This window comes from Peptoniphilus grossensis ph5 (assembly GCF_000311825.1).
Taxonomy (GTDB): Bacteria; Bacillota; Clostridia; order Tissierellales; family Peptoniphilaceae; genus Peptoniphilus_A; species Peptoniphilus_A hominis.
The window spans coordinates 705,687-755,724 of sequence record NZ_HE978566.1 but is presented as its reverse complement, the minus strand read 5'-3'; the positions used below and the strand labels follow the sequence as shown (position 1 = coordinate 755,724).

Here is a 50,038-nt window from a genome sequence, read left to right as displayed (position 1 = left end):
TTTTTTTTATGTCTTGAAGTAGGACTTTATTGGCGTAAATATTTTTTAATTATAATTAGCTTTTTAGAAAATGCTAAGTTGTAAAATTAAATTTGACAAAAATAAATGATAAAACAAAAAATTTCAAAAATTAAAATCAAAGGTTCATAAGAAGAAATTAACAATATTACCGAAAAACATTTAATACAAGAATATTTTTAAGTTAATATTTTTAAAACTTATATAAATTTGTAAAGCAAGTTAGGTTATTAAAAGAATTTTATAAACCACAGAAATAATAATATTTTTAATTAAATTGTTTTGTTAAAAATACAATAGTTTTATTAAAGAAATGAATATTGAAAAAGTAATTTTCTGATGCTAAACTCTATTAGGTAAAAAATGATGATAATTATTATCGTTATAAAATTTATTTGGAGGAATTATGAATAAGAATTTAAGAAATTTTTCATCGTTGACTTTGTCGATGATATTTGTGATGAGTTCTTTTAATGGAGTTTTTGCGGAAAATAATATAGGCAATAATTCTTTAACTGAGACTCAAAAGATTGTTAGAGATAAAAAAGAATTTGATTCAAAGAAAAGTAAAATACTTGAAGACTTTGAAAAAGAAGAGCCAAGTGTAAAAGTTAAAAGAGATAAAGTTGTTTATTTTGTAGAATTTGAAGATAAGGCAAATAAAAATGAAATTTTGCAGACTTTAAATAAGATAAAAAACTTAAAGGTTTTATATGAGTATAATATTATTTTTAACGCTGTCTCTGTTGAAACTTACCCTGAAGAATTAGATAATTTAAAAAGTATTAAGGGTGTTAAAAATGTTGAAAGGGCAGGCAAATTAGTTCCACTTATGGAAAATGCAAGAAAGCTTGTAGGGGCTGATAGTGCCAGCGATTATCTAAAAGAGTTAAATGCAATAAATGCAAATCTTGGAAAAAATTATGATGGTCGTGGTATGGTAATTGCAAATATTGATACTGGAATGGATGCAAGTCACAAGGCTATGCGAATTGATGATGACGCGAAGAGTTCTTTAAAGATTAAAAAGGAAAATTTAAAAGGTTCTGATAAGGAATTCTGGTTATCGGATAAAGTCCCTCATTCTTTTAATTACTTAAATGGTGGTAAGATTACCACAGAAAAATATGACGATGGTTCTGATTATTATGATCCACACGGAATGCACATAGCTGGGATTTTGGCAGCAAATGATACTTTAGAAGATGTAAAAGCCAATAAAGGGATAAGAGGTATTGCACCTAATGCACAAATTTTTTCTTACAAGATGTATTCTGATGCCAGTGACGGTTTTGCTGGAGATGAGACTATGTTTCATGCCTTTGAAGATTGCATTAAGCATGATGTAGATGTTATTTCTGTTTCTTCTGGTTTTACGGGAACTGGTTTAGTAGGAGAAAAATATTGGTATGGAATTAGAGCTCTTAGAAAAGCTGGTATTCCTATTTGTGTTGCCACTGGTAATTATGCAACGTCATCTTCTAGTTCATCTTGGGATAGATATGCAAATAATTCTTTGAAAATGACAGATACAGGAAATGTAACGAGAACTGCTGCTCACGAAGATGCAATCGCTGTTGCATCATCTCGTAATACTAAAATTGATTATGAAGGCGTGAACATTGGCGGAAGAGATTTTAGATATTCTCAAATTGGTGCTTTCTTTGATAAAAATAATTTCCCTCAAGGCAAATATAATTTTATTTACTTGGGACAATGTCAAGATGAAGATATAGCTGGAAAAGATTTGAAAGATAAAATTGTTGTAATGGATAGAATTTATACTAAGGATCTGAAATTTGCCTTTAAAAAAGTTTTTGACAAAGGAGCAAAGGGATTAATAGTAGTAAATACAGTTTCTTATTACAATAGAGATGATTGGGAAAGTATTCCTGCTATGGGATATGAGCAAGATGAAAATACAAGAGTTCCTGTATTTTCTGTATCAGGCATGGATGGAAAATTAATCTGGGATATGATTTGTGATAGAAAAGTTGATGATAAGGAAGACTTTAAAGCAAAAGATTCAGATTACAGAATTGATATGGCAAAATATAATTCAAAGAAACCAAAAGTTGGAGACGAAAAAGAACTTAGCCTTAAATTTTTAAATCATAAAATTGCCTGGGAAGATACTAATGTTCCAGCTGGCTCAACTTCATGGGGACCAAGGATTGATTTAATGTTAAAACCTGATGTTTCTGCTCCTGGTAAAAATATTTATTCAACTTTAAATAAGATAAATGGTGTCGACACTTATCAATATATGTCAGGAACATCAATGGCTGCTCCAGTGGTATCAGCTTCAACTGTTTTAATAAGACCGAGAGTTAAAGAGCTTGTAAATGAACCGGTTATAAAATCAAGAGGTATAGATATAACTTCTCTTACAAAGATTATGCTCCAAAACACATCAACGCCAATGATTGATCCAACAACTGATGATGGAAATGGAAATTATTTATTTGCTTCGCCAAGACAACAAGGATCAGGTTTAATAAATGTTGAAAAAGCTTTAAAGAACAATTTAATTGTTTCTTACAAAGTTGAAGATTCTAAGGGAGAAATGAATTCTTACGGAGCTGTCTCATTAAAGGAAATTAAATCTGATAAAAAAGATTTTACAATTAATATAGACAATCCATCTGATAAAGACATAACTGTAAAAGTAAGTTCATCAAAAATCACAACAGATGGAGAAGTAACAAAGAAAAAATTAGACGAAGAGTATAAAGATGAAAATAGCAAAGATGGAAAACAAGTAGTTGCAGAAATTCATCCTAAAGAAGTTTCTGGAGCAAGCATAACTTTTGCACAAGATGAAATAACAATACCAAAAAGAGGCTCTTATGATTTGGGCGCTACATTACATGTGGGCGAAGCAATGAATAAGGACCAATTTGTCGAAGGCTATATAAAATTTGAATCTAAAGAAGAAAAAACTGATGCAAAAGATCCTCAGCCATCACTTTCAATGCCTGTAATGGGATTTGCTGGTGATTGGAACAAAGAACCAATTGTTGATAAATGGGCTTGGGAAGAAGGTTCAAGGTCAAAGGGTATTGTAGGTTATGATGATGAAGGAAATCCTAAAATTCCAGGAACATTAAATAAAGGCCGTGGTGGAGAGCATGGTATAGATTTATTTAAGCCGGCAGGAGTAATTCAAAATAGGGAAACTGAAAACAAAACTTTAGACCAAGATCCTGAATTATTTGCTTTTAATAACTCACAAGACTTCAATATGAATTCTAGTGGAGATAGTAAAATTATTTCTGGAAATGAAATTGATAGAGGTCTTACACCTAGTCCATTGATTTTAAGATCTGCATCTGACTGCAAAATTTCTATTGTAAATACAATGGATGAAAATAATCAAAAGCCACTTAAAGTTATTACAGTTGATCATTTTATAAAGGGAATTTTAAATTCAAAGAGAAGTGACGCAAAGGGAATTAAGGGCTCAAAGTTAAAAGTTTATGGCGATTTGAGATGGGACGGATTAATTTATAATCCTCATGCAGAAGATAAAACTGATCCAAATTATATTGAAGGAAAATTTGATCCAATTGCAGAAGGTCAATATTATTATAAATTTGAGTATAGACTTTCTCCAAAATATCCTTATCAAGTTTCATACATTCCTGTAAAAATAGATAGAACTGCACCAAAAATTGTTAGCCTAAATGCAGAAAATCCAGATGAAATTATTTTAAAGGTTAAAGATACTTATCATCTTCAAAAAGACAAGACAAAAACTCTTTTTGAAAGAGACCAAGAAAAAAATCCAGCTGATTTTAACGAAGTAAACAATAAAGTTTGGTTTGCAGGGGCAGCTTTTGTAAATGAAGATGGAGATATAGAAGAAAACTTAAAGGTAGTTAACACTGGAAAAGTTGACAAATATGGAAGCTTTGAAATGGATAACGAAGGAAATTCTGTTTATAAAATCCTCGGTGCAAATAAAAATCTTCTTGGCAAGACTTTAGAAGTTGCAGCTCTTGATGGTGCTTCAAACTTTACAAATTTATATAGAATTAAGTTTGATAAAGAAGTTAAAAATGGAAAACTAGAATATTTCCTAGAAACTGAAGATGGTCAAGCTAATGAGAAACTTGGAGAAATTGATGCATCTAAGCTTAAAAATGTAGAAGTAAAAGAAGATAAAAAAGAAGAAGATAAGGCAAGAGATAATAAAAAGAAGGATTATGGAAATCCTGAAATAAGCATAGAAAAGAATAGTTCTTATATAAAAGAACTTACGGAAGAAGATACCAAGAGAATCATAGAGCCAAAGGAAATAAAGAAAACTAATGAGTTTACAGGAGAAGATAGCATAGATTATGACTATGGCGATATTAAATCAATAGATGAGTATGGTATTCCTTCAAGATATTCTGATGGTTCTCCTATGGAATTTAAAGATAAAGATTTAGATACATTAAAGGATATGGGATATATTGGAAAAATTATTCCAGATTCAAATGGTGGCTTTGACATAAAGGGAGAAGTTAAAAATGTTTCTCAAGATGCAAAAATTTATTTTGTATCCACTACAATGTCAAAGACAAATAAGAGAGAAGAGGTAAAGAAAGTTCCTGGTTCTTATGATGAAAATACTCACAGTCTAAAATTTAATTTATGGGCAAATAAGGATGATATAGACAATAATAAGGGAATTGACTACAAAGGAGATATCGAATTATTTGTAGTAGACAGTGGTAAAACAAGTAAGAGTATTTTCCTTAGAATGCCAAAAGAAAAAAATACTAGCGTAGAAAAAAATGAATCGTCTAAGCTATTAACTTCAGAGCATAGCATTGTAGAACTTGGTGGAGAAGATCTTGGCGGGAAATTAAAAGAAGACAAAGATGAAAATGGAAAGACTTTTTATAGAGTGAGAGATGAACTTAGAATAAAAAAGGGTTATGGAGTTAGAATTATTTCTAGAAATCCAGGCAAGACAAATCTAGACGCAAACTACACTGAAGATTTTATAAATAATGATGAAGATGTAAAGACTTTTGAAGCTAATATAAAAGTTTTAGATGGATTTAATGTAGTTAGGTATGAAATCTATAAATTAGATGGTAGTAAAGATCTTAAAGAGGAAAATCTAATTGAAGAAATGGGCAAGTGCTTCTATGTTGATAGAGATAAAGTTCAATTGAATATGGATCCAGATACTTTTTATCCATATACTGATGGAAATAAGGGAGAACTTTATTTTAGAAAGAGTCCTCACACATTGAGAGGTAAAATTGGAGATAAGGGTGGATTTAATTGGCATCTTAGAATAAATGAATCAATGATTGACCAATATTTAATTTATGGTGATTTAAAATCTGATAATTCAAAAGATTTTGAAGTTAAATTAGATGTTAGAGATAATGATGTAATGGATTGGTCAGCAAAGGATTATAAATTAAATGGACCTGAAGGCGGAATTTTATCACAATACAGAATTTACATGGACAGGTTTAAGCCAGAAATAAAATTATCTAAAGATGATAATTCAGAAAACCCAATTACTTTAAACTATGGGGATAAAAAAGTTTATTTAAAGGTTTCAGATAAGAGAGATGCGGATAAACCTGGTCGTATAGAAAAAGTTAATATTTTCGCAAATGGCAAAGAGTTTGACCAAAGTAAAAATTTAAAAGATTTTGCTCAAGATGATAGAATTGAAATAAAAGTAATAGCCTCAGACTATGCAAGAAATACAAGTGTAAAAATATTTGATTTAGATTTAGATAAGGATGAAATTAGAGAAATCGAAAACGAAGATGTAAAAGTAACAGTAAATGGAAATGAAGAAAATGTAAAACAAGGAGAAGATTTTGTCCTTCCAGAATACAATGAAAATGTAGAGACAAATAAAAAATTCATTGGCTGGAATGTAAGAGGTATTATTCAAAAGCCGGGACATATATTCCTTGCTAAAGAAGATATTGAAATTGAACCAGTATTTGAAGAAGTTAGCCAAAAGAAATATACTGTAACTTTTGAGGCAAACGGAGGAAGTGGAAAAATTCCATCTCAAACTGTTACAGAAAAGGAAGAAATTGAATTGCCACAAAACACATTTGTAGCACCTGAGGGTAAAGTTTTTGATGCTTGGATTGTTTCAGGAGATAGAAACAAGAAAAATGCTGGAGAAAAAATTAAAGTTGATTCAGATATAACAATTACAGCGTCTTGGAAAGATATTAAGGAAGAAAAACCAGCAGATGAGAACAAAAAACCATCTGAAGATAATTATCCTGACAAAAAAGAAAATGAATCAAATAGTAATTCAAATAAAGAAAATAATTATCCATTGATCAGAAATAGAAATCACGAGAAAATGAGTCCTGTCTTTACAAATAACGGCATAAACAATAACCCAGGAAGTATATTTTCAACTAATGATGATAATACAAATGGACTTGAAAATCACTGGGCAAAAGATGCAATTAATAATGCAGTAAATAAAGGTTACTTTAAAGATATTGCAGAGTTAAATAATTTTATGCCAGACAAAAATCTTACTAGAGCAGAATTTGTAACAATTCTTGGAAGAGTCGCAAATGTTGACACAAATAAGTATAAAAATAAAGTATTTTCAGATGTAGATGAAAATAAATACTATGCTCCTTATGTTGATTGGGCATACAAAAATAAAATAGCATGTGGATTTGGTGATGATACTTTTATGCCGGATAAAGAGCTTACTAGAGAAGAAATGTGTGCCTTCCTATCAAGATTTAATAAAGTAAATAAATTAAATAATAAGGTAGAAAATACAAATATTGATTTTAAAGATGAAAAAGATATTTCATCGTGGGCAAAAGATTCTGTAAAAGAAATGGTTAAACTTGGTTTAATTAAGGGAATGGATGACGGAAAGTTTGCACCAAAAGAAAAGCTAACAAGAGCACAAATTGCACAAGTTGTATTTAGCATGAAATAAATTTTCTGCTATGGCTTTTTTGCTAGCTAAGACTGAAATTAGATATATTTTAGTAGGTGAAGAAAATAGAAACAGAAAATCTTTAGACTTTATAACAAAAAGTTGAATAGGAGAAGGAAGATAGACTGTTTACAAGTTAAGATATAATTAAAGTATTACGGAGATTCATTAAATTGAATCTCCTTTTTAATTTTAGATGGGATATTTACAAATGAGATAAGAGGAATTTAAAAACTATAATTTTTTTAGTAAAATATAAAATAAACTATATGAAGAGAAATTATTTTATAAAGATTAAAAAATTTTAATACTTTTATTTTTCTAAAATGGTAAAATGATAGAAGAAGTAATACTTCAAATTTATAAAATTTTAAGGAGGAGAAATGAAAAAGAATAGTTTTTTTAATTCCTTAGTTTTTAAACTAATCTTAGGAATTATTATAGGAATTTTTGTAGGAAGAATTTCCAGCGAATCAGCAATCATTGTAATCAATACTATTAAGAGAGTTATGGGAGACTTAATTGGCTATGTAGTTCCACTAATAATTTTGGGATTTATCACTCCTGCCATAGTTTCTTTAAAGGAAAGTGCAGGCAAGATTTTAAGTGTAACTCTTGCAATTTGCTACATATCATCTGTGGGAGCTGCCACAATGTCTTTCTTAGCAGGTAGGGCCATTATTCCAAAGCTTAACATTGCGTCAGATGTTGGCGCAGGCAATGCCATTCCTGAATCAATTTTTAAGTTATCAATTGATCCAATTATGCCTGTTATGACAGCACTTGTAACTTCAATTTTATTTGGAATTGCAGTAATTGTTACAAAATCAGAACATTGGGAAAATTTGCTAATGGAACTTAATAAAATTGTTTTATCGATTGTAAATAATTTCGTTATAAAGATTCTTCCAGTTTACATTGCAACTACATTTGCAACTTTATCTTATGAAGGAGCAATTATTTCTGAATTGCCAGTTTTTATAAAGATAATTTTAATTGTAATAGTTGGACATTTTATTTGGATGACTCTTATGTATTCAATAGCCGGGGCTATTTCAAAGACAAATCCAAAGGAAGTCTTCAAACATTATCTGCCAGCTTATTTAACAGCTGTAGGAACAATGTCCTCTGCTGCAACTCTTCCAGTGGCATTAGATTGTGCTAGAAAATCAGAGACACTTGATCCAAAGATCAGAGACTTTGCTATTCCACTTTGCTCAAACACTCACTTATGCGGTTCAGTTTTGACAGAAGTTTTCTTCGTAATGACAGTTTCACAAATTATATATGGAAAGCTTCCAGAAATTTCTAACATGATTGTCTTTATAGTTTTGCTTGGAATTTTTGCAATAGCGGCACCAGGAGTTCCTGGAGGAACTGTAGTGGCATCTCTTGGACTTATCACATCAATTCTAGGATTTAACGACACAGGAACAGCCCTAATGCTATCAATTTTTGCACTTCAAGACAGTTTTGGAACTGCTTGTAATGTAACATCTGACGGTGCAATTGCCCTAATGGTTACTGGAATATTTAAAAAAGTTCCAGGAAGGGGAGAAGGTAAAAAGCTAAAGGAAGCTTAATTTTATAAAATATTTGACCAAGGATTCGTCCTTGGTTTTTTTATTTGTGAATTTATCTTCTAATTTAATTTAAAAGAATTTATTATTTTATTTTAAAATTTTTGCTTCCAATTAAAATTTTATAATCATTTTGAGCTTCAAGATAATAATTAATTTTTCTCAGACTTTACTTTAGAAATTATTTAATCAACTTTTGAAATTATAAATATTAAGATAATAAAAATATTTAAAAAATTCTTATAATATTATATAAAAAATTAAAAAAATATTTATTACAATTAAATTAAATGATAATAAATTTCAAAATTGGAGGAAATAAAATGAGTAAAGTAAATGTAATTTATTGGTCTGGTACTGGCAATACAGAAAAAATGGCAGAGGCAATAGTTAAGGGTGCTGAAGGAGCAGGCGCTGAAGTAAAACTAATCCAAGTAGGTTCCGCTACAGAAGATGATGTAAAAAATGTAGATAGAATTGCCTTTGGATGTCCTGCCATGGGAGCAGAAGAGCTTGAAGAAACTGAGATGAGACCTTTTATGGATAAGGTAAATCCACTTCTTTCTGGGAAAAATGTTGTTCTATTTGGATCTTATGAATGGGCTGATGGCGAGTGGATGAAACTTTGGCAAGAGGAAGTTGAAGGCACAGGTGCAAAATTAGTTGATGATGGCTTTGCTGCCTATGATAATCCTGACGAAGATGCACTAGAAGAGTGTGAAGCTCTTGGAAAGGAACTTGCAAGGTCCTAAGTATGATTAATAATTCTATTTTCATTGAATTTTTTGATCAAATAAAAAATTTTAAAGATTTCGAATATCTTCACGCTCTAATTAAGTCCACAGTGGCTCCAACTTATAAGGATTTAAAATTGGGTACAATGATGAATTTGAGAAATGGAAATAGACCCTTAAAGGACTTATGGTTAAAAAATAAATTTTTAATTGGAGATGCACTGGAGCTTGATTTTTTTGAATTAAAGGAAGGGGAAGATTTCATTTTAGTTTATTTTTTCAAAAAAGATAAATTGATGAAAAAATTATCCAACAAAAAAATTTCAGAATTTTTAGATTTCATGGGATACGAAAATTGTAATCAAGTTGATGACTATCTGGGTCTCTTAAAAAGTAGGTTCAATGACAGCTGTCCTGATGAGATAGGAGTTTTTTTGGGCTATCCTTTAAAGGATGTAATTGATTTTAAAGATCGCCACAAAAAAATTTGCAAGTGCACAGGTTATTGGAAGTGCTTCAACGATGAAGAAAGTTCCAGAAGGGCTTTCGAAAAATTTGACCAAGTAAAAATTGTAGAGATGAAAAGTATTTTAGAAGGAATTTGAGACTGCTTAGGCGGTCTTTTTTTATGTATTTAAAAATTAAAATTTAGGTCAGTTTGAAAAAAATTCTAGATAATTTTGAAATTTTATTATACAATATTTAGAACATATAATTTATGCTAATGCGTTAAAGAAAAATATACTTATTTTTTACGCAGATTATATTTTAAAATGAAATTTTAGGATTAATATAGAGGTACTATGAAAAAATTAATTTTTAAGTTTTTAGGAAAAGAGCATATTGACGAGATATATGAGCTCACATCAGAGGTGTATGAAGGCATTGAGAATAAGGAAATTTTTTCTCACGACTCAAAGAGTGACTTGGAACACTTAATTGACAATGGAGGAGCCTTTGTAGGTGTCTATGATGGGGACAGGCTCGTTGCTTATAGGAGTTTAAAAGTCCCTGACAGAGAAGATAATTTGGCTTATGATGTGGATTTTTTTGTGGATCCTGACAAGGTCGTTATCAACGATACTGTCGTCGTCTTAAAGGAATATAGGGGAAGAAACCTACAAAATCTAACTAGAGAAAAGTTGGAAGAAAAATATAAAGATTCTAAATTTTCTCACAAGATGTCCACAATCTCTCCCAAGAATCATAGGTCCTACAAAAATACTTTGGATTCGGGCTACATGCTTGTGGCGCTAAAAAAGAAATATCCCGATGAATTTTCAGAAGAGGGTTATGATAGATTTATTCTATTAAAATCAGAAGACATTAATTTTGATTTTACTGGGGAAGAAATCACTATTCACTCAAGTGAAACTGAAAAGTTAAAGGAGGCTTTTGAGGCAAATTATGTAGGTGTAGCTGTAGATGATGAGGGAAATATTTTGTTCAAAGAGGCAAAAATAGTTTAATTTTATAATTTAGCAGATAAAATAAATAAATTTATAAAATGTTAATATTAGATTAGCTTAGGGTATAATAAAATTATAAAGATAGAGTATAAACATAAAATAATATAGTTTAACCATAAGAGGAGGAATTAATTTGGATAAAGGATACAATTTTTTTGAAGATTATATGAATTCACAACAAAAGATGATGAATATGTGGCAAGATTATGCAAAGTCTTTTGGCGGAAGTAACTTCAACCCTTTTAGTGAAGAATATCTTTCAAGTTTTAATAAAATTTTTGGAGATTTAGGAAGTGCAGATTTCTTCAATTACAGAGGCACACCTAGTGAACTTGCACAAAAAATAAAGGATACATCTAAACTTTATTACAGCATTTATGAACTTTATAAAAATATTTATGACAAGAACATTGAGCCAACTAAGGAAAATATGGAAAGAATAATGAAAGAGTATAAGGAAGGCTCACTTCAATACATCAACAATTATCTTTTCCCATATATTCCTGTAGATCTTCAAAATTTAATCAAGCAATGTATAGGCGCTTGTGAAAGTTACAGAGACGCGCTTATTACAGTTTATGGTCCTTGGATGGATACTTCTTCTGACTTAATGGATTCTGTAATGAAGGGAGCTTTTGCTGATCCTAAGGCTTTCCTTGAATTTTTCAAACTTTGGAAGAAAAATTATGGGGAAACTTTTGGCAAGATGTTAAACTCTCCACAATTTGGTATTGACAGAAATGCCTATGAAAGAAATATGAAGACAATAGATAAGTTAATTACATTTATGGGCAATTATCTTGAACTTACTATGATGCTTTCAAATTTAGTTAACGAATCTACTGAAAATGTTGTAAAAGATAGCTTTGAAATGATTAAGAAGGGCGAAGCTCCTAAGACTTATGAAGAATTTTACAATTATTGGAGAGAAAAAACTTCTAATGAGTTTGATAAATTGTTCTATTCTGATGAATTTTCTAAATTCTTAGGAAACTTTGTAGATTCTCTAATGCTACTTAAGATTGACTTAGACCAAGTGATAGAAGAATCACTTAAGTGGTACCCAATACCAACAAACTCTGATATGGATTCACTTTACAAGACTGTTTATGAACTCAAAAAAGAAGTTAGAACTCTTAGAAAACATATTAGAGACAAAGAATACGAAGAAGAAAAAAAGGACAATAAATAATAGGAGGTTATTGATTTGAAAAATGTTTTTGGAATAGATTATGTTAAGTCAATGTCAGATATGGTCGACTCATACGAAAAACTAATCAAGGGTGTAGATACTCTTATGAATGTTGACTACAGTGGCTTTGACGCAACTCCTAAGGAGCTAATTTTTCAAGAAGACAAGATGAAACTCTACCACTATGAGCCAAAGGTAAAGGATCCAAACAAAATTCCTACCCTAATTGTCTATGCTCTTGTTAATAAACAATATATGATGGACTTGCAAGAAGACAGGTCTCTTATTAAAAACCTATTAGAAGGTGGACAAGATATTTACATCATTGACTGGGGCTATCCAACAATGGATGATAAATATATTGGACTTGGAGACTATATTAACGGCTACATCGACGACTGTGTTGACATAATTAGAAGAAAACACAATATCGAAAAAATTAATATTATTGGAATTTGTCAAGGTGGTACTTTCTCCTTTATTTACACTGCAACTCATGGAGAAAAAATTAATGCACTTGTATCACTAGTAACACCAATTGATTTCTCTACAGATGATGGACTTCTATTTAAATGGGGACCATATCTAAATCCTGAAAATATGGTAAAGGCCTTTGGAAATGTGCCAGGAGAATTTATGAATGCAGGTTTTGTATTCTTAAAGCCAATTGACCTAATGATGGACAAGTATGTTGGCGTAATTGATTCTCTTGACGATCCAGATAAACTTGCCAACTTCCTTCGTATGGAACACTGGATTTTCGATTCACCTGACCAAGTTGGACGAGCATATCAAGAATTCCAAGAAGAAATGTATCACAAAAATAATTTGATTAAGGGAGAATTTTATCTCGATGGCGAAAGAGTTGACCTTAAAAATGTAAAATGTCCAGTGCTTGCAATATTAGGTACAAAGGACAACCAAGTTCCTCCAAATGCTACTAGACCAATACCTAAGGCTGTTGGTTCAAAGGATGTTGAACTTGTTGAAGTTGAAACAGGTCACATTGGTCTCTTTGTATCTGGCAGAAGCCAAAGGGAAGTTGCACCAAAGATTAATGAATTTTTAACAAGTAAATCTAAATAAAAAATTAACCGAGCTTTGATGCTCGGTTTTTTAATTATATTTTAAATTTTGAGGCTCCTTAGTGGAGCCCTTCTTTTTTATGTATGTAAAATATTATAAGACTTCTTAATGAAGTTTTTTTATGTGATATGGAAGAAAATAAAAATTTAAAACTCAAAAATAAGAACTTATAAATTAAGGCTAGAAAACAATAAAAAAAAAGAGTACCAAACTTGGTACTCTTATGGTGCCCAGAGCCGGAATCCATTTTTAAACTTACATTATTTTGGCATATCTTCGTATCGTTTGATTTTAAGCCATTCGAGGGTATGCTTTTTTAAAATATTTTGGTATAAATAGGCATATTTTATACACGGTAGCCAACACAGTAGCCAACTTTAAAACAAATCATTTAATTTGTTTACTTCCTGGTCGGCTTGATTTTTTATGACATGAGTATAGACGTTCAAGGTTATTTCAATTTTGCTATGACCCAGGAGCGACTGTACTACTTTTGGAGAAACACCTTTCTCAAACAATCTCGTGGCATAAGTGTGACGAATTGAGTGCAAGGTCAAATCTCGATAGCCGTGCTTTTTGCAAAAATTTCTCACACGCTCCTGCGGGAGTTTCCTATCTAAATAATTTCCTGTTCCATTTGGAAACATAAGATTTTTATTTACATAGTCTGGATTATTTTTTATATAATCATTTTGCAGCTTCCTATAATTTTCAACTTGCCTAACCACATTGTCCGGTAGAGGGACAAAGCGATAAGAGTTTATAGTTTTTAAAGGTGTTATTTCCTGGACCACTTTTCTTTTATTTCCATCATCGCTAATAATTTGTGATTTGGAATACTGTTTATTTATTTCAAGACCACCGTCGTGGAAGTCGGGCCACTCAAAAGCAAGACCCTCAGAAAGCCTGCAGCCAGAAGCAAAATAAATATAAATCAGCATATCAGTTGGAGTATAAGTAGTCAAGTTCAACTCCGAGAAGAAGGTGTCCTGCTGCTCAACTGTGAAATGCTGATACCTTGTTCTTAATTTTTTTCTTTTGGAAGGCTAACGTTATAAGTTGGGTCGTGAAGGATATACTTTTCTCCTATCGCCATTTTAAAGCAGGTTTTAACCCTACCAAAGACATCTTCTGTTTGTTTCAGTGAATTATTATCCAGCCAATAATTAACAGTTTTTCTGATTAGGAAGACATCAATCTTTGAGAGCCTGGCATTCTCGAGAGGACTGCCAAGAATTCTAAGCCTATAATCGGCTTCGTATTTTTCAAAGGTCGAGTTTGAAACATTAGGCTTTTTAAAGACATAAATCCACTCTCGGAAGAAGTCACCAAAAGTGACATCATCTTTTAAAGATAAAAGGCCCTGCGACACTTGTAAGGTTTTTTCTTTCAACTTAGTTTGGATCTCAGCCTTATTGTAACCGGAGATGGACCTTTTTATTTGTTTGCCATTTTCATCGTAACCAACTGTGTAGCGACCAGTGAAATACTTTCTACCATTTCTTATTTGATAGGTTATTGAGCCAGCACCATTTTCTTTTTTTTCTTTTTTTTCTTTCTTTACTTTTCCCATTTTCCATCACTAAGCTCCTTTTTGAATAAAGAAGGTTGAATTATTTTAAATATAATTTTTTTCAAGTTCTTTATTACATTTTTCAATATCTTCTAATCCCAACAATACAAATCTGAATATTTCATCTTTACCAGCCAACGGACCATCAGAAACTAACCTTTCAAATTTTTTTACAGTCATATAGTTTTTGTCAAAACGGTCTTTTAACTCTTCTTTTGGTATTTCTCTAACTTTATTAATTAAGTAGGGAGCGATGAAAGGAGCAATGCCAGATACGTCAATGCAAATTATTTGCAAGGCCCAGTCAGGAATAAGTTCTTCTCTTTTTGAGTCTTTAAGATTTTCAAGCTCAGTCATTAGAATAGCAGCCAACTGACGATAGCTACTCACTGAAAGTCGTAATTCTTGCAAGCAGGCCCAGCTAATATCCGAACCACTAGGAACAAATCCCCAAAGGTTTTGGAAATGCTCCCAGGTTTCCTTATAAAACTTCAAAGGAATGACGTCGCTGTTTTTCATTCTGTGATAGTAGAGCCAAGGCTTATTATTTTTTAGAATAGAACGACCAGCTTCACTGATAGCATATATAGGGTCATTGTTTTCATTTTGAGCATCGACACTAAAAGCATTATTTTCTAAAATTCTATCTATCAGTTCTGATTTTTTGCCAGAAACTTTTAAGTTATTTTTTTTCAAGATTTCTTTTAGTTCCACTACGGTTTTATATTTTAATATTTCATCAATTTTAGGTGGAGCTAATATCCCGGAATCAATCCAGCCTTTGTGAATTTCAGCTGCATTTTTAATAAAATACCTGTCAGAAAAATAGGCAGGGTAAGAAGTTACAGGGTAGCTCTGCATATCACACCAATAAAGCAATTGAGTTTTTCCAAGTTCATTCAACAAAGCACGTTCTTCTGGGTCAGAGGGTGGTTTATTTGAAGATTTACTATGAGAAAACGAAACTTCAAAATGTGGAGATTGACTTGGACCTTCATCTAAATTCGATTTATTAACCGAAGGAACATAATATTTATTTTGATTTATTTTCTTTGTTTTTGTTTTGGAATCAGTAAACAATCGCCAAGAAAGAGCAAAGAGAACCAAAGCAACAATAAGAAAAAGAAAACATTCAAACTTGGCATTTAAAACATCGTAAAAAGTATAAGCCATAAGGACAAGAAAGAGTCCAACTATAAAAGATAAGAAACCAAGTATTTTTTTAAACATAAAGCACCACCCTTCTATAAAACCTTACTTAGTTTATATGTGGCCTTTCCCAAGATTAGAGCAGGCACACCACCGTCCAAAGTTATTGGAGGGAAGCTAGGGTTTTCAGCTCTAAGTTGGACCACACCGCCTATTTTATAAACCCTTTTCAAAGTCGCTTCTCCATCGATAAGTACCGCAGCAATCTCACCATCATCGACGTCGGACTGCTTTTTTATAAAAACAATATCGCCAGAGTTGATGTTGGCATTTATCATGCTGTCACCCTTAACCCTTAGACAAAAATCAGCTTGGACCTTTTCATCAAAGTCGATATATTCTTCAATGTGTTCTTCAGCAAGAATAGGATTACCAGCAGCAATTGTACCAAGAAGTGGTATCTTTTTACTTCCTTTTTTGAGGGGAATAATATTATTGTACTTACTGAAAAAATCTTGATACTTGTTTTTTATTTCAGATTGGCCATACAAATAATTCATATCCACATTAAAAAAATCGGCAATAATTTCTAACATTTCTTTATTTGGCACCCGTTTATTATTTTCATAATTACTTATTGTTTGCCTAGTAACCTCAAGGGAGTTGGCAAGCTGCTGTTGATTTAGTCCTTTTTCTTCCCTAAGCTCCTTGAGGATATCACTAAAATTCTTACTCATTTTAACACCTCCCATAAGTAGAGTATAAACGAATTGTTTACATTATACAAGAAAAAAGTTCTACAAACTGTTGACAATAAAAAAGGGGGTGCTATAATATAAATAAAGCAACAATACGTTGACGAAAAGCGGAGGTGATTATACGGATGACAATCGGCGAAAAACTTAAATGTTTGAGGGAAGAAAAAGGAATATCAGTAGACGAAATGGCTAAAGAACTGGACTTAACAAGACAAGCAGTCTACAATTATGAAAGCAATTCTAGAATACCAAGAGATGAAATAAAAGTTAAAATTGCACAATACTTCAAAAAAAGCGTTGAAGAAATTTTTTTTGACACTAAAGCAACGGAATGTTGCAAATTATAATTTTTTAAGAGGAGCAAGGAAATGAATGAAGTTCTAGAAAAATTACAAGAAATCGAGAACAATGTGAAGCTAAGTTTTAAGGCTGGCCTAACTTTAGACGAGGCCAGCACTTATACAGGAATTGGAAGAAAGACTTTGGAAGAAGCCATAAGACTTTACAGCGTACCTTATAGCACCATTGGAAGAAAGAAAATTATTTACAAGGAATATTTAAACGAACTTTTAAAAGCAGGAGTAGAGATGTGAGAAAAGAAATAAATAAAGAAAAAGAAAGGTTAAGAATCAGAAGGCATAACATAAACCTAACAATTAGAAGAGCAGCAGGAATAACATTACTAATTTTTGCCGTAAGCGTAGCCTTCATTTTACTATATGCGGTCTTCGAGTTTTTCATACACTTTATATGTTTTGGAATGTACAAATCAACAACGATGACCAAAGGTTTTTTTACCAGATACCTATAAGAAAAAGGGGTTGAGAATGGAGAATTCAAAAAAGAGCATAAAAAAAGGGTCCCTGCAAAAACCACTTGCAGGAACCGAACAAAAGAAATAAATAAATTATCTAAAACAATTATATCACAGAAAAAAGGAAAAGGAAATAAAATGGGAAATTTTGAGCTGGAAAACTTAATGGAAAATTATGAGTTTTCAAAAAGCCTACTAAGAAGGAGCACGAACTGGGAGCTGAAGAAAGAAATTAGAAAAAACATGAAAGACATTTCTAAGAAAATGAACCAACTCCTAGAGGAGCAAGAAAGACTAGATGTAAATTTTTAAAAGAGAGAGGAGAAATAAATGAACTATCTAACAAACCAAATTCACAAAAACATTAAGGAAGTAAGCACATACACCATAGACGGAAAAAAATTTTTTAAGACCAAAGAGGAGCTAATAAGAAGCTACAAGACGGACGAGGTAGTGAGAATTATAAATGAGTGCGTAGGCTCAGTTTTTGACTACGACAAAACAATGTACGCAGACAGGATAGCAAATAACATCATGAAAAGAATGGGCGAAATTATAGAAATTTGCAAGGTAGAAGAAGGAGAAGAAAAATAAAATGGAAAATTTCACACTTTACGAATTAACGGAACTTTATACAAACTTACTAGACCTAGACCTAGAGGACGAACAGGTGCAGGAAGCCCTGGAAGACATAGACGAGAAGATAGAAGTAAAGGCAGACAACATAGCAAAGCTGATAAAGGGTCTAGAAGGTCAAAAAGATATCTGCAAGGCGGAAGAAGAAAGAATTTATAAAAGAAGAAAGAGCATAGAAAACAGGATAGAAAACCTAAAGGAATATTTAAAAGCTACGATGATAGCAACAGACAAAAGGAAATTTAAAACCGACTTATTCAGCTTCAACATTCAAAAGAATAGAGCTTCAATAAAGATTTTAGACGAAGAAAAGGTGCCAGAAGAATACGTAGAATACGACAGAAAAGTTTTAAAGGATAAGCTAAAAAAGGCAATCACGGAAGGACTGGAAGCAGACTACGCAGAAATGATACAAAGCGAAAGCATAAGGATAAGATAAGGAGCAGGAAATGGATAATACAATTTTTCAAAAATTACAAAACATTCAAAGCAAGTTGAAGGTAGAAAAGAAAAACTATAACAGTTTTGGAGGATACAACTACAGGAGCTGTGAGGACATACTGGAAGCGGTAAAACCGCTTCTTGTAGAAAATAACCTGGCCCTAGTCATGACGGACGAAGTAGAAGCAATTGGAGAAAGATATTATATCAAAGCCACAGCAACTTTATACGACACGGAAAACGGAACAAACATATCAGCAACAGCCTATGCAAGAGAAGTTAAAGAGAAAAAGAAGATGGACGATGCCCAAGTTACAGGAAGCTCAAGCTCATATGCAAGAAAGTACGCACTCAATGGCTTATTTGCCATTGACGATGCTAAAGATAGCGACTTTCTAAACAAAGACGAAGCTTATACAGCAAACCAACAAACAAGACAAAATACTCAGCAGGGGCAACAGGGAAGACAAAGCAACCAACAACGAAGCAACCCAAGCAACATTCTAGAAAGCACCAGAAAAGAAATATCCCAAATGCTCAAAGTAAAGCATATTCAAAACAAGGATTTTATAAACTGGCTAAAGAAAAACTTCAACACGGACAAGCTAGACGGCCTACAAGTAAACCAATTAAACGCAATCAAAAGCCAAGTGGCAAGCTGGTAAGGAAGATAGAAAATGAAAAAAAACACAGTCAAACAATTACTTTTAATGAACAACTACTACTCACTAAATAAAACTTTAGTGAGTAGGTTGGGGATAGAAGAAGCCTTCTTCATTTGTCTTTTGGCAGAAGCGGAACAACTTTTTAAAGGACATGAGAAAGATGATTATTTCTTCCAAACAGCCAAGGAAATAGAAACAAGAAGTGGCTTGAGCAGTTACAAACAAAGAACCATTATAGCAAGCCTGGAAGAAAAAGGACTTATAAAGACGGATCTAAAAGGAATACCGGCAAAAAGATACTTCAAGCTGGAATACGAAAGCATTTCAAAGTTTATTTTTGAAGGAGAAGAAGCAGAAAAAGAAGAAGAGGAAGAAACCGCAGAAACTCCAGATGTTAAAAATTTTGACAACAAGGAATCAAGTGACCCAGAAAAAGGGGGAGACTTAACAACAAGATGTGAAAAAATTTCACAACAGGCAGTAAAAAAACTTAACAACAGTGAGTCAAAAAATTCAACATCTAATTATAAAGAAAGTAATATAAAGAACATATATAAAGAAAATAACCCTATAGGGGCGGGGGAGAAAAAAGAAGAAGTAGGAGCAGCAGAAAAAGAAATAAAAGCTATCACTACCGACAAAGAGATGCAAGAAGTAATAAAAGGCTTTGCCAAAGAAGACCTGGAGCTCATAGATGCCATAAAGGAATTTTATAAAGCAAGAAAGATTTTAAAGAAGCCACTAACCGCAAGAGCACTAAAACTAAATATTAACAACCTAAAAAGAATTACAACGGACCGCCAGGAACAAATAGCGATTATCAACCAAAGCATACAAAAGGGGTGGCAAAGCTTCTACGAGCTACCTAAGGACCACCCGATAGGAGCAAAGAAAAAGGAGAAAGATAATGCTAAATATGGATTTAATTTCTAAGGGATTGAGGACGGAAGGAACAGCGAAAACCCTAGAGGAAATACTGCAAGAAGAAGTGAGGAACTACAACTCAACGGAAGGAACTGAAACAAACTGCCAAACTTGCAAGGGAAAGGGCTACATCATGGAAATTCAAAAAGATGAGTTCTTAGGACCCTACACCACAGTAAAAGAGTGTGGCTGCATGAGAAGAAAACTAGAGTTGCAGAAAGCTAAGAACAGCGGAATAGTTCCACTACTCAAAAAGAATTTTAACAACTTCGAAACCACTAACGATTGGCAGAAAAATATAAAAGCTCTGGCCATAGAGAACGCAAAGACTAAAACCTGGTTCTTTATTGGCGGTCAATCCGGAGCAGGGAAGACACACATATGCTCAGCCATTACCAACCACCAGTCCAGGAACAACGTAAAAGTAAAGTACATGGTCTGGACCGACGACATAAGAGAGTTAAAGAGCTTCGAAGACGACACCTTGATGTACCAGTCAAAGAGGGTGGAGTGCTTATACATCGATGACCTTTTTAAAAAGCCAAAGAGGGAAGACGGACTGCCAAATTTAACCGCAGCAGATGTGGACAAGACCTGGGAGCTTATAAACTTTAGGTATTCTAACAGGCTAAAGACCATAATCTCGACGGAGCTATCCATCGACGACATTATAAGGATTGATGAGAGCCTGGGCAGCAGAATAAAGCAAAACTGCGGCAAGTATATCATCAACCTAAGCAGGAATCAAGAAAGGAACTACAGACTGATATGATTTACCAGGAAGCTAAAGAAGCTTTTAATAACAGGAGCAAAATTATAGTGGACGGAAGGACATATAAGCATATAAATGCCATTATTTTTAGACGACACGAACAAATCGAAGTAATACAGCTAGAGTTGCAAGACGAAGCTAGCGAAAACTCAGTGACAGTCGTAAAAATGGAGAAGGCCGAGGTGGCAGAATGAAACTAAAAGGTAGATTAAAAAATATTAATTACAGCAAGGAAGGCAAGCCACAGATAACCCTGGAGCTAGAGAGGTACCTCGATGTAAATAGCATAAACGACATAGAGGAAGAAGACCTGCTAAATATTAAAATTACAAACGCAAGGAAGTCACGAACCCTGGACCAAAACAACCTACTCTGGGCAATAATAAGCGACATCGACAAGAAGATAAACGGAATCCCTTCTGAGGAGTCCAGGTGGCAAATCTATGTACAGGGAATAGAGGAAGTAGGAGCAGAATACGAAGACATAGTAATACCGACCAAAAGCTTTGAAATGTTTAAAAATGCTTTTAGAGCCTATAAGATTTTAGACCAAAGAGGAGACCAAATCCTAATGCGATGTTTTATTGGCAGTAGCAAGTTTGACACTAAACAGATGGGAGAACTTATAGACTTCTTTATTAAAAAAGCCAGCGAACTAGGAATAACAATAATTGACTACAGAATGGAGTACATGAATTTATTTTGAAAGAAAAAAGAGAGTGCGAACTATGTGGAAGATATGATTATTTAGAGGAGCACCACCTTATACCAGGAAGAGGACTAAGAGACCTATCTGATAAATACAAACTAACAAAAAATCTTTGTAGGAGCTGCCATAACAAAGTACATAGCGATAAGGAGCTATTAATTAAAAGCAAGCAGGAAGGACAAAAACAGTTTGAAAGAACTCACACGAGAGAAGAGTTTATAAAAATATTTGGGAGAGATTATCTTGATTTATAAATTGACTTACGAAGTACAGCTGCCAAGCACGAACCAAATTATCAACTCCAATCGGAATAATAAATTTGCAGCAGCAAAACAAAAAAAGAAATATACCAAACTCATCGCATACTTAACCAAGGCACAGATGAGGAAGAGCATAGAGAAAAAGGTGGACATAAGCTGCCACTGGTATGTGAAAAACAGGAAGACCGACAAAGACAACATAGCGGGAGGAATAAAGTTCCTACTAGACGGATTACAGGAAGCACAGGTAATCAAAAATGATGGGTGGAAGGAAATCGGAAACATTTTTCATTTTTTTGAAGTCGACAAGGACAACCCGAGAATTGAATTATTTCTAACGGAGGTAGAAGAATGAAAGTTAGAAAAGTGTATGAATTAATAAATAAATATAGTACAAGTCTTAATGACGAGATTTTATTTTATGACAGCAACGGTAACGAAATAAAATTAGCTGACATAGATGGAGATGATGGAGAGATTTTTGTTATATTGAACAAAAATCTAGTGCAGCCAGAGGTGGAAGAATGAACTTTCAAATAAATAAACTTAATAGATTTTTAAAAATATCACTTGACAGTGCAGACTTAGTTGAAACTTTTGAATTAGTAAATCCATTTACTGATGGATTAGGTTTAGGGAGAAGAAACTATTCTGAATCTATAAGGCAAGGAGTAAAAGAAGTTATTGACTTAAAACAAGAAAACATTAAATTAAAAGACCGATTAGAATATGCACTTGATGACTTAAAGGCATATGGAGAGGTAATTCCCTTAGATGACTTAGATGATTTAACTGATGAAAACAAAGAAAAAATTAAAGAGTTTCTTAAAAATTTAGGAAAAGAGGCGGAAGAGTGAAATTTAAAATATCTTTTGAATTTGAAACCTACGATGACTGGTCGAAAGCAGATGTTAAAGAAATTGTAGATACAGTAATAGACCCTATATATCGCTTAGGTGATATGTGCATTGGAGAAATTAATGTTGAAGAAATAGAGGAGCAAGAATGAATATTTTAAAACAAGACCAGCTAACAGAATTACCGGTTTTAAAGATTAAGGGAAACGTGATGGGAAACAGAGTTCTAGGGAGCAACGTCCACGATACCTACGTACTAGGAAAAGACGGAGGACTTCACTACCTAAACATTCAAGGAATGATAGGCACAGAATACGGAGAACTAGAGTTTGAAGTTGAAGACGACGACTCCTACGAAAGGACTTTTAAAAGCTGGAATTTTATAGAGCTAATGGACCACGATGCGAAGAGACTAGGAATCGAAGAGGAAGAAGAATACAAAGAAGCCAGAAAGAAAATCAAAAACATTTTTATTAAAGCATTTAAAGATAAAGACGAAAGACAAAACGAGATAATGATGGAAGTCTTAAAACAACATTTTGAAGAGTTTGAAGGGAAAAAGAGAAGGAAGTAAAAAGGAGAAATTAAGCATGAACAAAAAACCGTTTGAAGTAGGACAAAGAGATTTAGATGAGGAAGCAGAAGAATTCAAAGAAGGACAGCTAGTTTTATATGAAGGTACGTTTGGATTTGAAATAGGAAAAATAAAAAAACTAAAAGGCAAGCGTAGAGCATATGTCTGGTATCACAGTGGAGACACAGCAGCACTAACTGACTTAAAACTTTTAAAACCAATAATAAACGATTATTGTACCAAAGATTTACTCGATAAAGGGGTGGAAGAATGAAAACTAAGGAGCTAACTTTTAAAGATAAAGTTAAAGGATTTATCATACTGAATTATCATTGCATGGACTTTGAAGTTGAAAATCTAATAAAAGAATATGAACTTGGGGAAATATCAGAAGACTACTTAGATGGATATTTAAAAGGGGTTAAAGATTTTAAAGATATGCTAATAGAAGCTAATATGAGCATTATAAAATAAATGAGGTGGAAGAGTGAAGACAATAGCATTTAGTGATTTTGAATTAAATTTACTTCATGGGCTTTTGGCAGACGAAGAAATAAGGCTAAAAAAGGCTTATAAAATTATTTCAAAGAATGGAGATAACTTTGGAAACACGAAAAATTATATAGAAAAAATAAATAAGCTAAGAATGAAATTCTCAAATATGGACGACTCAGAAGATTACTTTGAAGTCTTTAATAGAATCGAGGAAAACAGTCTAGATACAAAAGCGGAGATGGAAGAAATGAAGTACAGAAAAAAGCCTGTGGAAATTGAAGCAATAAAATACGAAAAAGAACATATAGCTAGAGCGTTAGATTTTTGTAACAAACTTAGGTATAGCCCATTCGATAATGAGTATTATGTCGACACTTTAGAAGGTTTCGTGAAAGTGACAGAAGGCGACTTTATTATTAAAGGAGTCAATGGAGAGTTCTATCCTTGCAAGCCAGATATTTTTGAAAAAACTTATGAAAAACTTTTTGAGGTTGAAGAATGAGAGCGTGGATATTAAGTTCAGACGAAAGCCCAGAAAATTATTGTAGTCTTGTATGGGCTGAATCAAGAGGTAAAGCAAAAGCACAAGCTAATTATGATGGTCCTTATGCGTATCAATACAGCCTAGAGGTAGATGACTTTACAAGTATAAGAGCAATTAGAGCCAAGAGTTTAGATAATGGTGAGGAATTGTCAGAGAAAGAGATTTGCTTGCGACTTATAAAAGACTATGGATGGAGTTTTTATGTAGGTCATGAAATTTATGACGAAGATAACATTGAAGAATTTGAAAAACTTTTTGAGGTGGAACAATGAACAATAAAACACTAGAAGAATACAGTGTGTATTCTCCATTTGATATTAAAAAACACAAAGAGACATATATAAACTATTTGGAAGTTTTGATTTTAGAAGAGGGAACAGTTGAATATGCAGTACCCTCTCATCAAGAAAAGGCATTAGAGATAGCTTGTAAGAAACTAAACAAGACCAAGCAAGAAATTGAAGACATGTGCCCTAGAGAATACTATTGCGATTATCTAACTTGGCTGTTAGGAATAACAGGAAGTATTTCAGTATGGGGGACTAATGATGAATACTTTATCGTTTATAAAACCATTAATAAAAAGCAGATAGCCACGCTTAAAAAATTAAAGAAGCACGGATTATATAAGGGAAATATACCAATTATTTAAGGGGGTTAATAATGAAATTAAAATGCAAAAAATGCGGAAATGAGGGAGATTTCTTTATTATTGAAAAGTTTTCTGGGGTCGCTGAATTATGTGTAGATGCCGATGGAGAACTTACTGATCGTAATTCAGATGCTTATGACGGTGCTGGTTACAAACTTAAAAGCGTGTACTACTACTGTTGTAATTGTAGGTCAAAAGTTGGAAAAATTCCCGAAGAAAAAAGATATTGAAATTGAGGTTATGCGATGAAAAAACATGTAGTAATTAAGTATTTTGACACATACCCTGAACATAGATTTTATTTTGATAGTAAAGAAGAAGCAGAAAAATTTATAGAAGAAAAAAGGAAAAGTGATACTAGATATTTAACAACATACGAATATAGAGGAATAGTTGAGGGGGAAGAATGAACAGCGTAAATATTATCGGAAGGCTAACTAAAGAACCGGAACTAAGGTACACACAAAGCGGAAAAGCAGTAATGAGATTGACAGTAGCGGTCAATAGAAATTACAGCAAGGATAAGAGACAAGAAGCAGAAGCAGCAGGGCAGCCAACTGCAGATTTTATAAGTTGCATTTCCTGGGGGAAGACAGCGGAACTGATAGCAAATTATTTTAATAAGGGCAGCCAAATAGGCATCGAAGGAAGAATTCAAACAGGATCCTATGAAAAAGACGGACAAAGGATATACACCACAGATGTAGTCGTGGATAACATAACATTTATTGGCAGCAGCAACAACCAATCAAACAACAACTACCGACCAAATAATAACTACAACCAAGGCAACAATGGTTGGAGCGACGAAGATGAGAGTTTAGAAGATGCTGGTTTTTTCCCAATAGACAATAATGATATACCATTTTAAGGAGCTAAAATGACTGTAAAAGAATTAATTGGAAAATTAAAAGATTATGAGGAAGATGACGAAGTTTTATGCAGTACCTACAAGGGTGATGATGAGATCATTCTTGAGATTGGAACTGTGGAAGATGGAATAGATAAAGTCTATATACTTTTAGAGGATTTATGCTGATGAAAAAATTAATTGTAATTTACGATAAAGGAAAGGCTGATTTAGGGCGAGACAAATATATAAAGGCTATTAAAAGGCAAATACCATGTGCAATAGTTGCTGACATTGGAGAGCTGCCAGATTGTACTGTAAGTAAAATGCTAGTTTTAAAGCCTATGGAAGATGACGATTATAGGACTTTAATGGAGTTTTTGAAATACAATCCAGACCATGATGTAGAAGGTGCAGCTAGTGGGAAATTGACAATTACTGCTGAAGCCATCTTAGAAACTATTTGGAGCGAGAAAGGTAACGACCTAAAAGGCAAAACTGTGGCTATTTTAAATCAATCTGATGTGCTAGGGCGACCATTGGCAAAAGAGCTTATAGACCTGGGAGCAAATGTAATTAGCATTAACTCATCTTATCCCTGCATTGATAACTTACTGACTATGACAGATGTTGATGTATTAGTATCTGCAAGCGGTAAGTTTGAGTTTAAACTTGATAGAGAACTTACCAGGTTTATTGACGTGAAGATAGATCTATCTGACGATCTTGAAGATCCAATTAAAATCACAACAGTTCCAACAATAGAAATCTTAAAAGAAAGGTTAGAGGAATGAGCAGGAAGAAAAAAGAAAAGAAAGAAAATACACCAGTATACCAAGTGACACTAGCCGACATTGAAAACTATAGAAGGCAGGGGTACGAGCAAGGAAGAAAGGACAGCATAGAAAAAGCAACGGAATTCTCCATGGCAGTACCAATAATGGTCTTGAGGGATGAGTTTGGATTTGGGCAGCAAAGAATAATAAAATTTGCTGCCGCATTCAAAGAACTATACGAGAGCATAGACGAAAAATACCTAGATTTGCAAGACATTCTAAAGACGATAAAAGAGGAGACAGGAGTAGAAATAGTTTCAAGGAAGTAAAGATGTATCTTACAAAATTTAAAATAATACTAATCAACGATGAAGCTTATACAGGAACAATCTGGATAGGAGATAACCCTGTATCAAGCCTAGACGATTTAAAAATAGAGCTGGAGAACAACGAGTATATATCGTTAGTTTTTGAAGACGGAATAGAGGTGGTTGTAAATTCCAGCTCAATACTTATGGCAACAATAGACGTATAAAAGAGGAGCAAGAAAATGATAAAAGCAATTTTATACTACGAAAATAATACCCTAGGTTATGGTGCTCTACCACGCCAAGAAATCTTAGTTAAGAACGAAGAAGAATTCTGGGAAAAATATAATTCAAGCAATGAATATGTTAAGTGCGAAGATGCACTAAAGGGAGCTTATAGCGTATACCTCAAGAAGGATAAAATCATAGAAATATGGATTGAAAAAATAATAGAGGAGCAAGAAGGATGACATATAAGGAAATTGAAAAAATAGCAATAGAAAACGGGTGGACTACAACAAGTGAAGCAACATTATACCGTATAGAAAAGGAATATGGAGACAGCACAACAAATTATATAGTAATCGGAAAATTTAACAGGAATGTTATTTTTTTAAAAAATGAAAGGTGTAATCCAGGAGACCTTATAGTTATAAAAGCAGCAATAAAACTGGCAGAAACACCACCCGGAGAAAGAATTCCAAAAGAAGACTGGCAAGACGTGAAAGACGAAATCAAAGAATTTATTATAGACCAATTCAAAGAGATGTGGCGAGACTATAATCTTTGGGATTGTGATGCAGTTGAGGGAAGGGTTGCAGAAAGAATGAATGATTATATAGACATGGAAATTCAAAGAATACTTAGAAAAGATGATGTGAAAAAAATTATTATACAAGAAATAATAAATCAAATTAATAGAGAGGTAAAAAGATGAGGAACAATCCAGAACACTATACGATAAACGGAAAAGAAACCATTAAGACAGTAATCGACATAGTCGACAACAACCACCTAAAGACGGAAGAGAGTATCTATCTTTTTAATACTCTCAAATACCTGGTACGATTTAACAACAAGAACGGATTAGAGGACCTCGTGAAAGCAAAGGACTTCTTAGAACGATTAATGGAAGTTTATAAAAAAGGAGAAACTAAAGTGGATGGATTAAAACGAATATCAATCGCAGCAAGAATTTTAAGACTAAATCTCTTAAAAGAAAAAATCGAACAACGGGCAATCGAAAGAGAGCTGGACAAAAAGGGAACAGTCGAAGGGCAGCTAACAAAAACAGCGGAAGAAGCCGCTGAGCTTATAATTGGAATATCCAAGGGCAAGAAGGAGATAATCAAAGACAGTATAGGGGATATCTACGTAACCCTGGTAGTTGGAAATATGCTAGACAGGGAGCTGGATTTTGACAAACTAAATATAACCAGTTGCAAGATGTTTGACGAAATACTCCCAGAATTACCCAAACAGAAAGACGAAGATAATAGACAAGCTTTTATTTTTTGCATGGCATCATTAATAACTTCAAGCTTAGAACACGGATATAGAAAAGACATTCTAGAGATTGGGATTACAAACTTAATGGGAGCAGCAACAGCATATGAACTAGATTTTGTGAACTGCGTAGAAAGTGCCTACAAGGAAATCTCTAACCGCAAGGGGAAGATGGTCAATGGTACTTTTGGGAAAGAAAGTGATTTAAGTGACACCACTAAATAAAAGATTAAAAGATTTAATTATTAAGAGCGGGAAACCACAAACAAAAGTAGCAAGAGAAGCAGGAGTACACGTAAACACCCTAAGAAATATTTTAAACGGGAAGCAAACAAAAAACATAAGTCTTAGAGTAGCACTAGGAGTAGCAAAAGCAACTGGAGCAATGGTAGAGGAGCTAGTAAAAAATACAGAATACGAAATAAAGTCGTAAAGATTTCGAGAGGTGCAGCTTGGTAAAAAAAGATTTGGAGAACATAAGGGCCGACATTTTAAATTTAAAAAGCATGCTGAGACAGCTGGAGTGGTACCAAAGTATAAAATATTCTGTGAAATCTTCTACCGACTTTCACGCAGTAAGAGCCACAGGCGGGAAGATTTATAAAGATAATATTGTAGAGGACATAGACGAGCTACAGTACTGCATAAGCATACGCATATTAAAATTATTAGAAAAAGTAAACAGGGCACAGATTGAAATACAGAAGATAGGTGGAATAGAAGCCTGCATTTTGGAGCGAAGATACATCGAAGGAATGGAGTGGGAAGAGATAGGGGAAGAGTTAAACTATAGCATTTCACAGGTTTATAAATACCACAAAAACGCTTTGAAGATGATAGTAAAAGATAGTCAATAATAATATTTTTGTGATACTATAGTAATAGGTAAATTTGAAGATTTACCAAGATTTTTCTTTCTTTTTTTCTTACGGATAGCGGACAAAAAATTGTCTATAATGCTCCTTTTGAGAAGAGCCTGTATCGCTGTGCAGGCTCTATTTTTATGAGAGGAAGAAGCAATGAAAGAAAATATGAATTTGAATCAGTTTTTGAAGAAACTAAAAAAACATAAGAACCACATAGAAAGAAATACTTTTAAAACCATAAGGGGTCAAGCTATAAACGGAGACCTGGAAGGAGCAAGAAAAGGACTGATGAGAATACTGGATAAAGAGATGATAAACCTTGGATAAAATAAAAATAGTATATAAAAAGGTTGAAGAACTTATACCATACATAAATAACCCGAGAGACAACACCAAGGCAGTAGACAAGGTAGCAAGTTCTATAAAAAACTTTGGATTTAAGGTCCCAATCGTCGTAGACAAAGACAACGAAATCGTGGCAGGTCACACTAGAATTTTAGCAAGCAAGAAGCTAGGACTAGAAGAAGTACCCTGCATAGTAGCAGACGACCTGGACGAATCTCAAATAAAAGCTTTTAGACTTGCAGACAATAAAGTATCCGAGTTGGCAGAATGGGATTTTGAACTTTTAGGACTAGAGCTAGAAAGCCTAAAGGATTTTGATATGTCAGAATTTGGATTTGAAGAAATAGACTTCAAAGACAACTTCAAAGACGACAACTTCGACATAGACATGGAAGTAAATGAAATCAAAGAGAAAGAGCCAGAAAGTAAACAAGGCCAAATATATAGACTGGGAGACCACCTGCTAATGTGCGGAGACAGCACTAATCTAGAACAAGTCAAACAAATAGTAGACTTAGGAGGAGTTGATCTGGTCGTAACCGACCCACCATACAATGTCAACTACGAAGGTACAGCAGGAAAAATACAAAACGACAACATGAGCAATGAGTCCTTTTTGAATTTCTTGGAAGACACTTTCAAAGTTATGAGGGATTGCTTAAAAGAAGGCGGATCATACTACGTGTGGCACGCTGATACAAATAGATTATATTTTTCACAGGCACTAAAGAATAATGACCTGGAAGAAAGACAAAACCTAATATGGGTTAAGAAAAGTTTAGTACTAGGACGACAAGATTACAACTGGAAGCACGAACCGTGCCTATATGGTTGGAAGCCAGGAGCAGCTCACTACTTTATAAATGATTTTACAAACACTACCACATTTGATGATGAGCCAAACTTATCAAAGATGACAAAGGAAGAGCTAAGAGACTACGCTGAACTTTTACTAAAACTAAGGGAAGACGGAACAACAATTCTAAGAGAAGCCAAACCGTCAACAAATCCACTACACCCAACAATGAAACCAGTTCCACTAATAGCAAAACAAATAAAGAACTCCAGCAAGAAGCGTGAGATAGTCTTAGATTTATTTGGAGGAAGTGGAACAACACTAATAGCCGCCGAACAAACAGGAAGAAAAGCAAGACTTGTAGAACTAGACCCAGTATACGTAGACGTAATAATTCACAGGTGGGAAAAGTTCACAGGCAAAAAGGCGGAGCTAATAAATAAATAAGCGTACAAGTTGAAAGACGGAATAGATTTAATAAGGGTAGCCAGGAATATAAATCGCCAATTAACAAACCTACCTTATTATGTAACCCTTAACGGATAACCATTAAAAAGATTTCTACAATAGTTTACACCTCCATAGGCACCCTTAAAAAATCTATAAAAATTCAAGTTAGTTTATACAAGAATCAGGAAGCGAAAACATCGCTTCTTTTTTTATTATTTAAAAAGGAATGATCAAATGACGACAAAAAAAGGAGGAAGAAAAGGCAAGTTCCATGAGTGGCTAGAAGAAGATGGTCTGACAAAGATAGAAGCCTGGGCAAGAGACGGACTAACCGAAGAACAGGTAGCAAAGAATATGGGAATAGCATACTCAACTTTAAAAGAGTGGAAAAACAAGTTCCCAACTATAATGGCTGCCCTAAAGAAGGGGAAGGAAGTCGTAGACTTTGAAGTAGAGAACTCACTACTGAAAAGAGCCATGGGAATGGAAGTAACGGAAGAGAAAGTATACTACCAAGAAGTGGACGGTAGAATCACTACAAAAAAAGAAGTTACAAAGAAGCAAATACCACCAGATACCACAGCAATGATATTCTGGCTCAAGAACAGGAAGCCATACGAGTGGCGAGACAGAAGGCACCAGGTACTAGAGGGAGAACTAGACATAAATGGCAAAAATCCATTTGATGAACTTACAGCAGAAGAACTAAGGAAGATGATAAAGGACCAGTAAGAAAGGATTGTAAAAAATGAGTTGGAATCCGATTAAAGGCTATGAAGGTTTATACGAAGTAAGCGAAGAAGGACAAATAAGAAGCCTGGACAGGTATCAAAACAACCACGGAAAACCACAATTTATTAGAGGGAAGACAAAATCACTAAGAAAAGACCCACAAGGATATTTGATGACCGACTTATACAAGGAAGGCAAACAAGAAACAGTTAGAGTTCATAGAGTAGTTGCAGAAGCATTTATAAAAAATACTTTTAATTTGCCAACCGTAAATCACAAAGACGGAAACAAAGAAAATAACAAATTATCAAATCTAGAATGGGCTTCTTATAAAGACCAAAGCGAGCACCTATATAAAAATAATTTGAAGTCAAAAAAAGGCATTGAAAAATCTATCAAGGCAATGGCCAAGGCAACATCTATAAAAGTTAGATGCAAGAATAATAACAAAGTTTATAGTTCGATTTCAAAAGCAGCGAAAGAAGTAGGAGCATCAGCAAGTCAATTAAGTATAGCCTGTAAAATAATTTCAAAAGCAGCAGGAAGAGACAAAAACGGGAACCCTTTATATTGGGAGTATGCATAGCAGGAGGGGGTGGTTAAGTGGCAATTGACTATAAAATAATAAAGCAGGCAAAACTAGCACTGGCAAGAAAAGATTTTTATTATTTTTGTCAACTCAAAAACCCAAACTTTTATAAAGACGATAGAAGATACTTAAAAGACCTTTGTGACAGTTTGCAGGATTTTATGAAGTCGAAGAACCAAGTGTTTATAGTCAACATGCCTCCGTAGCTTAGGCACGGGAAGACTTTCTCTATTAACCACTTTGTACAGTGGATACTTGGGAACAACAACAAGCTAAAAATAATGATAGGAGCATACAACGACCTACTATCAACAAACTTCTCAAAGCAGATAAGGAACTCCATAGCGGAAGAAAACCCTAGAGCGGTTACATTCTCCGACATATTCCCAAACACAAAAATCAAATACGGAGACGGAGCAATAAACCAGTGGTCCCTAGAAGATGGGAACAACAACTACTTAGCAACATCACCAGGGGGAACTTCTACAGGATTTGGAGCCGACATACTGGTAATAGACGACTTGATAAAAAACTCGATGGAAGCAAACAACACCCTAACCCTAGACAAGCAATGGTCCTGGTTCACAGATACAATCCTATCAAGGCTGGAAGGAAACAACTGGAAGATAATCGTAGTTATGACAAGGTGGTCCACCAAAGACCTGGCCGGAAGACTTATAAACTTTTGCAAGGAGAATGAAACACCCTACCAGCACATAAATTATAAGGCGGTCCAGGAAGATGGGAGCATGCTATGCGACGAGATACTGAACCGAAAGTCCTTTGAAATAAAGGCCAAGGCCATGAGTCCGGAGATAGCAAATGCAAACTACCAGCAAGAACCAATAGACATCAAGGGAACTTTATACAAAGGCTTTAAAACATACGACACTATACCAGTTGATATGTTTGGCAGATACAAGTTCACGGAAATTAGGAGCTACTGCGATACAGCCGATACCGGGGAAGACTACCTATGCAACATTATATACGGAGTTTTAAACCGAGAAGCTTATATACTTGATGTTTATTACACCAAGGACCACATGGAGATAACGGAAAAAGAAGTAGCAAGAAGGCTGACAGATTACCAAGTAAACACAGCACTCGTAGAGGGCAATAACGGTGGCCGAGGTTTTGCAAGACAGGTAGAAAGTCACTGCCAAGAATATGGCAACTTTAGGACAGTTATAAACACCTTCCACCAATCAAACAACAAGAACGCAAGGATACTATCCAACGCTACCTGGATAATGGAGCACATCTACTACCCAGAAAACTGGTATAACAGGTGGAACGAATATTTTATCAGCATGAAAGAGTACCAGAAGGAAGGGAAAAACCTTCACGACGATGCTCAAGATGCAACAACGGGAGTAGCGGAAAATATTATAAACGAAGGAGGCCTATACTTTGGATAACCTATCGACCAAGATAATAAATAAAATTTTAAATGATTACAGGAGCAGCAAGGACTACGAAGAAATAGTAACCAGCTACGAATACTACAACAATAAACAAGAAATCCTATACAAGAAAAGATTAGGGATTGGAGAGGTAAAAGGAACGAGAGAAGTTATAGAAAACCTCCCAAATAATAAAATCATGAGAAACCAATATGCAGTCCTAGTAGACCAGAAAAAGAACTACTTACTCACTAGACCAATTGGAGTGAGCAGCGAGAACAAAAGCTACCAGGAAAAGCTGCAGCAAGAACTTTTTGATTTTAAGTTTCACAAACTCATAAAATCAGTTGGAAAAGACTCACTCCTAGCAAACATGGGGTATATCTACCCATACATCGACAAGGAAGGAAACTTCAAACTGATGAAGTTTGACCCTTTAGAAATTATACCGATTTGGGAAGACAAGCTCCACACATGGCTCCAGGGCTTCATTAGATTTTACAAGACAGTAGACTACGAGGACCACGAAACAGAAATAGTGGAATACTACCACATGTGGGGGATAGATAGATACGAGGAAGTAAATGGAGAGTTAGTCCTAAGAGAGCAGGAGCCTTATTTTATGATAGGAGACGAGATAGGCAACTGGGGAAGAATTCCACTAATTTATTTTAGGATGGACGAGCAGGAACAACCACTACTAAATAGGGTGAAGGCTTTGCAAGATGCTATCAACTCAATCCTCTCAAGATTTATGGACTCAATGGACGAGGACTCCAGGAACACAATCCTGGTCCTAAAAAATATTGGTGGCCATAACGAACAAGACCTAAAGAGGATAAGAAGAGAAATAAACCGCAGCGGAATTATAGCTTTTTCTTCTAACCCACAAACAGGCAACGCAGATGTATCGACACTAAGCGTAGACATAGACATAACCAACTACGAGACAGTCCTAGGAATTCTTATAAGGTCCCTTATAGAAGTTGGAAGAGGAGTAGACACAAACTCCGAGCTATTCCAGAAGGCAGTAAACCAAATGACCATTCAATCTCTTTACACCAACATCGACCTAGATGCCAACGAGATGGAAACAGAATACAAGGTCAGCCTAGATATACTTTTATATTTTTATAATTTTTACAAGGGTTACGACCACCAAGATGTCAAGTTTAATTTTGACAGAAACATTTTAATCAACGAGACAGCAACAATAGAAAACGCTCAAAGGTCAATCGGAGTAATCTCAAACAGGACTATCATGAGGAACCACCCATGGGTTGAAGACATAGCTGAAGAAGAAAAGCAAGTAGCCAAAGAGATGAAAGAGGAGTCGGACTATGACGGAGTACTGGAAGAATAGATTTCTCAAATCCACAAAAAATGTTTTTGATAGCAACGACAAATATGTAGCTGAAATTTTTAGAATGTATAAAGGGGCAGCAGAAAACATAGACAGGGATATTCTAGGCATACTAAACAGCATGGACGAAGTAAGCATGAGCGAAGCAAAGAAACTTTTAAACAAGAAAGAGGTTAAAAGTTTTAGAAACAATCTATCAGATTTTACAAATGCTTCAAAAGGTTTTATAACACAGGACCTGGAGAAGGAACTCGATGTAGCTTCAAGAAGAGTAAGGATATCAAGGCTCCAGGCCATGCAGCTATCCCTAAAATCAAATGTGGCTGTACTGCTAAATAAGGAGCAGAAGAAACTTTTTGCACATTTATCAAACCAATACACCAGCAGCTACTACGAAGACCTATACGAACTACAAAGGATAACGGGGTACGAGCAGATAAACAAATTATCGCCAAGCTTCGTAGAGGAAGTGCTAAACACTTCATGGGCCAACGACGGGAAAAACTTCTCGGACAGAATATGGACCAGGAAGGATAAACTTCTAAGCACCCTTGATACCAACCTAAGACAAGGGCTTATAACCGGAAGGGGTCCAGATAAAATATCCGCCGAGATTTCACACGAACTAGATGTCAGCAAGTCAAATGCAAAAAGACTGGTTCAAACAGAATCGGCAGCCATACACGCAAGCTCCAGGAAGTCAATGTTCAAACAAATGGGAGTAGAAAAGTATGAGATTTTGGCAACACTTGATACAAGGACCACAGAAATATGCCGAGGACTAGACGGAAAAGTTTTTAATGTTAAGGACTACGAGGTAGGAATAACAGCTCCACCCTTCCACATATACTGCAGGTCGACAACAATACCATACTTTGATGACGACATCCAAGATGAGATTGTAGAAAGAAGAGCAGCAAGAGATATAAGAACAGGTAAGTCTACAACAGTACCGGATATGACCTATAAAAAATGGTATGAAAGATTTGTAAAAGAAATTGATACCAACACAGCTGGAGGGTATAATAGTGATGAAATAATAATACCTAGAAGCTTAAGTGCGGCAGGGTTTAGAGATACAGTAAAGTTACCAAACGGGGGTTATACTAAGCTAACTCAAGGAACAAAGATCACAAAAATAGTTGTATTTGCAGGAGGGAACTCAAACAAAAAAGTTAAGGTAGCTAACCACCTAGCAAAACAATACAAAAATAAACCGAAGGATTGGAAAAAAGTCAGAGGGGAAGGTTTTGTAGATTTTAAAGGAAAACCAGCAAGATGCGAACTACACTGGTTTGAGTCAAAACAAACCGGAAGAGTAAAAATGAAAGTCAAAAGGTGGTTTGAAGATGAAAGTTAAGTATATAGGAGAAACGGACCCAGTCTACATGATAAAAAATAAGATATATGAAGTCTTAAGCATAGAGAAAGGTTGGTATAGAATAATTGACGAAGAAGAGGAAGATTATTTATATCCGCCAGAATTATTTGAAATAGTAGAGGAATAAAACAAGGAATAAGGCACGCTAACATTTGAGTTGGTGTGCTTTTTGTTTGGAAGAAAAAAAGAAAATTAATCGTAAATAATCGTTAGGAAATCGTGCGAAAAACACACGCAAATTCACACGATTATTTTTTATGGTCAAAGTGGGAAGTGCGACAAGTTATATATTTTGCACAAAGGGGCGGGGAAAAATAACTTGAAGAAGTTAAGCAACTGTAAAATGCTGAATAGCAACTATGCGAAAATAGGAGGAAGAAATGTTAACTAAAGAAAGATTACTGGGACTTGGAATTGAAGACGAGAAAGCCGACAAGATACTTGAAGAAGTAAACAAGGACTACGTGCCTAATTACAGATACAAGGAAGTAAAAGACAACCTAGATAGTTTAAGCGAAGACATCAAAAAGAGAGACAAACAAATCGAAGGGTTAAAAAAACATAGCGGCAACAAAGAAGAGCTTGAAGCTGAAATCAATAAGCTGAAGGAAGAAAACAAAAAAGATAGAGAAGCAGCTGAAGAAAAACTAAAGGCTGTAAGAAAAGATAATGCAATCACAGAATATCTATATGGCCAGAAGGTAAACAACATAAGCGTAGTCAGAAAGCTATTAGACGGAGAAAGCATAAAGTACGAGGACAACAAGCTAATAGGAATCGACGAGCAGCTCAATACATTAAAGGAAGACGAGACACTAAAATCTCTTTTCAAGGAAACGAAAATCAAAGGCGGGAACCCAAGAATCCCTGGAGACAATCCAGAAAAGCCAAAGGGTTTATTTGACACAGTAATCGAAAGAGAAGCAGATACAAAAGATTTTAATCCATGGGGATAACAGGAGGTAAAAATGTTAAGCAAAAATTTATCATTTGAAGCAAAAACAAATATTTTAGCATACGCAGACCCATACGTAGCTATGACAGTTACTCTAAAGAAGGGCAGCGGAAAAGAAGTAGCAGGAAGAAACATCGTAAAAGCAGGAACAGTTTATCCAAAAAATGATGCAACAGCAAAGGGCATTATTTTATACGACATCGACGTAACAGAATCAGACATGGAAGCACCACTACTAATCGAAGGTTATGTGTACGAAGACAAACTACCAGAAGCAATCAACGCAGAAGCCAAGATGCCAGAAATTAAACTAGTAAAATAAGAGGAGGAAAATAAATGCCACAAGAACTTACTAATGCGATTTTAAACTTGAGCGAGGGGAACCTTGACCTAAGAGAGTACGCAAGAACAAAGCAAGAAGAAAACAATGTCGGAAACCTTTTATTTCCAAATGTTAAGACAAACGATTTAAAAATCGAATACATCGTAGGCGGCAACCAACAACCAGTCACAGCAGAAGTTTATTCTCCAGATACTAATACAAAACTATCCGGAAGACCAGGCCTAGCAAAAAACATCTTAGACATGCTTTTAATTAAAGACTCAAAGTACATCACAGAAGATGAAATTGTTAAGCTTCAAAACCCAAGAACAACTGCAGAAGAACAAGAAGTCCTAAACAAGATTTTTAACGACGTAGACCTAACAATCGAGTCAGTTTATAAGAGAATCAACATGATGAGATTTGAAATCCTACAAACAGGAAAACTAACTCTAGACGAAAACGGTGTAAAGGGAGTAATCGACTACCACATGCCAGAAGCACACCAAGAAACTCTAAAGACTACTTCAAGATGGTCAGAAGCAGCAGCAAACCCACTAGAAAATCTTGATAAATGGGTGGACACAATCGTAAACGATACAGGAATCAACCCAACAAGAATGCTAATGGATAAAGCCACTTCAAGACTACTTCTAAACTCAGAAGCAGTAAGAAAAGGAATCTACGGAGTGAACGCTTCAATAGTTCCAAGCCTAACAAACTTAAACGACTTTTTAACTCAAAGAGACTTGCCAACAATCGCAGTTTATAACGAAAAATATAGACTAGCGGACGGAACAGTAATTCCACTCATTAAACCAAACACAGTTATTCTAATGCCAGAAACAAAACTAGGCAATACAAACTTTGGACTAACTGCAGAAGAAGTGGAACTACCAGCTGTATCAAACCTAGAAGTAAGGAACCAAGATTTTATTACATCTGTGATCTACAGAAGAGTAGACCCAGTAGCGAGAATCACAAAATCAGTTGCAAGAGCAATCCCATCCTTCGAAGCTTGTAATCAAGTATTCGTAGCGACAGTAAAATGATAAGACTCGATAGGATAAACGGAATTATAAGATATTTGGGAGGAGAAGAAATCGACTCCCAAGTCTTAGAGTTCCTGGAAGTTGAGGTTTTAGACATTTTAAGGTGGGCATGTTATAGGGAAGACTTTCCAGAAGAAGCTGACATGGCCATAGAATACTTAATGGCAATAAAGGCAATCCTAAACAGTTTGGAAGTCGGAGATATAATCGATGCCAAGACACCAGCAGCAGGAAGGACTCCAAAGTCAGTCACAATAGAAAATACTTCTGTAGACTTTGGAGATACAGGCGAGCAAGACAAGAAGGATTTAAAAAAGGAAGGCTACAAGCAAAAGATGAATGACCTCTTCGATAGCAAACTAGAAATCTTTTGCAGCAGGTACAGGTGCATGAAATGGTAGGAGTAGAAGACATATACACAGAAGCTCTCAAAATCTTAATGGAAGATACATTCGATGCCTACGCAGAAGTGGAGTACAAAGACCCAGAAACAAAAAGGCAGATGACCAAGACGGAAAAGATTATAGATAATCAAATCTGCTTACTAGCCTTTAAAACAGTTTCAAGCGAGGACAAAGAGACGGGATATGTTAAGTACGGAAGAGAAGATGTACTAACAACCCTACCCGGCATAAAGATACCAATGGGGTCAACCATTGTAGTTAGAAAAGCAATAGGGAAGACCTACAAGTATCAATTGTCGCAGCAACCGTCAATGCATACAACTCATACAAAATATGTTTTGAAGAAGGTTGATATCGGATGATAAAAATCGATGTGAGAGAGCTGGAGGATTTGAAGAAGAACTTCAAAAAATTTGAAAAGATGCTAGACAAAATCATGGAAGAAGCCATAGAGGATATAGCACTAAGGACTCTAAGAAAGATTACAAAGAGGACACCAGTCGATACAGGGAACCTAAGATTGTCCTGGGATATTTCTAGAGCAAAAAAGACCAGCACAGGATATCAAATCGAGATTTTAAACCCAACAGAATATGCTCCCTACGTTGAATATGGGCACAGGATAGTAGCAGGCGGAGCAACAATAGGCTGGAAGGAAGGAGTCTTCATGATGACTATATCGGAAAAAGAAATGGAAAAAACCATGGATAAAATTATTCAGAAGCACCTAGACAAATACGAAGGCTTATTATTTGAGTGATAATTATGAATTTACTACAAGGCATAATCAACAAACTAGACGAGCACTACCCAAACGTCAAGAAGGAAACAAGGATAGGTAAACAAGGAATCAGTCCGGAAGGAATAAGAACTCCTTGTTTTTTTATTTTTACAGTTGAAACCCAATTATTAAGGCAGCTGTATGATTTCTTTTTGACCGATAACGTGATTAATGTGGTTTATATTTCTGACGACAAGGACAGATACAACCTTGAGGAAATAAAGCTCGACCTTTTATTTATTTTGGAGCAAATCCAGCTAAAGCAAATTGGAGTTACCGCTACGGAAGTAAGCGGCAAAATAGTAGACGGGGATATTGTTATAACAGCCAGATACAAGGTGCTGCTAGAAAAGGAAAAAGACCAAAACATCATGAAGCACCTGGACGAAAACATAACTACAAAAAGGCAAGGAAATTCTGAAGACCAAAGCAACGACAACTACAGGAAGAACCTAAGTAAAAGAGTATTCAGAGACACTTATAAAAAGGGCCAGAGAAAAGTAGACCAGGAACTAGAGGACCAACGAATAGCGGAAGCAAACCAAAAGATAAAAGATAGAGATATAGAAAATTTAAAAAGATTGGAGAAACACGATGGAAACAAAACAAGCGGATGTTAAAGTAACTGCGGATGTTAAATTCACTAAAGAACAATTCCTAAATGCTAAAGAACCAATTGGAAGTCTAGATGCATTATATGTTGTTTTGGAAGACGGAAAAGAATACACGAAAGAAGAAGCAGAAAAATTATTAAATGATTTTTTAAATAGAAAGGTGGTTAAATAATGGCATACGGTGGTGGAACTTGGAACCCACCAATTCAAAACAAAGAATTGGGCGGAACTTATGTATCTTTTACATCAAAGGCTAGACCTTCCAATATCTTTGGAGAAAGAGGGTTCCTAGCAGTAGCGATAAACCTAGACTGGGGAGCAGCGGAAAAAATTATCACAGTAGAAGCAGCTGACCTACAAAAAGACTCACTAGCTCTATTTGGACACCAATATACGGACGAGGAACTAATGCCTTTAAGGGAAGCACTCCTACACGCAAAGACAGTATATGTTTATAGACTAAACGCAGATGGCCAAAAGGCTAAAAATGATTTTATTGAAGCCAAGTGCACAGGAACAAAAGGAAATGACTTCACAGTAAGAACCTCAGTTTCAATCGACGACGAAAACAAGATAGAAATCGAGTTAAGGATTGGAACTTTTAAGGCATTACTTGAAACAATCGACAACACAAAAGAAGCGATTGAAAAGTTCAACAAAGAAAACCCATACATCAAGTTCAACATTTCTAAGTTTGCAAAAGAAACAAACATAGGAATCTACAAGCTAACAAATGGAGTAGACGGGGAAGAAACAGTAGGAGAACACCAAAAGTTTTTAGACCTTATCGAAAGTAAATATATTAACGTTATAGCTTACGCAGGAAACGACGAAGGAGTAAAGAAATTATACTGCTCATACGTTGAAAGAAGAGTAAACCAAGAAGGGGCATACCTACAAGGGGTAGTTTATAACTTCAAGAAAAACTCAGAATTAATTATCAACGTAACAACACCTGCAGAAGGATCAAAGTTACCAAGCGACATAGTCTACTGGGTAGCAGGAGCAGAAGCAGGCTGCGAAATTAATAGGACAGTTGGCAACGACATCTACGACGGAGAACTAAAACTAAAACCAATCAACAAGGCAAGAGACCAAATCGCAGCACTAAGAAATGGAGAATTCGTGTTCCACGAAGTAGACAACGAAGTAAGAGTCCTAGACGACATAAACTCACTAACAGAATTCTCAAAGTCAAAGAACAAAGACTTCAGCAAGAACCAAATTATAAGAGTTATTCATCAAATCGCCAACGACTGGTCAACAATTTTCAACACTGAATTTTTAGACAAGGAACTAAACGACAAGACAGGTCAAAGCATCTTGTGGAACGACTTCACAAACCACGCAAACAAGCTACAAAATATTAGAGCTATAAGGAACTTTGAAGCGGAGGACATAATCGTGGACTTTGGGGAAGACAAGGATGCAGTTTATGCTGAGTTTGCAGTTTGCCCTGTTTTAGCAATGAAGAAACTATATCTATCAGTAATCGTAGAATAAGGAGGAGCAGCAAATGGCACTAGAAAAATTTCTCGAAAGAGAAGACTTGATAAACGGTCGATTTGGAGAAGCAGTAGCGGACATCGAGGGAGAAAGGGTAACCTTATTCTTTTTGAAGAACATTACTGCTAAAGTGGATATCGATAGGACGGACATACCAAGACTAGGTACACCAATAAACCTATCAACAGGCGGAGATGCCAAAGGAACTTGGGAAGCAACAATGTATTCCCACACAAAGGCTTTTAGAAAAATCGCCAAAAGATATATGCACGAAAGAAAAGAAACACCAATCGACATTATACTAACGCAAGATGATCCTAACTTTGCACAGGGAAGTGACACAGTAATTCTAAAGAATTGCTACCTAGAAACTACAACGATTTTCCAACTAGATGTCGAAGCTTCTGAACTTGAAGAAGACATCTCTGGAACTTTTGAAAACTTTGAGGAGAGATAAGAAAATGGATAGAAACAACCTAAATGTATTTTTTAGAGAAAATGTAGAAGCAAAAAGAACTGAAATCGAAATCCAAGCCAGCGATAGATTTAAAGACAAAGAAGGGAATCCTATTCCTTTTGTTTTTAGACTTTTAGAAGCCAAAGAAATCGCTGAGTTAAAAGAAAAAGGATATGAAACAGATAAGAACGGAAACATCAAAGTAACCACATCAAAGATGGCAAGAGAAACTATCCTAAGAAGTATCATCTTCCCAAATCTAAACGACAAAGCACTACAAGATAACTATAAGGCTTCAAGTGCCGGTCAACTTTTAAATGCAATGTTGGAAGGAAGAGAGTACGAAAAACTAGGAGATAAACTCGTAAGAGAGCAAGGACTAGTAGCCGACTACAAAGAGCTAATCAAGAAAGCAAAAAACTAATAAGGGAGGACTTGCTAACCTCCCAAGCATATGTGATATTTTGGGAAACCAAGGGCAACATAAGGCCCGAGGAGTTTTTATCATGGACTGTTGGGAAACAGTCCTTTTATATTGCAATGCTATCCTGCAAGTACGAGGACGACAAAGAAGTACAAAAAAGACTTAAAAGCAAAGTCAGATAAAGGGGTGAGAAGATGAGCTTAGAAACAACAATAATGATGTACAACCAGGTAACTCCTGTTTTACAAAGCGTAGTAAGTGGACTTGATATGTTAGTAGCGGAAGCCAAAAAGACAGAAGGAGCTACTAAGAACATGATAAACTTAGAAGCTCTTGAATCAGCCCAAGGTCTATTTCAACAAGCAGGAACAGGCATAAAGCAAATGACTGAAAAGGCGGAAGAAGCTAGACGACAACATGAAAACTACAACAAGGAAGTAAGAAAAAGTCCCGAGTTTTTAGGAAATGCTACAAGAATGTTAAAAACATTTGTAGCTACCTACGCAGGCCTAAGAGGAATAAAAGCCTTTGTAGGTGCAGCCGACGAGTTCTCAAATATAAAAGCAAGGCTAGATATGATTAGTGGAGGAGCAGCTCAAACTTTGCAGCTTCAAGATGCAATCTATCAAAAGGCCCAGGAATCTGGAGCAGGCTACACCGCAATGGTCGATAACTTTACAAAGCTAGCGATGCAGGCGGGGAATGCTTTTGGCAACTCAAACCAAACAATCCTAGAGTTCTCAACGCTATTAAATAAACAGTTTGCAATAGCAGGAACAGAAGGTATGGCAGCAGAATCTGTAATGTACAACTTGACCCAAGCACTAGCAAGTGGAGTTTTAAGGGGCCAAGACTTAAACGCTATTTTACAAAATACTCCTCAAATAGCAAGAATGATAGAAGAGCAGATGGGGATAGCCACAGGAAGTATCAAAAGTGCAGCCGAAGAAGGACTAGTAACTTCTGACATTGTAGTAAGGGCCATACTGGAAAACAAAGCAAAAATAGAAGGGGCATACAACGAGATGCCGAAAACTTTTGGAAGGATAACAACGGAAATAGGAAACTCATTTTTAATGGGTTTAAGACCAGCCTTCGAAAGTTTCAGCCAGTTTTTAAATGCCGAGCAGTTCCAAACTTTTGTAGCCAACGCAAAAAATGCAGGCAGTATACTAGGAGAAGTAATAGGGCAAACAGTAAACACAGCTATTACAGGGTTTAACTTTATCATTGAGTACGGGGCACTAATAAGACCAATTGTTTTAAGTATAGCCACAGCCTACGGAATCTGGATACTACAAACTAAAATCTTGACTAAAACAAATGTAGAGATGATGAAGTCTTTGGCAACAAACCCATACGCATTGGCCGTGGTGGGAATAGTCGCCTTTACAGCTATTTTAAAGGAAGCTTTGGAGTATTTAGGTTTGGCAAAGGACGGAGCCGATGCACTCAACAAAGCCATACTAGCAGTAAGTGGAGCAGTGACAGTTTTGACCTTAGCCATGATAATTTTAAACGGAACTATAGCCGCAAACCCAATAGGCTTGGTCTTAATGTTTGCAGCATCACTAATAGTTCTTATTATTACTGTTGTTAAAATGCTTATAGAAAAGGTTGGAGGATTGGCAGTAGCCTGGCTTTTAGTTCAAGATTTCTTTATAGGCCTTTGGGAAAAGGTCCAAGTGGGATGTGCAGTAATGGGCAACCAAGCTCAAATAGCAAGTGCAACAATGAACATAGCATTCATGTCAGCATTTGATGCAATCCAAGTAGCTTGGAATGGGCTCCAAATGCACATAGTCAACGGAATCCAAATCCTCATGAACAATTTCAAAATCATGATTAACGATTTTATAAACGGACTAAACGGCCTTTTAGGACTTGTAGGAAAAACACTTCCAACACTCGAAGTAAGTACCAACGAGGAAATAATGGCCAAGAACCAGGCGGAACGTGATAGAAAGAACGCAGCTGATACTGCATCTACTAAAGCGGCTCAAAAACAGTTGGAAGAACTAAAGGCAAGTAACGAAAAACATATACAAGATATGCGAAGCCAATTCTCACAAAACAAGATGAGAAGAGAAGCGGACATAGCAATAGCTAAGAGCAAGGCTCTAGACAAAAAGAATGCTAAAGACAAGTCGGATAACCAAGTCGACATAGAAAAAATGCTAAACAACCTTCCAGGGGGAAACGGTGGAGAACTTGAAAAGAGCCTAGGAAGTAAGGGTTCAAAGCTAGACAAGATAGCGGACAACACCAAAGGGATAAAGGATAATACAGCATGGAGAAACAACGACCTAACAAGTTTGAGAGACCTAATGGAACAAAGAGCCATTACAAGTCTAAGTAAGGACTTCAAGGTTGAAATCAATAACTCCTTCACAGGAAATGTCGACAGCAGCATAGACGAGGAAGCTATGGCACAAAACGTATCAAACAAGATAGCAAGACAGCTAGAAATGCAATTCAATGCGGGGTGATTAGATGGCAGAAGCATATGAACTATATATAAACGGTTGGCAGGTCCCAATCACACCTTCAGAATTGGAAATGAGCGTAGACAGCAAAAATGATTTTTTGAATCTAATAAACGGAGAAACTTATACAGTCCTCCACAAAAGGGAGCTAAAGGAATTTAACTTCTCCTTTTTCTCATTTTCACACCCACACCCAAGCGTAGGGAATTTTATATCCCAGGCCCAGGTTCTGAAAAATTTGGAAGACTTAAAAAACAACAAAGAAGTTTTTGAATTTGTAATTATAAGAACTTCCTCCGACCCGGAGCTAAAAAACTCAACCTGCAGATACACCACCCTAGAAGACTACAAAGTTTTGGAAGACTCCCAATACGGAACCAATATAAAGATATCCGTCACTCTAAAAGAATACATCCCAATAAAAACTGTGAAACTAGTTGATAAGAGCAACAACGAACCGGAAGCCAAAAGGCAGATGTACAAGACTATTACAGAAAACCCTGCTGCAGTAGGAATTGGGATAGCACTAACAGCAACCTGTATGGCTATGCCAGGAGCAGGAGGAAAAATAGTAAATAAGTTATTGACACCTCTAGTCAAGAAGACCAGCAAGGAAAAGATAAAACATGATTATCAAAAATTCAAACAAAGTATTCACAGTTAGGATAGAAAGAGGAAGTGGCGGCACAGTTTCTGAACCAGTAATCGAGGGAGATGTTGTCATTACATGGACCCGAGATTTTAGGGCAGGAATAATGGAATTTAACACAGTCAAAGATGATGCTTTAAACTTCCAGGAGGGAGATAGGGCATCATTCTCTATTGACGGAAAATTATTTTTTCTAGGATTTGTCTTCAAGAAAGCAAGAGACAAAAGACAAATTATAAAAGTAACCTGTTATGACCAGGTAAGGTATCTGAAAAACAAGGACACCTACCAGTACAAGGCCATGAGTGTATCGGACCTTATAAAAAAGATTTGTGAGGACAGGGGCCTAACAGTTGGCACCATAGAAAGTGCCAAGTTTAAGGTGCCTAAAAAGATTGAAGAGAACCAAGAATACATGCAAATGATAAAGGCGGCAGATGACATCAACCTATCGCAAACAGGGGAAATATTTACACTCTTCGACGACAAGGGAAAAATATGCTACATGAAGCCGACGAGCATGATAGTAGACTACCCACTAACCTACGACAACGCAGTAGATTTTGACTACGTGACTTCAATCGACGATGGAACTTATAACCGAATTGTGGTTTATATCACGGACGACAACGGGAACCAACTAAGACAAGTGGTCAAGGAAGACAGGGAGTCAATAAAACGTTGGGGAGTTTTGGAATACACAATCAAGACGAATAATGCCGAGGACATAGAAAGCAAAGCAAGCCAACTGTTAGAACTTTTTAATAGAAAGTACCGCAGCTTTAAAATTAAGCAAGCAATAGGAGACGAAAGGATAAGAGCAGGAAGTCTGGTGCCAGTCAGAATGATGGCCATAGGAGATATAGACATAAACTCCTACATGCTAGTGGACAGCATCAAACACACTTTTCATGATGGAAATCATTTCATGGATCTAGACCTCCAAAACAAAGACATAATGCCTATTGGCAGCGGAGACGGAATCATTCAAGATAACAAGAAACAAATGCTTGATGGTTTTGGAAGTGTTGGAAGTTTAGGGACAAAAAAGTCACCAGTTCAAGCAGACAGTGCTCAGCTACAAAAAATGCTAGATAGTGCATTCAGTCACCTTGGAGAAAAGTACAGCCAACCCAAGAGAGGGCAGAAAGGATATTCAGACTGCTCTTATTTTGTTTGGCAGGCAATGAGAGATGCAGGCTTCAATGTCCCAAAGGGAGCCTGGGATACTTCTTCGATGCTAAGAAGTGGGTGTTTTCAAAGAATACCATACGACGACGTCAAGGCAGGAGATGTGGCCATAAAACCAAGGACAAGGTCGGGCGGAGGTCACACTTTAATAGCACTGGGAAAAGATAAGATAATACACCAAACAAAACCACGTGCAAAGGTAAGCAACATGGGCAAGTACAAAAACTATGCCTGGTATAGGATTGTGAAATAATGGCAGATTTATACAAAGTTTTAAAAAACATAGCAGATAGTCAGCAGGAAAAGATTTCTTTTTCAGAAATCATCTACGCAAAGCTGACATCCATAAACCCAGTAACCTTTATTCCAGAAGACAGGGAAGGGGAAGAGGAACTGAAGAAGATAATTATAAAAGAAGACTTTCTGGTTATTCCAAAGTATAGGGTTTTTACAGAAGAGGAAATAGGAAATAAGTTCGTGCTACAAAAAAACTTTAGGGGCCAAACTTATTTTTATCTTTACGAAGCCAGCGAACCTCAAGGACAAAACGGAATAGAGTACAAGTGGAAGGGAAGAATAGACCAATGCCAACTTATAGGAACGTGCCCACACGGACAAGTCGTAGTGACACACGGAACTATAGAAAAGGCGGTACACGAAAAGGGGGTTGAAAAATGACTCCAAACTTTGACAACGAGTACCTGGAACAAGAAATCGAAATTGTTCTGCAGCCTAGCTTTACTCACAAAATGCTTATTGAAGAAGAAAGAGTAAAAGGCTACACGGACGGAGAAGAAGCAGTAAAACAATTTATTTATAAGTGCATCAACACCGAGAAAGGAATCTATCCAATTTACCCAAATTTTGGTGTAAAGAAAAGGGATTTGTTTGGCAAACCAAAAAATTATGCCTTTGTAGTTTTAACCAGAAGGATATCAGATGCACTAATGCTAGACGACAGAATCGAAGACGTGTACGAGTTCAAGTACCACGAAGATTGGTCCCAGGATTTAAACCTAGGGATGAGTTTTAAGGTCAGTTTAGTTGGAAGAGAGAAGTCAGTAGATATAGAGGAGGTGTTATTAGTTGGATACTAAAAGAATATACGAGCCGATGTTCGAGGACCAAACCTATGAGAAAATCCTTGAGAGGAACCTGGACAGGATACCGAACGAGTTCGACAAAAGAGAAGGGTCGGTAATTTTTGATGCCATAGCACCAATGGCCCTAGAGGTATCAATTCTTTACTCCTATTTGGACTTTCTTTTTAAAAATGCTTTTGGAGACACAGCCAACAGATACTGGCTAATTCAAAGAGCCAAAGAAAGAGGAATAGAACCACACCCTGCGACACCTTCGATAGTCATTGGAAAATTCAATGTTGAGCTACTCATAGGGGAAAAATTCTCGCACGAAGATCTTTATTTTGATGTGATTAAGTTTGCAGGAGAAAAAGAAGGCCTTTTTTATTACGAAATGCAATGCAGCACTCCTGGGATAGTCGGCAACATCAGAAAAGGAAGACTAACACCAAATAGAGCTATAAGAGATTTAAAGGTTGCAGAAATAGACAGCCTAGCTGTACTTGGAGAAAATGAGGAAGAGACTGAAACTTTTAGAGACCGATACTTTGAAACAATAAATTCAAACGCATACGGTGGAAACATTGACGACTACAGGATAAAAGTAAAAGCCATCGAAGGAGTAGGATCAGTAAAAATAATACCAGTTTGGAACGGTGGGGGAACAGTAAAGGTAATTATTACTGACCCAGAAAACAAAGGGGCAACCAAAGAACTCATAGAAAGAGTGCAAGAAGCACTAGACCCTGTACCCTTTAATCAAAAGGGAGTTGGAATAGCTCCTATAGGACACCTAGTCACAGTCGTAAGTGCCAAAGAAAAAGTAATAAACATCAACGCAGAAATCATGAAGGAAACAGGAAGCGATATCGAAGAAATAAAGAAGGACATTAAAAGAGATATCGAAGAATACTTCAAGTTGGAGCGTGAAAGATGGTCCAGGAAGAGCAAGGAAAAAGATGAGATTTACATTGAGAACGACATAAGACTAGCCAAGGTTATGAGTATTATTTTAAACACTAAAAACGTGGTGGACTACAGGAATATAAAATTCGATAGCGATGAAAAAATAATGGTTTTGCAAGAAGAAGAAATACCAGTGCTTGGAGAACTCAAGATAACTGAGGTGGTAATTTGATTGAAAAAAGAGAATTACAAGTAGACCTAAATGAAATAAATTTACACCAGTCGGAAGACCTAATAAACATCAATAGGGAAGTAGATGTAGGAGTCCATATACCTCAAGACATTATAGGCAAAGGTTACGAGTTCACGCAAATAAGAATCAACGAGAACATCGAGCTTTCTAACTTGTGGGCAAGGCTCAACAAGATAATGGAAAATCTTTATATTCAGTCCGCAGGCAAGGAAGGGTTAAGTGCTTACCGCAGGCTTATAAATGACGAAAGCATAAAGGGAGATTTGGAAGAACAAAGAAGATCCATTTATTCTCTTTGGAACATGCTAAGGAAGTGGACCCACCGAACCCTAGAAGAGTGGCTCGATTTAGTTTTAGGCAAAGGCAATTATAAGCTGTCTCTAGATTACGATAAGTATGGAATCGAAGTTGAAATATTTGTCAAAGAATCAATATATTTTGAACTTGATACTCTCCAAAGACAGCTTAGGAACATAATACCTGCTAACCTAACGCAGCTTATAAAAGTTAAGTTTGTAAGAGACCAAACCATCTACTATGGCATGTACGGACAAAAAGCTAAACACTACAAGGTCTTACCTAACAAGGTTGAGGATAAGGAATTTAAAGAGCCGTTATTTATGGGAATGGCAACTTATCACAAGAAAATTAAAAGAACTGCTATTATGCCAGAGGTTTGGACTTTAAATAAAGATGGGATGTTTTTAGAAGTTGAAGACGGAAGTGGGGTGCGA

The 50,038-nt window shown here is 35.4% G+C and carries 70 protein-coding genes and 1 pseudogene (1 of these 71 running past the window's edge); 67 read left to right on the top strand and 4 right to left on the bottom strand.

The genetic code is table 11. The annotated features are described in order from the left end of the window. Window positions 1-424: 424 nt before the first annotated feature. The 7 genes from HGPG_RS03585 (at window position 425) to phaC (ending at window position 13,031) form a co-directional block, all read left to right on the top strand. On the top strand, window positions 425-6,970 hold the full coding sequence (locus HGPG_RS03585) for a S8 family serine peptidase (protein WP_019124695.1): 6,546 nt from the start codon (window positions 425-427) through the stop codon (window positions 6,968-6,970). Between the two features lie 383 nt (window positions 6,971-7,353). Further along, a complete protein-coding gene (locus HGPG_RS03580) occupies window positions 7,354-8,553 on the top strand; it encodes a dicarboxylate/amino acid:cation symporter (RefSeq protein ID WP_019124694.1) in 1,200 nt (399 codons plus the stop codon). A gap of 320 nt (window positions 8,554-8,873) precedes the next feature. Next, the gene (locus tag HGPG_RS03575) at window positions 8,874-9,302 is read left to right on the top strand and encodes a flavodoxin (protein WP_019124693.1); all 429 of its coding nucleotides are present in this window, start codon (window positions 8,874-8,876) and stop codon (window positions 9,300-9,302) included. Between the two features lie 2 nt (window positions 9,303-9,304). After that, a complete protein-coding gene (locus HGPG_RS03570) occupies window positions 9,305-9,889 on the top strand; it encodes a DUF3793 family protein (protein ID WP_019124692.1) in 585 nt (194 codons plus the stop codon). A 198-nt stretch (window positions 9,890-10,087) separates the two neighbouring features. Then, window positions 10,088-10,753, top strand: a complete 666-nt coding sequence (locus HGPG_RS03565) for a GNAT family N-acetyltransferase (RefSeq protein WP_019124691.1) — start codon at window positions 10,088-10,090, stop codon at window positions 10,751-10,753. A gap of 133 nt (window positions 10,754-10,886) precedes the next feature. Beyond that, window positions 10,887-11,945 carry a poly(R)-hydroxyalkanoic acid synthase subunit PhaE gene (locus tag HGPG_RS03560; RefSeq protein ID WP_019124690.1) on the top strand — a complete coding sequence of 353 codons (1,059 nt, stop codon included), beginning with the start codon at window positions 10,887-10,889 and terminating at the stop codon, window positions 11,943-11,945. Between the two features lie 15 nt (window positions 11,946-11,960). Then, a complete protein-coding gene (phaC, locus tag HGPG_RS03555) occupies window positions 11,961-13,031 on the top strand; it encodes a class III poly(R)-hydroxyalkanoic acid synthase subunit PhaC (protein ID WP_019124689.1) in 1,071 nt (356 codons plus the stop codon). Between the two features lie 377 nt (window positions 13,032-13,408). Here the strand turns inward: phaC and HGPG_RS03550 are convergent. The 4 genes and pseudogenes from HGPG_RS03550 to lexA all read right to left on the bottom strand — a co-directional run. Beyond that, window positions 13,409-14,017: pseudogene (locus HGPG_RS03550) on the bottom strand (site-specific integrase); the annotation flags it as partial. A 38-nt stretch (window positions 14,018-14,055) separates the two neighbouring features. Next, window positions 14,056-14,604, bottom strand: a complete 549-nt coding sequence (locus HGPG_RS03545) for a tyrosine-type recombinase/integrase (protein ID WP_036731283.1) — start codon at window positions 14,602-14,604, stop codon at window positions 14,056-14,058. Window positions 14,605-14,649: 45 nt separating this feature from the next. Then, window positions 14,650-15,834 (bottom strand): SAP domain-containing protein, encoded by a 1,185-nt coding sequence (locus HGPG_RS03540; protein ID WP_019124688.1) that lies wholly within the window; start codon window positions 15,832-15,834, stop codon window positions 14,650-14,652. 14 nt (window positions 15,835-15,848) lie between these two features. Beyond that, window positions 15,849-16,490, bottom strand: coding sequence for a transcriptional repressor LexA (gene lexA / locus HGPG_RS03535; RefSeq protein ID WP_019124687.1), 642 nt, complete (start codon window positions 16,488-16,490; stop codon window positions 15,849-15,851). Between the two features lie 146 nt (window positions 16,491-16,636). Here lexA and HGPG_RS03530 point away from each other — a divergent pair, with 146 nt between their 5' ends. From HGPG_RS03530 to HGPG_RS03265, 60 genes are all read left to right on the top strand, one after another. Continuing rightward, entirely contained in the window at window positions 16,637-16,858 is a 222-nt protein-coding gene (locus tag HGPG_RS03530; RefSeq protein WP_019124686.1) for a helix-turn-helix transcriptional regulator, read from the top strand. Window positions 16,859-16,879: 21 nt separating this feature from the next. Next, window positions 16,880-17,104, top strand: a complete 225-nt coding sequence (locus HGPG_RS03525) for a MerR family transcriptional regulator (RefSeq protein WP_019124685.1) — start codon at window positions 16,880-16,882, stop codon at window positions 17,102-17,104. Continuing rightward, entirely contained in the window at window positions 17,101-17,322 is a 222-nt protein-coding gene (locus HGPG_RS03520; protein WP_019124684.1) for a hypothetical protein, read from the top strand. The genes HGPG_RS03525 and HGPG_RS03520 overlap by 4 nt, the downstream gene beginning before the upstream one ends. 141 nt (window positions 17,323-17,463) lie before the next feature. Next, entirely contained in the window at window positions 17,464-17,637 is a 174-nt protein-coding gene (locus HGPG_RS10235) for a hypothetical protein (RefSeq protein WP_019124683.1), read from the top strand. Between the two features lie 18 nt (window positions 17,638-17,655). Further along, complete coding sequence (locus HGPG_RS03515; RefSeq protein ID WP_019124682.1) at window positions 17,656-17,919, top strand: hypothetical protein; 264 nt, start codon at window positions 17,656-17,658, stop codon at window positions 17,917-17,919. A gap of 1 nt (window position 17,920) precedes the next feature. Then, on the top strand, window positions 17,921-18,400 hold the full coding sequence (locus HGPG_RS03510) for a siphovirus Gp157 family protein (protein WP_019124681.1): 480 nt from the start codon (window positions 17,921-17,923) through the stop codon (window positions 18,398-18,400). 10 nt (window positions 18,401-18,410) lie between these two features. Then, on the top strand, window positions 18,411-19,067 hold the full coding sequence (locus tag HGPG_RS03505) for an ERF family protein (RefSeq protein WP_019124680.1): 657 nt from the start codon (window positions 18,411-18,413) through the stop codon (window positions 19,065-19,067). A 12-nt stretch (window positions 19,068-19,079) separates the two neighbouring features. Next, window positions 19,080-20,000, top strand: coding sequence for a phage replication initiator YdaU family protein (locus HGPG_RS03500; RefSeq protein WP_019124679.1), 921 nt, complete (start codon window positions 19,080-19,082; stop codon window positions 19,998-20,000). Continuing rightward, window positions 19,975-20,763 carry an ATP-binding protein gene (locus tag HGPG_RS09945; RefSeq protein WP_019124678.1) on the top strand — a complete coding sequence of 263 codons (789 nt, stop codon included), beginning with the start codon at window positions 19,975-19,977 and terminating at the stop codon, window positions 20,761-20,763. The genes HGPG_RS03500 and HGPG_RS09945 overlap by 26 nt, the downstream gene beginning before the upstream one ends. After that, complete coding sequence (locus HGPG_RS03490; RefSeq protein ID WP_019124677.1) at window positions 20,760-20,957, top strand: hypothetical protein; 198 nt, start codon at window positions 20,760-20,762, stop codon at window positions 20,955-20,957. The genes HGPG_RS09945 and HGPG_RS03490 overlap by 4 nt, the downstream gene beginning before the upstream one ends. Further along, a complete protein-coding gene (locus HGPG_RS03485) occupies window positions 20,954-21,469 on the top strand; it encodes a hypothetical protein (RefSeq protein ID WP_019124676.1) in 516 nt (171 codons plus the stop codon). The genes HGPG_RS03490 and HGPG_RS03485 overlap by 4 nt, the downstream gene beginning before the upstream one ends. Beyond that, entirely contained in the window at window positions 21,466-21,726 is a 261-nt protein-coding gene (locus HGPG_RS03480; RefSeq protein ID WP_019124675.1) for an HNH endonuclease, read from the top strand. Before HGPG_RS03485 ends, HGPG_RS03480 begins: the two co-directional genes overlap by 4 nt. A 1-nt stretch (window position 21,727) precedes the next feature. Then, window positions 21,728-22,087, top strand: a complete 360-nt coding sequence (locus HGPG_RS03475) for a RusA family crossover junction endodeoxyribonuclease (protein WP_218915208.1) — start codon at window positions 21,728-21,730, stop codon at window positions 22,085-22,087. Next, a complete protein-coding gene (locus HGPG_RS10230) occupies window positions 22,084-22,260 on the top strand; it encodes a hypothetical protein (protein ID WP_019124673.1) in 177 nt (58 codons plus the stop codon). Before HGPG_RS03475 ends, HGPG_RS10230 begins: the two co-directional genes overlap by 4 nt. Then, a complete protein-coding gene (locus HGPG_RS03470; RefSeq protein ID WP_019124672.1) occupies window positions 22,257-22,589 on the top strand; it encodes a hypothetical protein in 333 nt (110 codons plus the stop codon). The genes HGPG_RS10230 and HGPG_RS03470 overlap by 4 nt, the downstream gene beginning before the upstream one ends. Further along, a complete protein-coding gene (locus tag HGPG_RS10225; protein ID WP_019124671.1) occupies window positions 22,586-22,741 on the top strand; it encodes a hypothetical protein in 156 nt (51 codons plus the stop codon). The genes HGPG_RS03470 and HGPG_RS10225 overlap by 4 nt, the downstream gene beginning before the upstream one ends. Next, window positions 22,738-23,163: a hypothetical protein gene (locus HGPG_RS03465; protein ID WP_019124670.1), complete on the top strand. Its 426-nt coding sequence runs from the start codon at window positions 22,738-22,740 to the stop codon at window positions 23,161-23,163. The genes HGPG_RS10225 and HGPG_RS03465 overlap by 4 nt, the downstream gene beginning before the upstream one ends. Beyond that, window positions 23,129-23,437: a hypothetical protein gene (locus HGPG_RS03460; RefSeq protein WP_218915207.1), complete on the top strand. Its 309-nt coding sequence runs from the start codon at window positions 23,129-23,131 to the stop codon at window positions 23,435-23,437. Before HGPG_RS03465 ends, HGPG_RS03460 begins: the two co-directional genes overlap by 35 nt. Further along, window positions 23,434-23,637 (top strand): hypothetical protein, encoded by a 204-nt coding sequence (locus HGPG_RS03455; RefSeq protein WP_019124668.1) that lies wholly within the window; start codon window positions 23,434-23,436, stop codon window positions 23,635-23,637. Before HGPG_RS03460 ends, HGPG_RS03455 begins: the two co-directional genes overlap by 4 nt. A 13-nt stretch (window positions 23,638-23,650) precedes the next feature. Further along, entirely contained in the window at window positions 23,651-24,160 is a 510-nt protein-coding gene (locus HGPG_RS10465; protein WP_019124667.1) for a hypothetical protein, read from the top strand. Continuing rightward, window positions 24,157-24,474, top strand: coding sequence for a hypothetical protein (locus HGPG_RS03440; RefSeq protein ID WP_019124666.1), 318 nt, complete (start codon window positions 24,157-24,159; stop codon window positions 24,472-24,474). Before HGPG_RS10465 ends, HGPG_RS03440 begins: the two co-directional genes overlap by 4 nt. Next, entirely contained in the window at window positions 24,471-24,854 is a 384-nt protein-coding gene (locus HGPG_RS03435) for a hypothetical protein (RefSeq protein WP_019124665.1), read from the top strand. Before HGPG_RS03440 ends, HGPG_RS03435 begins: the two co-directional genes overlap by 4 nt. A gap of 11 nt (window positions 24,855-24,865) precedes the next feature. Next, entirely contained in the window at window positions 24,866-25,084 is a 219-nt protein-coding gene (locus HGPG_RS03430) for a hypothetical protein (RefSeq protein WP_019124664.1), read from the top strand. Between the two features lie 15 nt (window positions 25,085-25,099). Beyond that, window positions 25,100-25,264 carry a hypothetical protein gene (locus HGPG_RS10220; RefSeq protein ID WP_019124663.1) on the top strand — a complete coding sequence of 55 codons (165 nt, stop codon included), beginning with the start codon at window positions 25,100-25,102 and terminating at the stop codon, window positions 25,262-25,264. Continuing rightward, window positions 25,261-25,725 carry a single-stranded DNA-binding protein gene (locus HGPG_RS03425; RefSeq protein WP_019124662.1) on the top strand — a complete coding sequence of 155 codons (465 nt, stop codon included), beginning with the start codon at window positions 25,261-25,263 and terminating at the stop codon, window positions 25,723-25,725. Before HGPG_RS10220 ends, HGPG_RS03425 begins: the two co-directional genes overlap by 4 nt. 9 nt (window positions 25,726-25,734) lie before the next feature. Continuing rightward, entirely contained in the window at window positions 25,735-25,893 is a 159-nt protein-coding gene (locus HGPG_RS10215) for a hypothetical protein (RefSeq protein ID WP_019124661.1), read from the top strand. Further along, window positions 25,893-26,498 (top strand): Rossmann-fold NAD(P)-binding domain-containing protein, encoded by a 606-nt coding sequence (locus HGPG_RS03420; protein WP_019124660.1) that lies wholly within the window; start codon window positions 25,893-25,895, stop codon window positions 26,496-26,498. The genes HGPG_RS10215 and HGPG_RS03420 overlap by 1 nt, the downstream gene beginning before the upstream one ends. Next, window positions 26,495-26,809 (top strand): hypothetical protein, encoded by a 315-nt coding sequence (locus HGPG_RS03415; protein ID WP_019124659.1) that lies wholly within the window; start codon window positions 26,495-26,497, stop codon window positions 26,807-26,809. Before HGPG_RS03420 ends, HGPG_RS03415 begins: the two co-directional genes overlap by 4 nt. 2 nt (window positions 26,810-26,811) lie before the next feature. Next, the gene (locus HGPG_RS03410) at window positions 26,812-27,015 is read left to right on the top strand and encodes a hypothetical protein (protein WP_019124658.1); all 204 of its coding nucleotides are present in this window, start codon (window positions 26,812-26,814) and stop codon (window positions 27,013-27,015) included. A 15-nt stretch (window positions 27,016-27,030) separates the two neighbouring features. Beyond that, a complete protein-coding gene (locus tag HGPG_RS03405) occupies window positions 27,031-27,258 on the top strand; it encodes a hypothetical protein (RefSeq protein ID WP_019124657.1) in 228 nt (75 codons plus the stop codon). Beyond that, on the top strand, window positions 27,255-27,725 hold the full coding sequence (locus tag HGPG_RS03400; RefSeq protein WP_019124656.1) for a hypothetical protein: 471 nt from the start codon (window positions 27,255-27,257) through the stop codon (window positions 27,723-27,725). Before HGPG_RS03405 ends, HGPG_RS03400 begins: the two co-directional genes overlap by 4 nt. Next, window positions 27,722-28,519 (top strand): DUF3310 domain-containing protein, encoded by a 798-nt coding sequence (locus tag HGPG_RS03395; protein ID WP_019124655.1) that lies wholly within the window; start codon window positions 27,722-27,724, stop codon window positions 28,517-28,519. Before HGPG_RS03400 ends, HGPG_RS03395 begins: the two co-directional genes overlap by 4 nt. Next, window positions 28,503-28,727, top strand: a complete 225-nt coding sequence (locus HGPG_RS03390) for a helix-turn-helix domain-containing protein (RefSeq protein ID WP_019124654.1) — start codon at window positions 28,503-28,505, stop codon at window positions 28,725-28,727. The genes HGPG_RS03395 and HGPG_RS03390 overlap by 17 nt, the downstream gene beginning before the upstream one ends. Before the next feature lie 19 nt (window positions 28,728-28,746). Beyond that, window positions 28,747-29,151: a sigma-70 RNA polymerase sigma factor region 4 domain-containing protein gene (locus tag HGPG_RS03385; protein WP_019124653.1), complete on the top strand. Its 405-nt coding sequence runs from the start codon at window positions 28,747-28,749 to the stop codon at window positions 29,149-29,151. Window positions 29,152-29,313: 162 nt separating this feature from the next. Continuing rightward, entirely contained in the window at window positions 29,314-29,487 is a 174-nt protein-coding gene (locus HGPG_RS10340; protein ID WP_019124652.1) for a hypothetical protein, read from the top strand. Continuing rightward, window positions 29,480-30,748 carry a DNA modification methylase gene (locus tag HGPG_RS03380; protein WP_019124651.1) on the top strand — a complete coding sequence of 423 codons (1,269 nt, stop codon included), beginning with the start codon at window positions 29,480-29,482 and terminating at the stop codon, window positions 30,746-30,748. The genes HGPG_RS10340 and HGPG_RS03380 overlap by 8 nt, the downstream gene beginning before the upstream one ends. A 237-nt stretch (window positions 30,749-30,985) precedes the next feature. Next, window positions 30,986-31,483 (top strand): transposase, encoded by a 498-nt coding sequence (locus HGPG_RS03375; protein WP_019124650.1) that lies wholly within the window; start codon window positions 30,986-30,988, stop codon window positions 31,481-31,483. A gap of 16 nt (window positions 31,484-31,499) precedes the next feature. Beyond that, on the top strand, window positions 31,500-32,069 hold the full coding sequence (locus HGPG_RS09940) for an NUMOD4 domain-containing protein (protein ID WP_019124649.1): 570 nt from the start codon (window positions 31,500-31,502) through the stop codon (window positions 32,067-32,069). Between the two features lie 284 nt (window positions 32,070-32,353). Continuing rightward, window positions 32,354-33,493, top strand: coding sequence for a phage terminase large subunit (gene terL, locus HGPG_RS03365; RefSeq protein ID WP_218915206.1), 1,140 nt, complete (start codon window positions 32,354-32,356; stop codon window positions 33,491-33,493). Beyond that, window positions 33,486-34,841 carry a phage portal protein gene (locus HGPG_RS03360; RefSeq protein ID WP_019124648.1) on the top strand — a complete coding sequence of 452 codons (1,356 nt, stop codon included), beginning with the start codon at window positions 33,486-33,488 and terminating at the stop codon, window positions 34,839-34,841. Before terL ends, HGPG_RS03360 begins: the two co-directional genes overlap by 8 nt. Beyond that, complete coding sequence (locus HGPG_RS03355) at window positions 34,819-36,201, top strand: minor capsid protein (protein WP_019124647.1); 1,383 nt, start codon at window positions 34,819-34,821, stop codon at window positions 36,199-36,201. Before HGPG_RS03360 ends, HGPG_RS03355 begins: the two co-directional genes overlap by 23 nt. Next, window positions 36,191-36,349 carry a hypothetical protein gene (locus HGPG_RS10335; RefSeq protein ID WP_019124646.1) on the top strand — a complete coding sequence of 53 codons (159 nt, stop codon included), beginning with the start codon at window positions 36,191-36,193 and terminating at the stop codon, window positions 36,347-36,349. Before HGPG_RS03355 ends, HGPG_RS10335 begins: the two co-directional genes overlap by 11 nt. A 253-nt stretch (window positions 36,350-36,602) precedes the next feature. Further along, the gene (locus HGPG_RS03350) at window positions 36,603-37,178 is read left to right on the top strand and encodes a phage scaffolding protein (protein ID WP_019124645.1); all 576 of its coding nucleotides are present in this window, start codon (window positions 36,603-36,605) and stop codon (window positions 37,176-37,178) included. Window positions 37,179-37,190: 12 nt separating this feature from the next. Continuing rightward, a complete protein-coding gene (locus HGPG_RS03345; protein WP_019124644.1) occupies window positions 37,191-37,499 on the top strand; it encodes a hypothetical protein in 309 nt (102 codons plus the stop codon). Window positions 37,500-37,513: 14 nt separating this feature from the next. Then, window positions 37,514-38,551 (top strand): major capsid protein, encoded by a 1,038-nt coding sequence (locus HGPG_RS03340; RefSeq protein ID WP_019124643.1) that lies wholly within the window; start codon window positions 37,514-37,516, stop codon window positions 38,549-38,551. After that, window positions 38,548-38,952: a hypothetical protein gene (locus tag HGPG_RS03335; protein ID WP_019124642.1), complete on the top strand. Its 405-nt coding sequence runs from the start codon at window positions 38,548-38,550 to the stop codon at window positions 38,950-38,952. The genes HGPG_RS03340 and HGPG_RS03335 overlap by 4 nt, the downstream gene beginning before the upstream one ends. Then, window positions 38,946-39,317 carry a hypothetical protein gene (locus HGPG_RS03330; RefSeq protein ID WP_019124641.1) on the top strand — a complete coding sequence of 124 codons (372 nt, stop codon included), beginning with the start codon at window positions 38,946-38,948 and terminating at the stop codon, window positions 39,315-39,317. The genes HGPG_RS03335 and HGPG_RS03330 overlap by 7 nt, the downstream gene beginning before the upstream one ends. Next, window positions 39,314-39,715, top strand: coding sequence for an HK97 gp10 family phage protein (locus tag HGPG_RS03325; RefSeq protein WP_019124640.1), 402 nt, complete (start codon window positions 39,314-39,316; stop codon window positions 39,713-39,715). Before HGPG_RS03330 ends, HGPG_RS03325 begins: the two co-directional genes overlap by 4 nt. A gap of 5 nt (window positions 39,716-39,720) precedes the next feature. Next, window positions 39,721-40,356, top strand: coding sequence for a phage tail terminator family protein (locus HGPG_RS03320; RefSeq protein ID WP_019124639.1), 636 nt, complete (start codon window positions 39,721-39,723; stop codon window positions 40,354-40,356). Beyond that, window positions 40,331-40,522, top strand: coding sequence for a hypothetical protein (locus HGPG_RS03315; RefSeq protein ID WP_019124638.1), 192 nt, complete (start codon window positions 40,331-40,333; stop codon window positions 40,520-40,522). Before HGPG_RS03320 ends, HGPG_RS03315 begins: the two co-directional genes overlap by 26 nt. After that, complete coding sequence (locus HGPG_RS03310; RefSeq protein WP_019124637.1) at window positions 40,522-41,853, top strand: phage tail sheath C-terminal domain-containing protein; 1,332 nt, start codon at window positions 40,522-40,524, stop codon at window positions 41,851-41,853. Before HGPG_RS03315 ends, HGPG_RS03310 begins: the two co-directional genes overlap by 1 nt. A 13-nt stretch (window positions 41,854-41,866) precedes the next feature. Further along, window positions 41,867-42,313: a phage tail tube protein gene (locus tag HGPG_RS03305; RefSeq protein ID WP_019124636.1), complete on the top strand. Its 447-nt coding sequence runs from the start codon at window positions 41,867-41,869 to the stop codon at window positions 42,311-42,313. A 4-nt stretch (window positions 42,314-42,317) separates the two neighbouring features. Beyond that, window positions 42,318-42,737 (top strand): phage tail assembly chaperone, encoded by a 420-nt coding sequence (locus HGPG_RS03300; protein ID WP_019124635.1) that lies wholly within the window; start codon window positions 42,318-42,320, stop codon window positions 42,735-42,737. A gap of 194 nt (window positions 42,738-42,931) precedes the next feature. Then, entirely contained in the window at window positions 42,932-45,226 is a 2,295-nt protein-coding gene (locus tag HGPG_RS03295; RefSeq protein ID WP_019124633.1) for a tape measure protein, read from the top strand. 4 nt (window positions 45,227-45,230) lie between these two features. Further along, window positions 45,231-45,887: a hypothetical protein gene (locus HGPG_RS03290; RefSeq protein ID WP_019124632.1), complete on the top strand. Its 657-nt coding sequence runs from the start codon at window positions 45,231-45,233 to the stop codon at window positions 45,885-45,887. Then, window positions 45,850-47,316, top strand: a complete 1,467-nt coding sequence (locus tag HGPG_RS03285) for an XkdQ/YqbQ family protein (RefSeq protein ID WP_019124631.1) — start codon at window positions 45,850-45,852, stop codon at window positions 47,314-47,316. Before HGPG_RS03290 ends, HGPG_RS03285 begins: the two co-directional genes overlap by 38 nt. Then, complete coding sequence (locus tag HGPG_RS03280; protein WP_019124630.1) at window positions 47,316-47,741, top strand: hypothetical protein; 426 nt, start codon at window positions 47,316-47,318, stop codon at window positions 47,739-47,741. The genes HGPG_RS03285 and HGPG_RS03280 overlap by 1 nt, the downstream gene beginning before the upstream one ends. After that, on the top strand, window positions 47,738-48,160 hold the full coding sequence (locus HGPG_RS03275) for a DUF2634 domain-containing protein (protein ID WP_019124629.1): 423 nt from the start codon (window positions 47,738-47,740) through the stop codon (window positions 48,158-48,160). The genes HGPG_RS03280 and HGPG_RS03275 overlap by 4 nt, the downstream gene beginning before the upstream one ends. Then, on the top strand, window positions 48,150-49,283 hold the full coding sequence (locus HGPG_RS03270; protein WP_019124628.1) for a baseplate J/gp47 family protein: 1,134 nt from the start codon (window positions 48,150-48,152) through the stop codon (window positions 49,281-49,283). The genes HGPG_RS03275 and HGPG_RS03270 overlap by 11 nt, the downstream gene beginning before the upstream one ends. After that, on the top strand, window positions 49,280-50,038 hold the 5' portion of the coding sequence (locus HGPG_RS03265; protein ID WP_019124627.1) for a DUF2313 domain-containing protein. Its footprint extends 15 nt past the window's final position; the window shows 759 of its 774 coding nt (coding positions 1-759); it begins with the start codon at window positions 49,280-49,282; the stop codon falls past the right edge of the window. Before HGPG_RS03270 ends, HGPG_RS03265 begins: the two co-directional genes overlap by 4 nt.

Coding starts and splice junctions, on each gene's coding strand:
- HGPG_RS03585 (WP_019124695.1), top strand. CDS start 425: ATGAATAAGAATTTAAGAAATTTTTCATCGTTGACTTTGTCGATGATA.
- HGPG_RS03580 (WP_019124694.1), top strand. CDS start 7,354: ATGAAAAAGAATAGTTTTTTTAATTCCTTAGTTTTTAAACTAATCTTA.
- HGPG_RS03575 (WP_019124693.1), top strand. CDS start 8,874: ATGAGTAAAGTAAATGTAATTTATTGGTCTGGTACTGGCAATACAGAA.
- HGPG_RS03570 (WP_019124692.1), top strand. CDS start 9,305: ATGATTAATAATTCTATTTTCATTGAATTTTTTGATCAAATAAAAAAT.
- HGPG_RS03565 (WP_019124691.1), top strand. CDS start 10,088: ATGAAAAAATTAATTTTTAAGTTTTTAGGAAAAGAGCATATTGACGAG.
- HGPG_RS03545 (WP_036731283.1), bottom strand. CDS start 14,604: ATGGGAAAAGTAAAGAAAGAAAAAAAAGAAAAAAAAGAAAATGGTGCT.
- HGPG_RS03540 (WP_019124688.1), bottom strand. CDS start 15,834: ATGTTTAAAAAAATACTTGGTTTCTTATCTTTTATAGTTGGACTCTTT.
- lexA (WP_019124687.1), bottom strand. CDS start 16,490: ATGAGTAAGAATTTTAGTGATATCCTCAAGGAGCTTAGGGAAGAAAAA.
- HGPG_RS03530 (WP_019124686.1), top strand. CDS start 16,637: ATGACAATCGGCGAAAAACTTAAATGTTTGAGGGAAGAAAAAGGAATA.
- HGPG_RS03525 (WP_019124685.1), top strand. CDS start 16,880: ATGAATGAAGTTCTAGAAAAATTACAAGAAATCGAGAACAATGTGAAG.
- HGPG_RS10235 (WP_019124683.1), top strand. CDS start 17,464: ATGGGAAATTTTGAGCTGGAAAACTTAATGGAAAATTATGAGTTTTCA.
- HGPG_RS03515 (WP_019124682.1), top strand. CDS start 17,656: ATGAACTATCTAACAAACCAAATTCACAAAAACATTAAGGAAGTAAGC.
- HGPG_RS03510 (WP_019124681.1), top strand. CDS start 17,921: ATGGAAAATTTCACACTTTACGAATTAACGGAACTTTATACAAACTTA.
- HGPG_RS03505 (WP_019124680.1), top strand. CDS start 18,411: ATGGATAATACAATTTTTCAAAAATTACAAAACATTCAAAGCAAGTTG.
- HGPG_RS03500 (WP_019124679.1), top strand. CDS start 19,080: ATGAAAAAAAACACAGTCAAACAATTACTTTTAATGAACAACTACTAC.
- HGPG_RS09945 (WP_019124678.1), top strand. CDS start 19,975: ATGCTAAATATGGATTTAATTTCTAAGGGATTGAGGACGGAAGGAACA.
- HGPG_RS03490 (WP_019124677.1), top strand. CDS start 20,760: ATGATTTACCAGGAAGCTAAAGAAGCTTTTAATAACAGGAGCAAAATT.
- HGPG_RS03485 (WP_019124676.1), top strand. CDS start 20,954: ATGAAACTAAAAGGTAGATTAAAAAATATTAATTACAGCAAGGAAGGC.
- HGPG_RS10230 (WP_019124673.1), top strand. CDS start 22,084: ATGAAAGTTAGAAAAGTGTATGAATTAATAAATAAATATAGTACAAGT.
- HGPG_RS03470 (WP_019124672.1), top strand. CDS start 22,257: ATGAACTTTCAAATAAATAAACTTAATAGATTTTTAAAAATATCACTT.
- HGPG_RS03465 (WP_019124670.1), top strand. CDS start 22,738: ATGAATATTTTAAAACAAGACCAGCTAACAGAATTACCGGTTTTAAAG.
- HGPG_RS03455 (WP_019124668.1), top strand. CDS start 23,434: ATGAAAACTAAGGAGCTAACTTTTAAAGATAAAGTTAAAGGATTTATC.
- HGPG_RS03440 (WP_019124666.1), top strand. CDS start 24,157: ATGAGAGCGTGGATATTAAGTTCAGACGAAAGCCCAGAAAATTATTGT.
- HGPG_RS03435 (WP_019124665.1), top strand. CDS start 24,471: ATGAACAATAAAACACTAGAAGAATACAGTGTGTATTCTCCATTTGAT.
- HGPG_RS03430 (WP_019124664.1), top strand. CDS start 24,866: ATGAAATTAAAATGCAAAAAATGCGGAAATGAGGGAGATTTCTTTATT.
- HGPG_RS10220 (WP_019124663.1), top strand. CDS start 25,100: ATGAAAAAACATGTAGTAATTAAGTATTTTGACACATACCCTGAACAT.
- HGPG_RS03425 (WP_019124662.1), top strand. CDS start 25,261: ATGAACAGCGTAAATATTATCGGAAGGCTAACTAAAGAACCGGAACTA.
- HGPG_RS10215 (WP_019124661.1), top strand. CDS start 25,735: ATGACTGTAAAAGAATTAATTGGAAAATTAAAAGATTATGAGGAAGAT.
- HGPG_RS03420 (WP_019124660.1), top strand. CDS start 25,893: ATGAAAAAATTAATTGTAATTTACGATAAAGGAAAGGCTGATTTAGGG.
- HGPG_RS03415 (WP_019124659.1), top strand. CDS start 26,495: ATGAGCAGGAAGAAAAAAGAAAAGAAAGAAAATACACCAGTATACCAA.
- HGPG_RS03410 (WP_019124658.1), top strand. CDS start 26,812: ATGTATCTTACAAAATTTAAAATAATACTAATCAACGATGAAGCTTAT.
- HGPG_RS03405 (WP_019124657.1), top strand. CDS start 27,031: ATGATAAAAGCAATTTTATACTACGAAAATAATACCCTAGGTTATGGT.
- HGPG_RS03400 (WP_019124656.1), top strand. CDS start 27,255: ATGACATATAAGGAAATTGAAAAAATAGCAATAGAAAACGGGTGGACT.
- HGPG_RS03395 (WP_019124655.1), top strand. CDS start 27,722: ATGAGGAACAATCCAGAACACTATACGATAAACGGAAAAGAAACCATT.
- HGPG_RS10340 (WP_019124652.1), top strand. CDS start 29,314: ATGAAAGAAAATATGAATTTGAATCAGTTTTTGAAGAAACTAAAAAAA.
- HGPG_RS03375 (WP_019124650.1), top strand. CDS start 30,986: ATGACGACAAAAAAAGGAGGAAGAAAAGGCAAGTTCCATGAGTGGCTA.
- HGPG_RS09940 (WP_019124649.1), top strand. CDS start 31,500: ATGAGTTGGAATCCGATTAAAGGCTATGAAGGTTTATACGAAGTAAGC.
- terL (WP_218915206.1), top strand. CDS start 32,354: ATGATAGGAGCATACAACGACCTACTATCAACAAACTTCTCAAAGCAG.
- HGPG_RS03355 (WP_019124647.1), top strand. CDS start 34,819: ATGACGGAGTACTGGAAGAATAGATTTCTCAAATCCACAAAAAATGTT.
- HGPG_RS10335 (WP_019124646.1), top strand. CDS start 36,191: ATGAAAGTTAAGTATATAGGAGAAACGGACCCAGTCTACATGATAAAA.
- HGPG_RS03350 (WP_019124645.1), top strand. CDS start 36,603: ATGTTAACTAAAGAAAGATTACTGGGACTTGGAATTGAAGACGAGAAA.
- HGPG_RS03345 (WP_019124644.1), top strand. CDS start 37,191: ATGTTAAGCAAAAATTTATCATTTGAAGCAAAAACAAATATTTTAGCA.
- HGPG_RS03340 (WP_019124643.1), top strand. CDS start 37,514: ATGCCACAAGAACTTACTAATGCGATTTTAAACTTGAGCGAGGGGAAC.
- HGPG_RS03335 (WP_019124642.1), top strand. CDS start 38,548: ATGATAAGACTCGATAGGATAAACGGAATTATAAGATATTTGGGAGGA.
- HGPG_RS03330 (WP_019124641.1), top strand. CDS start 38,946: ATGGTAGGAGTAGAAGACATATACACAGAAGCTCTCAAAATCTTAATG.
- HGPG_RS03325 (WP_019124640.1), top strand. CDS start 39,314: ATGATAAAAATCGATGTGAGAGAGCTGGAGGATTTGAAGAAGAACTTC.
- HGPG_RS03320 (WP_019124639.1), top strand. CDS start 39,721: ATGAATTTACTACAAGGCATAATCAACAAACTAGACGAGCACTACCCA.
- HGPG_RS03315 (WP_019124638.1), top strand. CDS start 40,331: ATGGAAACAAAACAAGCGGATGTTAAAGTAACTGCGGATGTTAAATTC.
- HGPG_RS03310 (WP_019124637.1), top strand. CDS start 40,522: ATGGCATACGGTGGTGGAACTTGGAACCCACCAATTCAAAACAAAGAA.
- HGPG_RS03305 (WP_019124636.1), top strand. CDS start 41,867: ATGGCACTAGAAAAATTTCTCGAAAGAGAAGACTTGATAAACGGTCGA.
- HGPG_RS03300 (WP_019124635.1), top strand. CDS start 42,318: ATGGATAGAAACAACCTAAATGTATTTTTTAGAGAAAATGTAGAAGCA.
- HGPG_RS03295 (WP_019124633.1), top strand. CDS start 42,932: ATGAGCTTAGAAACAACAATAATGATGTACAACCAGGTAACTCCTGTT.
- HGPG_RS03290 (WP_019124632.1), top strand. CDS start 45,231: ATGGCAGAAGCATATGAACTATATATAAACGGTTGGCAGGTCCCAATC.
- HGPG_RS03285 (WP_019124631.1), top strand. CDS start 45,850: ATGATTATCAAAAATTCAAACAAAGTATTCACAGTTAGGATAGAAAGA.
- HGPG_RS03280 (WP_019124630.1), top strand. CDS start 47,316: ATGGCAGATTTATACAAAGTTTTAAAAAACATAGCAGATAGTCAGCAG.
- HGPG_RS03275 (WP_019124629.1), top strand. CDS start 47,738: ATGACTCCAAACTTTGACAACGAGTACCTGGAACAAGAAATCGAAATT.